The sequence below is a fragment of the Frigoribacterium sp. PhB116 genome, from assembly GCF_004364285.1.
GTDB lineage: Bacteria > Actinomycetota > Actinomycetes > Actinomycetales > Microbacteriaceae > Frigoribacterium.
In genome coordinates this window covers 229,521-285,645 of the sequence record NZ_SOBE01000001.1, presented here as the reverse complement: position 1 = coordinate 285,645, position 56,125 = coordinate 229,521, and the positions used below count along the sequence as shown (strand labels likewise).

Sequence of the window (56,125 nt, the reverse complement as noted above, 5' to 3'; positions counted from 1 at the left end):
GATCCGAGCAGGAGCAGCGGTGCCCTTCGTCTGCGTCGTCACCGGCCCACAGTAAGACACTTCCGTCGCCGCCCCCGTGAGCTGACCGACGCCGAGCGGGGGAACGAGGGGAGAACGCGTGGGCTGACTACGCTTCGGGGCGTCGTCTGACGTGTCGGAGACTTGACAGGAAGAAGCCGCTCGTGCGCACCGTCGCTCTCCGGCTCCGTGAGGCGTTCTGGTTCTTCCCGGCCGTTCTCGGGGTCTTCGCCATCGTGGTCGCCCAGCTGCTCGTGTTCGTCGATCAAAGGATCGTCGACGGGGGCTCCTCGGTCCCGATCCTCGACGCTCTGAGTGCCAGCGGGGGCCGTGCCATCCTGACGACGATCGGGACGGCGATACTGACCGTGGCGGGGACGTCGTTCTCCATCACGATCTCGGTCCTGGCGACGACGTCCTCGACGTACGGCCCGCGCCTGGTGCGGAACTTCATGGCCGACCGGGCGAACCAGTTCGTCCTGGCGGCTTTCACCTCCACCTTCCTTTACTCGATCGTCGTCCTCCGCTCCGTGCACACCGCCATCGACGACGGGTCGGCCTTCGTCCCCGTGATCGCCATCCATGTCGCCGTCGTCCTCGGGGTCGTCGACGTCGCGGTGCTCGTGTTCTTCATCCACCACATCGCGTCGAGCGTGCAGATAACGTCGCTGCAGAAGCAGGTGCAGGAGGACCTCGAGACAGCTGTGGACCACGCGTACCGGACCGACGGTGACAGCGACGGGGTGAGCGTGCGTCCGCACCCTGACGGTCTCCACTCGTGGTCCACAGTCGAGGCCGGGGGCGACGGGTACGTCCAGTCCGTCGGGTGGGAGCGGCTCGTGTCCTGGGCCCACGACCACGATCAGGTCATCGACGTGACCGCCATGCCGGGAGACCACCTCATCGAGGGGACTGCCTGCTCCGCGTCGCCGCCCGTGTCGGAGCCCACGTTCGTCCCCTGTCGGAGAAGGACCTTGACCGGCTCCGATCGATGGTGACCCTCGGTGCGGCACGAACGCCGTTCCAGGACGTCGGCTTCGCGCTTCAGCAACTCGTCGAGATCGCAGTCCGTGGTCTTGCTAGCGGAACCAACGATCCGTACACGGCCGTCAGCGCACTGGACCTGTCAGCGACGGCGCTCGTGCCCTTGTGGGCGGAGCGGCAGGCCATCACCGCCTACCTCGACGAGGATGCCTTGGTCCGCGTCCTGCCTCACTGGCCGGCGCCGGAACAGCTCATCGACACCGTTTTCGACGGCGTCCTCACCTACGGGGGCGAGCACCCCATCGTCCTCGACGCCGCCCGCCGCCTCCTGGCTCGCCTCGCCGACGTCGCTCAAGGATCGCGGGCGGGGCACCTCGGCGAGCTCAGCCAGAGGCTCGACCACGTCTAGGCGGTTGCGTTGCTCCGTTACCTGGTCGACTACGACGTAGGCTCCGGGGGCATCCACGGGTGACGACATGTGCACTCATCCGCTGATGATCAACAGGCCCTGGCGAGAGCCAGGAACGACCATCGTCCCGGGCGAGATCTCTCCTGCCCATGGAGATGAGGCGGGGCCGCCAACTGGGTCAGCTCGGGCGCGCCTGGCCGATGAGGAGCAGCACCGGCAGAGTGAGGGCCACGAGCCCCATGGTGCTCATCAGCCAGGCAGACACGATGTTGCGTCGTCGGGTCGGCTCGACGACGAGCGCCACCACGACCATCGCGGTGAGCAGCGTGCTGACGATGACGATGCCCGCGACGGGAACGGCCGTCTGGAGGTCGAGGGCGATGATCATGAGGCCGATGGTGATGGCCGCGAGGAGTGCCGCCGGCACCAGCCACTGTCGACGGCGGCCCTGCCCGATGGCGGGCTGATTCCTGACCAGCGTCGGATCATCGCGCCGCGCCTCCGTCGGCCTCCCTCCGCGTCGATCGGTGGGTGGGTGGGTCATTGGCTGGCGCCCATGCCACCGTCGATGCGGTACTGGGCGCCGGTGATGAACGCGGCCTCGTCGGAGGCGAGGAACACCACGAGGGAGGCGATGTCGGTCGCTTCGGCGTAGCGGCCGAGGGGGATGCCCTGTTCGTACGCCTGGCGCTGGGCTTCGGCGTCGCCGCCGCCGGCTTCGATGGAGCGCATCATGCGGGTGTTCACGGGGGAGGGGTGGATCGAATTGACCCGGACACCGGTGCCGGCGACCTCGAGAGCCGCGGCTTTCGTGAGTCCGGTGACGGCGTGCTTCGAGGCCACGTAGGGGCTGAGTCCGGGGGCGCCGTCGAGGCCGGCGACGGAGGAGGTGTTGATGATGCTGCCCCTGCCGCGGTCGGTCATGTGGGGGAGGACCTGGTGGAGGCCGAGGAAGGCTCCTCGGAGGTTGATGCCAATGACACGGTCGAAGTCCTCGGGGGTCGTGTCGACGAGGTTCGCGACCTTGCCCTCGATGCCGGCGTTGTTGAAGAACACGTCGATGTGCCCGAGCTCGTCGAGGGTGGTCTGGACGTAGCGGGCGACGTCGCCCGGGTCGGAGACGTCGGCCTGGATCGTGAGGATGCGTGCGTCGGACCCGAGGGAGGTCGCCTGCTGGTCGAGGGCGTCCTGGTCGACGTCGACGAGGGCGACGCGGGCGCCGGCGTCGAAGAACATCTTCGCCGTGGCGGCTCCGATGCCTCCCGCTCCTCCGGTGATGAGGACGGTGCGATCGGTGAAGTCGGTCATGGTCCTGCCTTCCGTGGTTCGTGGTGGAAGTGGGGCGGGGACCCTCCTGGTGGTGGGTCCCCGCGGTGGTCTCGTCGGCCGGCCACGCTGTGGCTGGCTGGTAGGACCTGCGCTCCTTGCAGGAAGCGTTCTGCTGTTCCCCGATTGTTCTCGGTGCCTGTCGAGGCGCCAGGTGGACAGCGTCTTCGCTGCCCCCCGGACGTCATCCACGCTAGGTCGGTGCGAGAGACGATGTGAGGGGGTTGACTCCCGGCCACCCGCAGGAGGTACCGTGCGCACCCGTGGTGACGACGCGGAAGAGCGTCCCGCGTTAGACCGGACGCTTCGGGGGAGTGTGTCTGCGTCGGCCCATTCGCGTTCGAGGACGGCGAGCACGTGGTGCGGAATGACGACGGTCGATCTGCGTCCTGACACCATTACCGTCAAGACACCTTCGTCTCGTTCGTCCCGGGACGCGATCACGCGTACATCGGTGACCCGGCGGGGAACCCGGGGCGCACCCAGGAACCCCACCATCGGCAGCGGGGTCTGGGCTGCCCCAGCAACATAGCCATGAGGCGACCCTGCGCCTACAGGCTCGGTATGGACCCGGTCTCGATGAGAGCAGATCCGCATGATCTCAGTGTCGCGCCGTAAGTGATTGCCTGCGGTTGATCGGCCGCAGTCGTCGAACTCGAAGGGTGTCGGACTGCACGAGAGGAGATCTCCCTGCCGGGATTCGTCGTCGGATTGTTCGTGGCGTCGGAAGCCAGCGCATCGGCGTCACCGCCCGGGTGCCCTACTCCTGGCCTTGCGTCGGCGGGACCCCTTGACTTCCGGCCGTCCTGCTGCGGGAGGATGGCGACGAGGAGCTCGCCTCTGGGCTTCATCATCGAGGTGTGGGCGTGCGGCGACATGAGACTGCGAGGACGGCGGTGGTCTGCGGGCTGTCGATGCTCCTCCTGGCCGGCTGCGGAGCGACGATCCCGACCGATCCGGACGGGACCCTCGACAGGGCGAGCGGAGGCACGTTGAGGGTGGGGGCGACCGAGAACGGCACGTGGGTCGATGTCCGCGAGGGGGCAGACCCGGTCGGCACGGAGCCCGAGCTGGTGAGGTCGTTCGCGTCGACCCTCGGTGCGGAAGTGGAGTGGTCCACGGGCAGCGAGGAGGCACTGGTGGGCGACCTGGAGGAGGGTGACCTCGATCTGGTGATCGGCGGGCTGACGGCGGAGACGCCGTGGTCGGAGAAGGCGGGCACGACTCGGCCCTACACGACGGGCAGCGACGAGGGCGGCGCGACGGTGGAGCACGTGATGTTGGTGCCACGGGGCGAGAACCGCTTCCTGCTCGAGCTCGACGCGTTCCTGCTCGGCGCGGACGGTCCGCGATGACGAGCGCCGACCGGGCCGCGAAGTTCGGGCACACCGCGCTCCCGGACGAACAACGCGACGCCCTGAGGCGAGCCGTCCAGCTCGAGTGGATCACCGTCGGGGTGCTGGTCGTGACCGTGACGCTGATGTTCCTGGTGCTCGGCAGCTCCCAGGCGATGCGGGCGGCCTGGGTCGAGGACATGCTGTCCTTCCTGCCCCCGATCGCGTTCCTCGTGGCCACCCGGATCATCCGTCGTCCACCGACCGAGGACCACCCCTACGGCTTCCACCGAGCCACCGGCATCGCGCACCTCGTGGCCGCCGCCGCCCTGCTCGTGATGGGCGCCTACCTCATCGTCGACTCCGGATCGAAGCTCCTCACCGCCGAGCACCCGACGATCGGCGGCATCGAGCTCTTCGGCCACACGGTCTGGCTCGGCTGGCTCATGATCGCGACGCTCGCGGTGACATCGATCGCCCCGGTGCTCCTGGGCCGTGCGAAGCTGAAGCTGTCCGAGACCCTGCACGACAAGGTCCTCTACGCCGACGCCGACATGAACAAGGCCGACTGGACGACCGGCGTCGCCGCGATCGCGGGCATCGTCGGCATCGGGATCGGATGGTGGTGGGCAGACTCCGTCGCAGCGCTGTTGATCTCGCTCAGCATCGTGCGCGACGGCCGGAGGAACGTGAAGGGCGCCGTCGCAGCCTTGATCGACACCCGAGCGAGGACGTACGACGAGCACGAGGCACATCCGCTCAGCGATCGCATCGACCACCACCTGACCGGGCTGGCCTGGGTGGCTGAGGCGAGATCACGGGTCCGAGACGAGGGACACGTGTTCCATGTCGAATCGTTCGTCGTTCCCGTGGACGGGTCGATGCCGTCCCTCCAGGAACTCGAGCAGGCACGGTCGGAGTGCGTGCACCTGGACTGGAAGGTGCAGGACATCGTGATCGTGCCCACCGCCGAACTGCCGGGGGAGTTCCTGCCCGGGCTGGCCGCGTCCGGCGGGGAACGCTGATCAAGAGAAGGTCAGTGCTCCCGAGCTGGTCGCCCAGGATCAGGGGCTGCACTCACACGACGAGGGCGGACGCGACTGTCGCAATGATCGTGAGACCGAGTGCCACTGAGAAGACTCGAATCTGTAGACGCGACTCCAGGGCCGCTGCGGGCTCTAGGTCGCCTTGATCGATGAGCTGGCGAGTGTGTCGGTTTCGTCGTACCGCCATGACGAGAAAAACGATGACGGTCGCCGTGGCAGCACCAAGTCCAACAGTCATGACACGAGCATCCCAGGGTGTCTGGAGGTGCTGACTGCGTCCGGTAGACGATCGCTGGCCGGGCTCCACGGCTCGTGGGCCGGTTCGGTGGCATCGCGGTGCCTTTGCCGCAGGTGTTGCTGGGTCGCTGATCTTCGGGTCACAGCGACCCAGCAGAGCGAAGCGTCATCGCTTCACGGAGCCTCCATCTGGACCGCAGCTAGGGACTGCGGGTGCGGGAGCGCGGATGGAGGCGTTCGATCAGTCAGCACCGGCAACTCCGGGCGAGCTGGCTGAGGTCAGGAGATGAGGGAGGGATCCGATCCAGAGGACGTGACTGCGAGCGTCAGTTTCAGATAGCTGACGAGGTCCTCGTGGGCCAGGCCCTGTAGTGCGGATGTCGAGAGCACGGGGCCTGTGGTGCTCCGGTTCGCGGCTTTTCTGGGCGTCATCGGTCGGTCAGTTGCTGAGTCGTGTGCTCAGTCGTCTTCGAGGGCGGTGTCGAAGGAGGACTCGTGGTCCGTTGTGCTCTCGGCGAGGATGCGCTCGGCAAAGGTCATCAGGACGCCATCAGCAGCTGTGCCGGCTCGGAAGTGAAGAAGTCTGCGTAGGTGAATTCAGCGGCCGATGCCCGGAGTCCGACTTCGTGGTGGCTGGTGATCCGTGCCAGGCGCGACAGGGCTGCGGCCGTGTCGCGGCGGCGGCGCTTGGGGTACACGTCGATGCAAACGGCCGGGACACCGTCGAGGCCGACGTAGCCGCTCCGCGCAGAGACGGCCTCGCGGGCAGGTGCGGCAGGGGCGCCGGTCAGGCGGGCGCGAACGTGGTCGACGAGGGCGTCGTGGCTGAGCGTGCGGAGCTGGGTGCTGGTCATGCGAGTTCCTTGAGGAGTGCTGCGACGTCGAACGGTTCTGTCGGCGTCATCTCGATGTAAGGGGTGGCGGGCGAGACGGTGTTCATGCACCGATCCCGAGCGCGACGAGGAACGCAGCGATCAGCGACGCCGACGCGGCGACTGCCGCGGTGGCGATGACGGCGAGGGTCGCCTCACGGTAGGTGTCCCGGACCTCGCTGAAGGGGGAACGGGCGGTGGCGCTGTTCGGGGCGTGAACGGTGCTCATGGTGTCTCTCGTCTCTTGCTGCTGCTGATTCGCGCGCTCTCGAGGAGCGCCGATAGGGGAACCATGGCAGGCCCCTCGCCCGGGACCAACTGGGGTGCACGTTTAACGAACTGGGGTACGCGGGCGTGACCGGGATGCGTACTGCCGCCCGAATTTCCGGGGCTCAGCCCTGTGAAGGCGTACATCCGTTTCGACTCCGGGCAACACGTGGGGCACAGTGGAGTCCGTCCACATCCGTCATGCAGTGGCCCGTCCGCAAAAGTGACCCGCGCATCAACCGACCAGGAAGCGTCCCGCTCTTGTCCCGTACGACCGGCCAGCAGCCACAGTGGCTGCTCTCGGCCGTGCCCGGACTCAGCGACGTGGCCCTGACGGACGACTGGGCGGACTTCTACGGCGCCCTCCCGGACGACCTGGTCTTCGAGTGCAACGTCGAGGTCGACCACGACGCCCGAGGAGTTGCCGTCTATCGGAACCGAGTCGTCCTCGACCAGCCCGACCAGACCGTGCCGACCGTAGTCGAGCTCGAGCAGATCACGTCCTGGAACGTCACCGCTGACGGTGACGAGGCAGTCGTGACCGTCCGCGGGGACGCCCGCCAGCGCACCCGCTTGCCTCTCGGCTACGCCGGCGCGATCAAGGTCGCCCTCCGCGAAGTCCTCGGCGACCCGTCGCAGCAGTAGCAGCCAACGCGCAATTCGGACACTTCCTAAGCTATTGAGCTTTTTACCGGGCGTCTTCGTGACATAGTTCCGGGGTGCAACCAGGTGAGGACTCCTACGCGAAGTCAGAGACGGCTGGCCGTAGCCTCGAGCAGGCCAGGGCCCTCTACGAGGACACCTACAACGGGGACCAGTTCCGCACCGAGCGCAGCGGTCAAGACTTCTCCTACCGGTACACCAGCACCGGCAACGACGACATGACCCTCCGGTCCTCGACCTTCCTCGGGTCGATGCAGGGCACCCTGGTGCCCAAGGACGAGTACATCGTCGCGTGGATCACCGCCGGCGAGGGCGTCTACGACCTCGACGACGACCAGCTCGCCCTCGAGCAGGGCCGCCCCGTGGTGTTCCCGACGGGCAAGCAGTTCTCGTTCGACATGGTCGACTACCGGCAGAACCTCGTCCACTTCGACGCCTCGAGAAGGTCGCCGCCGAACACGAGGGCGCCCTCCCGGGCCCGCTCGTGTTCGACATGATGACCAAGCCGGACGACGCGCGTCTGAGGCAGTGGAAGCAGACCATCGGGACGGCGGCGAAGACCGTCCTCGGGTCGGAGCCGTCGCCGCTCCTGCACGCCGAGATCAACCGGATGACGGCGATCGCGATGCTCGACACCTTCGCCCACACAGCCCCGCGGGTCGACCCGGTCCTCCTCGCTCCGCGAAATGCACGCCTCCGGGAGGCGGTGGAGTACATCCACACCAACGCACGCCTCCCGATCAGCGCGACCGACATCGCCCAGGCAGTCAACCTCAGCCCCCGAGGCCTGCAGCAGGCCTTCAGTCGCCAACTCGGGGTGACCCCGACGGAGTACCTCCGCGGGATCCGGCTCGAGCACGTCCGCGCGGTCCTGACGAACATGCACCCCGACGCCGGCACCGTCGCCGACGTCGCCCGGGAGTGGGGCTTCGTCCACCTCAGCCGGTTCGCGGCGAGCTACACGGAGAAGTTCGGGGAGTACCCCAGCGACACCCTCAAGCGATGATCCCGGCGGGACGCCCGGGTGCACCCAGGAACCCCACCATCGGCAGCGGGGTCTGGGGTGCCCCCGCACCGTAGCCGCAAGCTGCCGCTGCATCTAGCTGCCCGTTCACGGCACCGTCACCGAGATGAGTTCCGGACCGCTACAACTCACTCGTGGCGATCACGACTCCGCGTCCTGGGGTGCCCGAGTCGCTCGGCACGACCGTCGTCAGCTGCGTCGCCCTCCTGGTGCTCGTCTTCGCCGCCCGACGACGACCCCTGGCAGACCAGCTCGCGCTTCGACTCAGCTTCGCGGCTCTGACCCTGCTCCAGATCGCCGTCAGCTCGATCATCCAGATCCGGACGTACTCCTTCGTCCGGGGCCTGGACGACGAGCTCACCTCGTGGTGGGGTGGATGGCTCCTCGAGGTCGGGATCAACCCCGCGGCCCACCTCACGCTGGCGGTGTCGCTCTTCCTCGTCGTGACGAGCACGCTTGTCCTGCGAGCTCAGCGGCACACGGTCGAGGGCGGTCCGTCATCGAACGGGCACACCCGCTCCGTGTCCTGGAGAACGTGATCGAGGGGTGTCGAGCGTACTGGCCCCGACTCGTCGACGGTCGGGCCGGTCCGGGAGTTCGTCGATGGGTCACGGCTGACGGATCGTCCTAGGGTCTCGTGGTCGGGACCCTGGGTCGAGTCCTCCAGGGGCGGGCCCGGAGCGGGCGATCCACCTGCCCGCCCCGGGATCCCGTCAGGGTGTGGGATCGAGGAGGCGCCCGGTCCACTCGCACAGCGCGGTGACGGCCCGGCGCGACAGGGTCGCTCCCGGCATCATGCTCGCCGACCCGTGGAACGCCCCCGGCCACACGTGCAGCTCCGCCTGCACGCCGGCCGCCCAGAGTGCGCTGGCCCAGGCGACGGTCTCGTCACGGAACACCTCGGCGCTGCCGCAGTCGACGTACGCCGGCGGAAGACCCGCGAGGTCCGTCGCGCGGCCGGGAGCGGCGTAGATCGACACGTCGTCACCGCCGCGGCGGTCGCCGAGGTAGGCGTCCCAGCCGAACCGGGTCATCTCTCGGTCGGCGACGCCCACGCCGTCGTACTGACGGGCGGAGAGGGTGGCGTCGCGATCGTCGAGCATGGGGCTCACGAGCACCTGCCCGACGAGGGACGGCCCCTGTCGGTCGCGGGCGAGGAGCGCCGTGCCGGCTGCGAGTCCGGCCCCGGCACTCTGGCCGACGACGATGACCTGCCCCGGGTCGACGCCGAGCTCGTCGGCGTGCTCGGCGACCCAGACGAGGCCGGCGTAGCAGTCCTCGACCGGGTACGGGTCGGGGTGCTCCGGGGCGAGACGGTAGTCGGGGCTGACCAGGACGGCGTCGTGCACGAACAGCCAGTCGTCGTACGAGTCGAGGTTGCCGAGGTGGTGGCCGAACATCATTCCGCCGCCGTGGATCGCGTAGGCGCAGGCCGCGGTTCCGGTGCGGCCGATGCGCTGCACGACCGCGAGGGCGATCGGGTCGCCGAGGTGCCCGGGAACGGTGACGCTGCGCCTCTCGAGACCGCGGGCGCGCAGTCCTTCGTCGAGCTGCGCCTCCGTCATGTCCAGCTGTCGCATCCGCGGCAGCATCGCGGTCTCGAGGCGGAAGCGGCCGCGGGCGTCCATCGCCTCCAGGAACGGCGCGAACTCGGGGTCGAACGGCGGGCGGGGCAGGGCGGTGATGTCAGGCACGAGAAGGCTCCTGGGTGGTGGGGGTGGAAGTGGTCGAGGGGGCAGGTGCAGTGGTGCTGGGGGCCAGGTCGGCGGTTCGTGCCCGGAGCATCCCGACCACGACGAGCACTGCGGCGACGGCGGCGAGGCCGAGGCCGGCCACCGTCAGCGCGTCCTGGAACGTCTCGAAGCGCACGGCCGTCCAGGTGCTCGTCGCGATGCTCCCGGTGACCATCGCGGCGACGATCGTCCCGGCCGCGGCGACCGCCGCACCTCCTGCGAGCTCGCTCGAGGTGTCGACGAGGGCGGCGCCCACCGAGGTGCGGTCCGACGGCAGCCCCGTCAGCACGGAGGCTCCGGCCACGACGCCGACGACGCGCATGCCCGCGCCGACGAGCACGAGAGCGACGAGCACCCAGACGTAGCCGTGACGGCTCAGGGCACCGAAGACCGCGAGGCCGGACACGACCGCGGCCGCGCTGACCCACGCCGCCCGGCCGAGGCCGACCCGCTGCACGAACGGCCCCACGAGGCGCCCCCCGGCCAGGAGCACGACGACCTGCGGCAGTGTGCCCACGGCGGCGAGGGCCGGCGGCCAGCCCCAGACGAACTGAAGCTGCAGCGTGACGAGGTACGACAGCCCGGCGACGGCGAGGCCCGACGCGGCCTTGAACGCGAGGCCGCTCGACACCAGGGGGCGGGAGAGCAGGTGCAGGTCGACCACCGGGTGCCGCGCCGTCCGCAGGCGCACGATGAACCCGGCCCCGCACGCGACGGTCAGAACGACCGCGGCCCACCCCCACGAGGAGGCGGTAGCCGGCCCGACGAGGACGGTCGGCGTCACGAGCAGTCCCGCCACGGTCGCGGTGCCGAGCAGCGCGCCGCCCACGTCGACGGGGTCTGGCCGCAGCCCCGCGGCGTCGTCCCGAGCGACGCCGCACCGGATGCCGACGAACGCCAGTACGGCGATCGGCACGTCGGCCAGCAGCAGCACCTGCCACGGAGCGACGGCGAGCACGAACCCGCCGACGGTCGGACCGACGGCGAGGCCGACGAGCCCCGCGGTCGAGATCACCGTGAGGGCCCGGACGCGGAGGCCCTCGTCGTCGAACAGCCGGAACGCCAACGCCATCGACCCGGGGGTGGTCATCGCGGCGGCGACGCCTGTCAGCACCCGGACGGCGACGAGCTGCTCGGTCGTCGTGACCGCGACGGTCGTGAGGCTCACCACGGCCAGCAACACGAGGCCCGTGAGCATGACGCGGCGTCGCCCCACCCGGTCGGCGACGGCGCCGAAGAGCAGCATGAGCCCGCCGAAGGCGACCGCGTAGGCCCCCGACACCCACTGCAGGCCCGTCGTCGAGGAGCCCAGCTCACGGCCGATCGTCGGCAGGGCGACGTTGAGGACCGAGGTGTCGAGCATCTCGAACAGGAACACCGCGGACAACCCGGCCAGGGCGATCCACGCGTCGGACAGCCGCGGAGGCGCATCGCCGGCGCGCAGGCGACCGCGGAAGACAGAGGTACTGGGGGACACGGGGTGCACTCCTTCTGGGAAGAAGTGGCGACTCGTTCGATGCCGCGTGCGGGTGCGTCGCAGAGCGCGACGCCTTTTACCTCAGTGATCGTGAGCGTACACGAACCGACGACCCGGCCGGAGACGGTCCGGCGGCACCGTGCACGAGCGCAGACGCGGGGCGACGACGAAGGAGGCGCGCCCCGGTCACCCGGGACGCGCCTCCTGCGATCGCACGGTCGCGCTACTTCTTCGCGGCGCCGGCCTTCGTCGCGGGCTTCACCGCGCTCTTGGTCTCGGTCGCGGGGTCCGACTTGGGCTGGACGACCGGAGTCACCTTCAGGAACCCGGCACGCGGGTCCTTCAGGCCGACGAGCGGCGTCTGGTCACGGCCGCCGAAGAAGTTCGTGATCCAGCCGGTGAGGATGCGCCACTTGCGGTTCAGCGTGGGCATCGCGTACAGGTGGTACCCGCGGTGCGCGAGCCAGGCCGGCACGTTCGTGACGGACACGCCCTTGAGCACGCCCGCCCCCTTGCCGATGCCGTAGCTCGCGACCGTGCCGAGCGACTCGTGACGGTACTCGGAGGCTGGGGCGCCCGAGAGCGCCGCGATCACGTTGTCCGCGACGGTGACCGCCTGGCGGACGGCGTTCTGCGCGTTCGGCGGGTAGTAGGCAGGCTGCTTCTCGGCGAGCAGGTTCGGCACCTGCGCGACGTCGCCCAGCGCCCAGACGCCGTCGAGCTTCTCGCCCTGCTCGGTCTCGACCTGCAGGGTGGCGCTGACGTTGACGTGGCCCTTCGGGCCGAGCGGCAGGCCGAGGTCGGCGACCACCGGGTTGGGCTTGACGCCCGCCGTCCAGACGATGGTGCCGGCGGGGATCGTCTCGCCGTCGCTGAGGACGACGTCGCCGTCGACGCACGAGGGCATCGTGGTGCCGAGGCGCACGTCGATGCCGCGGCCGCGCAGGTGGCCCAGGGTCCACTTCGAGAGCTCAGGGCCGACCTCGGGCGCGACGCGGTCGAGAGCCTCGACGAGGACGAACCGCAGCTCGTCGCGCGACAGGGTCGGGAACTGGTCGACGGCCGCCTTGGCGACGTCGTCGAGCTCGGCCATCGCCTCGACGCCGGTGTAGCCACCGCCGACGAAGACCACGGTGAGCAGCTTGCGACGCGTCGCGGCGTCGGTGACCGACGCGGCCTCGGAGATGTTCCCGAGGATGCGGTCGCGGACGTACTGCGCCTCCTCCACGCTCTTGAAGCCGACGCCGTTCTCGGCGAGGCCGGGCGTCGGGAACGTGCGCGTGACGGCGCCGAGTGCGACGACGAGCTGGTCGTAGGCCAGCACCTGGTCACGACCGTCGGCCGTGGTGACGGTGACCTTCTTCGCGGCCGAGTCGAGGCCCGTGACCCCGGCCTCGACCACGGACGTCTTGCGCAGTGCCTTCCGGAGCTGCACGGTCACGTCGCGCGGGGCGATGTGCCCGCCCGCGACCTCCGGCAGGAACGGCTGGTACGTGTAGTACGGCGACTGGTCGACCAACGTGATGCTGGCGCTCTGCGGCGGCCGGCGCTTCTGGAGCTCGAGTGCGGCGGTGAGCCCGGCGGAACCGCCGCCGAGGATGATGATTCGCTGTGTCATGGATGTGTTCCTCCCTGCGACGACCGTACTCTGCGGGCAGCGCACGGGTCGAGCCGCCGGGCCGGGCTCGGCGATGCCCGGCCGGGACCACGGCCGAGCACGACGTGGCCCGCAGGCACGACGACGCCCCGGCCTCGAGGAGGCGCGGGGCGTCGTGCGGGGGAGTGCGACCAGCTGCGTCAGCGGTCGGAGGGGACGTCCGAGTCGGTGTACGAGCCGTCGGCCTCGCCGTCGTGGGGGCCGGCGGTCGTGCCGCCGTCCTCCGGGATGTCGCTGTCGACGTACGAGCCGTCCGACTCGCTCGACGTCGTGCTGTCGTGCGAGACGTGCGTGTCGCCGTCGACGTGGCCCTCGTGGTGCTCGTGCTTCTCCGTGCTGGTGTGCTCGGTGTGCTCGTGCTGCTCGTCGGTGCCGTGGTGCTCGGTGCCCATGGGGTGCCTCCGTGTTAGTCGTGGCGGTCGGCGTCCTCGCCGCCCGTGCGGCTCACAGTAGACGGACGCCGCGCCCCGTGGGTCAGAACCCCTCGTTCTCCCGGGTCACGTAGGGCGTCTCGAGCCGGTCGAGCTCGTCGTCCGTCAGCCAGACGTCGGCGGAGGCGACGGCGTCGTCCAGGTGCTGCATCTTGGTCGCTCCGACGATCGGGGCGGAGACGACCTCCTGCTGGCGCACCCACGCGAGGGCGACCTGGGCGCGCGACACGCCTCGTTCCTCCGCCACCTCCGCCACGGCCGCGGCGACGCGACGATCGCCGTCCTCCTGCTGCTTGTAGAGGGTCTGGCCGAAGCGGTCCGTCTCGGTGCGCGCGGTCGTGGCGTCCCAGTCGCGGGTCAGCTTGCCGCGCGCGAGCGGCGACCAGGGGACCACGCCGACGCCCTGGTCGAGGCAGAGCGGGTGCATCTCCCGCTCCTCCTCGCGCTGCACCAGGCTGTACTGGTCCTGCATCGAGACGAAGCGGGTCCAGCCGCCGAGGTCGGCCGTGTGCTGCGCCTTCGCGAACTGCCACGCCCACATGCTCGACGCGCCGATGTACCGCGCCTTGCCGGAGCGCACGACGTCGTGCAGCGCCTCCATCGTCTCCTCGATCGGAGTCTCCGGGTCCCAGCGGTGGATCTGGTAGAGGTCGACGTGGTCGGTGCCGAGCCGGCGCAGGCTGTCGTCGATCGCGCTCATGACGTGAGCCCGCGACAGCCCCGCGCCGTTCGGCCCGTCGTTCATCCGGCCGTTGACCTTGGTGGCGATGACGACCTCGTCCCGCCGGGCGAAGTCGGCGAGCGCGCGGCCGACGATCTCCTCGCTCGTGCCGTCGCTGTAGACGTCGGCGGTGTCGAACGTCGTGATGCCCTGCTCCAGGGCCCGCCGGATGAAGGGCCGCGAGGCCTCCTCGTCGAGGGTCCACTCGTGCGCGCCCCTGGCCGGCACGCCGAAGCTCATGCAGCCGAGGATGACGGTCGAGACCCGCAGGCCGCTCGTGCCGAGTCTGGTGTGCTCCATGGTGTTCGTCCTCTCGTCCGGCCCGCGCTCGTGCGGGCCCTCACTCGTCGCCGCCGAGACTAGGCCGATCGCGGGCCGGACGGAGGCGCGGGCCGGCACCCGGAGGTCAGGGCCGGCCGCGCAGCACGCCGGCCAGGTGCGCGGTCGCGCGCCGCGCCTCCCTCGTCCAGGGCGCGCCGACGAAGACGTGGAACGCCCCGCGGTAGACGCGCAGCTCGCCACGCCCGTCGACCCGGGCGAGTCGCCGGGCCAGCTCCTTCGCGTCGGCGACGAACAGGTCGCGGTCGCCCTGGTACGTGAAGACGGGCGGGAGCCCGGCGAGGTCGCCGAAGAGGGGACTGACGAGCGGGTCGCGTCGGTCACGGTCGCCGGCCCACCAGGCGCCGGCGACGACCAGGCCGTCCCGTCCGAGCATGGGGTCCAGCTCGGCGAGCCACGGCACCTCGGGATCGCTCAGGGTCGCGTCGAGCCAGGGCGACACCAGCAGCACCGAGGAGGCGGCGGGCCGGCCCGTGTCGCGGTGCCGCATCGCCTGGGCGAGGGCGAGCGCGCCGCCGGCCGAGTCCCCGCCGAGGTGGACGACGTCGGCCCCCTCGGCGCGGAGGCCGTCGTGCACGGCGTCGAGCAGCCGCACCGCGTCGTCGACGTCGTGCTCGGGCGCGAGCCCGTAGAGCGGCACGGTGACCGTCACGCCGGAGGCGCGGACCAGACGGGCGAGCAGGGCCCAGTGGGTGCGGAGCGCCGGGTACACGTACGCACCGCCGCACGTCCAGATCAGGTGCGCCCCGGTCGCGCCCCGACGCGGGGTGATCCGGACGACGCGCTGCCCCTCGACGGTCGTCTCCGTCACGACGGCGACGCGGTGCAGCACCCGGGGGAACGGCGCGGCCTCCGGACCGCGCTTCGCGATCTCGCGCCGCACGCTCTGCTCGCTGCGCGTCGTGCGGGGGAACAGGTACAGCAGCGAGCGCGTGGCGGCCATGAGGAGCGACATGAGCCGACCCTACGGCTCCCGTCACTCACGGCGACAGTGACGGGACAAGGGAAAGGGCCCCGCCGAAGCGGGGCCCTTTCTTGACATTGTCTCAACCAATGTCGTGATCTCAAGGTATGGAACTTGCGATCGGTGTCCGAGGGGGGACTTGAACCCCCACGCCCTATACGGGCACTAGCACCTCAAGCTAGCGCGTCTGCCATTTCCGCCACCCGGACTGGATGGTGCCTGCCGAAGCCGACCACGAAACACTAGCACGGCCACGGAGGCACTCCTGACCACGGGCAGGAGGCGGTCGCCGGGTACCGTGGACCGCATGACGACGAGCGCTCCGCAGCCGGACCACCACGACCTCGACGAGACGGCCGTCATCGCGCGCGACCTGATCCGCTTCGACACCTCCAACTACGGCGGCGGCCGGTCCGAGGGCGAGGCCGACGCCGCCGGGTACGTCGCCGAGGCCCTCCGGGCCCTCGACCTCGAGCCGCAGCTCTTCGAGTCCGAGCCGGGGCGCGTCAGCGTCGTCGCCCGGGTCGAGGGCGCCGACCGCGCCAAGCCCGGCCTCGTCGTGCACGGCCACCTCGACGTCGTGCCCGCCGACCCGGCGAACTGGTCGGTCGACCCGTTCGCGGGCGTCGTCAAGGACGACATGCTGTGGGGCCGCGGCGCCGTCGACATGAAGAACATGGACGCGATGATGCTGACGTCGCTCGGCGACATCATCCGCTCCGGCGAGCGCCCCGCCCGCGACCTGGTCGTCGGCTTCTTCGCCGACGAGGAGGCCGGGGGAGTGCTGGGCTCGCACTTCCTGGTGAAGGAGCACCCCGAGCTCTTCGCGGGGGCCACGGAGGCCATCAGCGAGGTGGGCGGCTACTCGACCTACATCGACGGGCGTCGCTCGTACCTGCTGCAGACGGGCGAGAAGGCGCTGATCTGGATCACCCTCCGCACCCGCGGCACCGCAGGCCACGGCTCCCAGATGATCAAGGCGAACGCGGTGACGCGGCTCGCGGAGGCCGTCGCCGCGCTCGGCCGCCAGGAGTGGCCGATCGCCCTCACCGAGACGACGACGGCCCTGCTCCGCGAGGTCGCGCGCATCCTCGACGTCGACGTCACGCAGACCGCGCCGGACGAGCTCGTGCTGCACACCGGCACGGCGCAGGGCTTCATCCGCGGCTCGCTCCGCACGACGACGAACCCGACGATGCTGACGGCGGGCTACAAGCACAACGTGGTCCCCGACACGGCGGAGGCGCGGGTCGACATCCGCTGCATGCCCGGCCAGGAGGAGGCGGTCCTCGCCCAGGTGCGCGAGCTCGTCGGCGACGACGTCGAGATCGAGACCGTCCACACCGACATCGGGCTCGAGACGCCGTTCTCCGGCGACCTCGTCGAGGCGATCACGGACACCCTGCAGCGGCACGACCCGGGCGCGCCCGTGCTGCCGTACCTGCTGTCGGGCGGCACCGACAACAAGGCGCTGAGCCTGCTGGGGATCGCCGGCTACGGCTTCGCCCCGCTCCGTCTGGGGGAGGACATGGACTTCCCGGCGATGTTCCACGGGGTCGACGAGCGGGTCCCGCTCGACGCACTAGCCTTTGGCAGTCGCGTCCTCCGGGACCTCCTGGCGACCTACTGACACCCCCACCAGAAGGGCACCCCGCGTGGAGCATCTCCTCCAGGCACTCCTGCTCGGCCTCGTCCAGGGCCTGACGGAGTTCCTCCCCATCTCGTCGAGCGCGCACCTGCGCCTCGTCGGCCTCTTCTTCTCCGACCCCGACGCCGCCGCGGCCTTCGACCCGGGTGCGACGTTCACCGCCATCACGCAGCTCGGCACCGAGCTCGCCGTCGTGATCTATTTCTGGGGCGACATCACGCGGATCGTGACCCGCTGGTTCCAGGGGATCACCGGGAAGATCCCCCGCACCGACCCCGACGTCCGGATGGGCTGGCTCGTCATCATCGGCACGGTCCCGATCGTGCTGGTGGGGTACTTCGCGCAGGAGTACATCCGCACCGTCTTCCGCTCGCTCTGGATCGTCGCGATCGTGCTGATCGTGTTCGGCGTGCTGCTCGGCCTCGCCGACCGGCTCGGCAAGAAGACGGCCCGCTTCGACGAGATGACCTACGGCCACGGCATCGCCGTGGGCGTCGCCCAGGTGCTCGCGCTCTTCCCCGGCGTCTCCCGTTCGGGCGCGACGACCACCGCCGCGCTGAGCCTCGGCTACACGCGCCCCGCAGCGGCGCGGTTCTCGTTCCTCCTCGCCGTGCCCGCGGTCTTCGGCAGCGGCCTCTTCGAGCTGGTCCAGAGCTTCAGCGAGCCCGGCCCCTACTCGCTCGGCGAGACCCTGGCCGCGACGTTCGTGGCGTTCGTCGTCGGGTTCGTCGTGATCGCCTTCTTCATGAACTACATCTCGAAGCGCAGCTTCCTGCCCTTCGTCGTGTACCGCATCCTGCTCGGCGGCGTCCTGCTGGTCCTGCTCGGCACGGGCGTGGTGGCGGCATGAGGTCCTGGAACGCGCCCACGGTGCCGAGCCTGCCGGGCGACGGGCCGGTGCCCGCCCTCTGGGACACGGCCACCGCCTCCTTCGTGACGACCCGGCCGGTCGACGGCGCCGCGACCCTGTACGTCTGCGGGATCACGCCCTACGACGCGACGCACCTCGGTCACGCCAGCACCTACCTCGCCTTCGACTCGCTCGTGCGCGTCTGGCGCGACGCGGGCCTGCGGGTGACCTACGCGCAGAACACGACCGACGTCGACGACCCGCTCCTCGAGCGCGCCACGGCGACGGGCGTCGACTGGCGGGCCCTCGCCGCGTCGCAGACCGACCTCTTCCGCTCGGACATGGAGCACCTCGCCGTCGTCCCGCCGGAGCACTACGTCGCGGTGACCGACGTCGTGGGAGACGTGGCGGACGCCGTCGCGGGCCTGATCGACTCGGGCGTCGCCTACCGGGTCGAGACCCCGGGCTCCGAGGCCGGCGACGACGTCTACTTCGACGTCCGCGGCGCCGAGCGCGACACCTCTTGGCACCTCGGCCTCGAGAGCCGCTACGACGCCCCGACCATGGCCCGCTTCTTCGCCGAGCGGGGGGGAGACCCCGACCGCGCCGGCAAGCGCGACCCGCTCGACCCGCTGCTCTGGCGTGCGGCCCGTGCCGACGAGCCGTCCTGGCCGTCGTCGGTGGGCCCTGGCCGGCCCGGCTGGCACATCGAGTGCACCGTCATCGCCGAGCAGCACCTCGGCGCGACGGCCACCGTGGCCGGCGGCGGCAGCGACCTCGTCTTCCCCCACCACGAGATGAGCACCGCCCACGCCACGTCGATCACCGGCGAGCCGTCGGCCCGGCAGTGGGCACACAGCGGGATGGTCGCCTACCAGGGCGAGAAGATGAGCAAGTCGCTCGGCAACCTCGTCAAGGTGAGCGAGCTCGTCTCCGCCGGCCGGGACGCCCGTGCGGTCCGCCTCGCCATCACCGCGCACCACTGGCGGTCCGACTGGGAGTGGCTCGACGACGACCTCGCCGACGCCGAGGCGCGTCTCGAGCGCTGGACGGCCTGGGCGCACGGCGTCGGACCGCAGGAAGCGGGGGCGGGGACGACCCCGCTGCTCGCGCTCCTGCGCGCCGCCCTCGCCGACGACCTAGACACGCCCCGCGCCATCCGGGCCGTCGACGACCACGTCGCAGCCGGTCGACCCGCGACGGCCGTCGACGTCGACGCGGTGGCCGCCCTGCTGGGGATCGACCTCCGACGCTGACAGGTGCCTGCCCCGGGGCCGGGCGCGGCGTCGCCGATCTCCGACCCTGCAGGCATCCGTGACGGAAGCTCGCGACACATGGTCGCTGATATACTGACGGGGATGTCTGCCCCCGTCTGCCCCGCCGACGGGGACGAGACCGTCTGGCGCCCCGGCCCCCTCACCCGACGGCAGGCCCGAGGCGACGTCTGGCTCGCCGCGGCCCTCCTCGGCCTCGGGCTGGTGACCTGGTGGCTCGCGTCGGTCGCCGTCGAGGACTCCGACGTCAGCACGGCCCCGCCCCTCGAGGCGATCGCCTGGCTCGTCGCCCTCTGCGCGCCGACCGCGCTGCGCAGGCGCGCCCCGCTCTCCGTCATGGTGGTGGTGAGCGCCGTCCTCGTCCTCAGCCAGCTGCGCGGGTACCCCGACTCCACGGCGCCGTCCATCGTCGAGTTCCTCGTCGTCTACACGGCCAACGCGTGGGCCCGCTCGCGGCGGGCGGCCCTGGTCGGCAGCGCGGTCGTGACGGTCGCCGTGCTCGGCTGGTTCGGCGTCGCCGTCCTCGGCCCCCTCCAGCAGGGCGACCCGGTCCTGTCGTCGACCGTCGCCGGCGTCGTGTACTCGTTCGTCCTCAACCTGCTCTTCTTCGTGTCGGCCGTCTGGTTCGGCCGGTCGTCCCGGGTCTCCGCCGCCCGCCGCCGCGCCCTCGAGCGCGCCGGGGTCGACCTCCGTGCCGCCCAGGAACTCGTGGCCGACCGCGCGATCGGCGAGGAGCGCGCACGCATCGCCCGCGAGCTGCACGACGTCGTCGCGCACCACGTCGCCGTGATCGCCATCCAGGCAGGTGCGGCGCGACGAACGCTCCACCAGCCCGAGATCGCGAGCGGCGCGCTCGGCGCCGTCGAGTCCACGGCGCGCACCGCGATCGACGAGCTGGAGCGGATGCTCACCGTGCTGCGCGCCCAGGACGGCACCCTGCACGACGGCCCGACCGGGCTCTCCGCCCTCCCGCAGCTCGTGGCCGACACCCGCCGACTCGGCCTGGACGTCCGGTTCAGCACCCACGGCGAACGCTTCGACGTGCCCGACAGCGTCGGCGTCACCCTGTTCCGAGTCGTCCAGGAGGCGCTGACCAACACCCTGAAGCACGCCTCGGCCGGCGTCGCCGACGTCCGCCTGCGATACCGCGACCGCGCCGTCGAGGTCGAGGTGACCGACGACGGGGTGGGCGGAGCCGCCTCCTCGTCGACGCAGCAGCACGGCTCGGCCGGTTCGGGCCTCGGTCAGCGCGGGATGCGCGAACGGGTCGACCTGCACGGCGGCGAGCTGCACGTCGGCCCGCACGCCAAGGGCGGCTACCGGGTCCGGGCCGTGCTGCCCGCCGTCCGCACGGCGACCGTCGCCGCAGCCGAGGACCCCGCCCGGCCCCGCACTCGAGAGGCACCCGCACGATGACCGTCGACGCCCCTGCCCCCCACGCTCCCGACCCCGACGCCACGCGCCCGGTCAGGGTCCTCCTCGCCGACGACCAGGACCTCGTCCGCGCCGGCTTCCGGATCATCCTCGAGACCGCTCCCGACGTCGTCGTCGTGGGCGAGGCCAGGGACGGCCTCGAGGCCGTGGCGCTGGCCGCCTCGACGTCTCCGGACGTGATCGTGATGGACGTCGAGATGCCCGGCATCGACGGGCTGGAGGCGACGCGTCGCCTCCTCGAGGCCGCGGCGCCCGGCGGCCCGGCCGTGCTGGTGCTCACGACCTTCGGCCGCGGCGAGTACCTGTTCCGTGCACTGCGTGCCGGGGCCAGCGGCTTCCTGCTCAAGACGTCCAGCCCGGAGGAGCTGATCGAGGCGATCGCCGTCGTGCACCGCGGCGACGCGCTCCTCGCCCCCGAGCTGACCCGCCGGGTCGTCGCGGCCGCCATCGCCGAGGCAGTCGTGCCCGTGATCGTGCCGAGCCCTCGGCTCGCCGGGCTCACCGACCGCGAGCGCGAGGTGCTCGACCGCATGGCCACGGGCTGCTCGAACGCCGAGATCGCGCGTGACCTGTTCCTCGGCGATGCGACCGTCAAGACGCACGTGTCCAACGTGCTCACGAAGCTCGGGCTGCGCGACCGCACGGCAGCGGTCGTCTTCGCCTACGAGAACGGGGTCGTCGTCCCCGGCGACGGGCCCCGCTAGGGCGCCGGCTCCGCCGCCCGTCGGACGCGCCGGGTCTGCGCCGCCTCCTACGCTGGGGGCGACGGCCGACGACGGCTGACGCCACAGGGCAGCCCGGTGCTGCCCGGAGGGAGGGCCCGTGCTCCAGCTCGACCACGTCCGACGGTCGTTCGGCGGCCGGACCGCGCTCGACGACGTCTCGTTCGACGTCGCCGACGGGCGACTGACCGGCTTCGTCGGGGCCAACGGCGCGGGCAAGACCACGACGATGCGCATCGTCCTCGGCGTGCTCGCCGCAGACTCGGGCGAGGTCCGGTGGGACGGGGCCCCGCTCGGCGACGAGGTGCGCCGCAGCTTCGGCTACATGCCGGAGGAGCGGGGCCTGTACCCGAAGATGACCGTCGTCGACCAGCTCGTCTACCTCGCGCGGCTGCACGGCGTCGGCCGAGCCGCGGCGAAGCGCCGCTCGCTCGAGGTGCTGGACCGGCTGGGCCTGGCCGACCGGGCACGGGACGAGCTCGACAGCCTCTCGCTCGGCAACCAGCAGCGTGTCCAGATCGCGGCGGCCCTCGTCCACGAGCCACGGATGCTGGTCCTCGACGAGCCCTTCTCCGGCCTCGACCCGATCGCCGTCGACGTGGTCGTCGCGGTGCTCCGTGAACGGGCGTCGGCGGGGGTCCCCGTGCTGTTCTCGAGCCACCAGCTCGACGTCGTCGAGCGACTGTGCGACGACCTGGTCGTGATCGCGGACGGGACCGTCCGCGCCGCCGGGCCGAGGCACGAGCTGCAGGCCCGGTTCGCCCGGGCTCGCTGGCGCATCGTCGTCGACGACGACGCGGGCTGGCTGCGCGACGAGCCGGGGGTGACGGTCGTCGAGCTCGACGGCCCCGTGTCCCTCGTCGAGCTCGCCGCCGGGGTCGACGACCAGGCCGTGCTCGCGGCGGGGCTGCGGCGCGGGCCGGTGCGCTCGTTCCACCCCGTCCTGCCCCGGCTCGCCGAGATCTTCGAGGAGGTCGTCCGATGACGCCCGTCCGACCCGTCGCCGGCCCGGCCGCCGACCGCCGCGGGGCTCGGGGGCTCCTGTGGGTCGTCGCCCGACGCGAGATGGCGGTCAAGCTGCGCGATCGCGCCTTCATCGTCAGCGGCGTCGTCATGCTCGTGCTCATCGGTGCCGCGCTCGGCGTCCCGGCCCTGCTGTCGGGCGGCCCCGACCGCGTGGCGGTGCTGGACGCGCGCACCGCCGACGTCGTCGAGGCGGCCGGCGCGGAGGCCGTCGCGACCTCGTCGGACGACGAGGCCACGGCGGCGGTCCGCTCGGGCGACGTGGACGCGGCCGTGCTGCCGGATGCGGACTCGCCGACCGGGCTCCGCGTCGTGGCCCTCGAGTCCGTCTCGTCGGTGCTCGTGCTGGGCGTCAGCGAGGCGTCGCCGGTCGAGCTGCTCGAGCCCGCCGACGCCGACCCGCTGGTCGCCGTCTTCGCGCCGCTCGCCTTCGGCATCCTCTTCATGACGACGTCGTTGCTCTTCGGCCTCAGCATCGCGCAGAGCGTGGTGGAGGAGAAACAGACCCGCGTCGTCGAGATCCTCGTCGCCGCGGTCCCGGTGCGCACGCTGCTCGCGGGCAAGGTCGTCGGCGCCGCCGCCCTGGCGATCGCCCAGACGGCCGTCCTCGCCGCGGTCGCGCTCGGGGGCCTGGCGCTCTCGGGCCGGGCCGACGCGCTGCCCGCCGAGCTCCTGCCGTCCCTGGCCGCGGCCGTCGGCTGGTACGTGCCGTTCTTCGTCGCGGGCTTCCTGCTGCTCGCGGGCATGTGGGCCGTCGCCGGGGCCCTCGTGTCGCGCATCGAGGACCTGGGCTCGACGACGACGCCGGTCCAGCTCGTCGTGATGCTGCCGTTCTTCGCGACCGTGTTCGTGAACTCGCCCGGCCCGGCCTTGACCGCGCTCTCGTTCGTCCCGTTCAGCGCACCGGTCGCGATGCCGGTGCGGATGGTGCTCGAGGGCGGGGTCCCGGTCTGGCAGCCGCTCACGGCCCTCGCGCTGCTCGTCGTCGGCGCCGTCGCGGTGGTGCTGGTCGCCGCGCGCCTCTACGAGGGGTCGCTGCTCCGCACGGGCGGCACGACCTCGCTCCGCCAGGCCTGGCGTCGGCGCTAGCCGACGTCGCGCGCGGACCCCACCTGGAGCACGCCCTGATCAATGGTCGGGGGCAGTGGGCCGGGGGCCGGGGTCAGGGGGCAGGGGGCAGGCGCGGGTCGTCCGGACCCTTGCCGTCGTTCCGACGCAGGTAGCGCTCGAACTCCTCCGCGATCGCCTCGCCGCTCGCCTCGGGCGAGTCGACCGTGTCGCGCGCCTGCTCGAGCTGCTCGATGTAGCCGGCCATGTCGTCGTCGTCGGAGGCGAGCGCGTCGATGCCCTGTTCCCACGCGGCGGACTCGGCCTCGAGGTCGCCCCGGGGGATGCTGACGCCCGCGACCTCGTCGAGCTTCTCGATCAGCGCGAGGGTCGCCTTGGGGGAGGGCGAGGCGTGCACGTAGTGCGGCACCTGGGCCCAGATCGACAGGGTCGGGACCCCGGCGGACTCCACCGCGTCCCCGAGCACGGAGAGGATGCCGACCGGGCCCTCGTAGGTGCTGCGCTCCAGGCTCAGCTCGCCCCGCACCTCCTCGTTGTCGCTGCTGACGAAGACCGAGATGGGACGCGTGTGCGGCACGTCGGCGAGCATCGCGCCCAAGAACACGACGGCGGAGACGTCGTGCACGTCGATCAGGTCGACCACCTCGGCGGCGAAGCCGCGCCAGCTGCGCGAGGGCTCGGCGCCGAGCAGCACGAAGACGTCCGGGGCGTCGCCCGCGGGGCCGCCGGCGGGCGTCGAGGCCACCTCCGGGGAGGCGTGCAGCTGGATCCGGGGCCACACGAGGGCGCGGACCCCGTCGTCGTCGTACCCGACCTGGGGGCGGTTGAACTGGTAGTCGATGTAGCGCTCTCCGTCGAGCTCGGCGACCGGCTCGAGCGCGAGAGTGTCGACGATGCTGCGGGCGACGCCGCTGGCCGCCTCGCCGGCGTCGTTCCAGCCCTCGAACGCCACGACCAGGAGGCGGCCCGTCGCGAACGACGGCGTGCCGCTCACCGCCGACCCCTCGGTCGTCGTCTCGTCGGGCACTGCGTCTTCACCGGGCACGGGATCCTCACCGGCCGGGCACGGTCCCCGGCGTCTAGCCCTCCACGATAGCCGTCCGACACCGTCGAGGAGGCGGCAGCGCGGCGGCCCTGACCGCTCCCGTAGACTCGTGCCCCGTGACCGACTCCCTGCCTGCCGCCGTCCTCTGGGACATGGACGGAACCCTCGTCGACACCGAGCCCTACTGGTTCGACTCCCAGGTCGACCTCGTCGCCTCCTTCGGGGGCACCTGGACGAAGGCCGAGGGCGACACCCTGATCGGCTCGGGCCTCTGGCACTCGGCCGCCGTCCTGCAGCGGCACGGCGTCGACCTGCCCGCGGACGAGATCATCGACCGGCTGACCACCGACGTGCTGACGCGCTGCGCCGAGCACGTGCCGTGGCGCCCGGGAGCCCGCGAGCTCCTCGCCGAGCTGCGGGCCGCCGGCGTCCCGACCGCGCTCGTCACGATGTCGATCCGTCGGATGGCCCAGTTCATGGTCGACGCGATCGGCGACGACTCGTTCGACGCCGTCGTGGCCGGCGACGAGGTCGAGCACAGCAAGCCGCACCCCGAGGCGTACCTGCGCGGTGCCGAGCTGCTCGGCGTCGACGTCGCCGACTGCGTCGCCATCGAGGACAGCGTCCCGGGCCTCACCTCGGCGATGGCCGCGGGCGCCGTCGCGCTGGGCGTCGAGCACGCCGCGCCGCTCACCGACGACTCCGGCTACGTCCGCCGCGACACGCTCGTCGGCGTCGGCCTGGCCGACCTGCGCGAGATGCACGCCTCGGGCCGGCGCGCCCGCGACGCGCGCACCTCCGACTCCTGACCTCCCGGCGCCGCGTGCGCCGCCCCTCCCGCACCGCGGCCCCGATCCGGGCCCGACAGAGAGCAGCACCCACCATGACCGCCACCCGTCGACAGTCCGGCCCGTTCCTCGAGGGCGACAAGGTCCAGCTCACCGGCCCCAAGGGCAAGATGAACACCGTCGTGCTGACCCCCGGCGCCGTGTTCCACACGCACCGCGGCATGATCGCCCACGACGACCTCGTCGGCCTCCCCGACGGCTCGGTCGTGGCGAGCACGACCGGCGACGAGTACCTCGCCCTCCGCCCGCTGCTGAGCGACTTCGTCATGTCCATGCCCCGCGGCGCGGCCATCGTCTACCCGAAGGACGCCGCCCAGATCGTCGCCTTCGCCGACATCTTCCCCGGCGCCACGGTCGTCGAGGCCGGCGTCGGGTCGGGCGCCCTGTCGCTCTGGCTGCTCCGCGCGATCGGTCCGGAGGGGCGCCTCGCCTCGTTCGAGCGCCGTCAGGAGTTCGCCGACGTCGCCCAGGGCAACGTCGTGAGCTTCTTCGGCGCCGAGCCGCAGAACTGGACGGTCACCGTCGGCGACCTCGTCGAGGAGCTCGCCGCAGTCGTCCCCGACGGCACCGCCGACCGGGTCGTCCTCGACATGCTGGCCCCGTGGGAGTGCGTCGACGAGACGGCCGCCGCCCTCACGCCCGGCGGGCTCGTGATCTGCTACGTCGCCACGGCGACCCAGCTCTCGCGCGTCGCCGAGGCCCTCCGCGCCTCCGGCCAGTTCACCGAGCCCGACGCCTCCGAGACGCTCGTCCGGGGCTGGCACGTCGAGGGCCTGGCAGTCCGCCCGGACCACCGCATGATCGGGCACACGGGCTTCCTCATCACCGCCCGTCGCCTCGCACCGGGCGCGGTGCTGCCCCAGCTCAAGCGCCGCCCGTCGAAGTCCGACTACTCGGACGAGGACGTCGAGCTGTGGACCCCCGGCGCGCTCGGCGAGCGGTCGGCGAGCGACAAGAAGCTGCGCAAGACCGCGCGGCAGGCTCGCTCGGCGGCCGACAGCGCCGTCGCCGCGACCGAGAGCCTCGCCGAGACCGACGGCGACGACCGGGCCGACGCGCCGCACTAAGCTGTCCTCCGCATCACCAGCGACCCGCCAGTCGCGGCCCCCGGCCGCAGCCCAGGAAAGAGCCTCCGTGCGCAAGATCCCCGCCCTCGTCGTGACCGTCGGCCTGCTGGCCTCGCTGACCGCGTGCGCGACGACCCCCGCGCCGGGCTCCGCCGGGTGCCCGCCCACGGGCGACGCCGCCTCGGTCGTCACCGCCACCGGCGCCTTCGGCGAGAAGCCCGACGCCCAGGTGCCGAGCCCGATCGTCACGACCGAGACGCAGGTCTCGACCCTGATCGAGGGCACCGGCGACCGCATCCTCGACGGCACGCCGGTCATCATCGACTACACCCTCTACGACGGCACCACCGGCGCCGAGGTCGAGGACTCGGGCTACGACGGCAGCCTGAACGCGCCCATCACCGTCGGCGGCAGCGCCCTGGCTCCGCTCGCCTCCGCCCTCGAGTGCTCACGGGTGGGCTCGCGCGTCGCCGTCGCCATCAAGGCCTCCGAGCTGTCGGCGTCGGTCAACGGCGGCGCCGGCGCCACCGACGACGCCCCCGACGCGGCCTACGTCGCGATCGTCGACATCCGCCAGTCCTTCCTCGCCAAGGCGAACGGCCGCCCCGTGCTCGGGGCGCAGGGCATGCCCGCCGTCGTCCGCGCCCCGGACGGCGCCCCCGGCGTGACGGTCCCCGCGTCGGAGGCCCCCACGTCGCCTGAGTCGCACCTCGTCCTCGACGGCTCCGGCCGCGAGCTGGCCGCGGACGACACCGCCGTCGTGCAGTTCACCGCCGTGACGTGGGCCTCGCCCTCGACCGTCGCGACCTCGTCGTGGACCGACGGAGGGTCGGCCACGTCGCTGCCGCTCGCGGACGAGCAGATCCCCGGCCCGATCCGCGACGCGCTCGTGGGCACCGCGATCGGCTCGCAGGTGATGGTCGTCGTGCCCGCCGACGAGACGGCCGGCGCCCCTCAGCCGCTCGTCTACGTCTTCGACGTCCTGGGCGCCCTCTGACCCGCCGTCCCGTGTCGCCCCGCCGTCCCCTCCTCCGGGCCGCGGGGCTCGCGGGCGTGTCCTAGGATCGACCCGTGGCAGCCGTCCGCGCTCCGCGCATCCCCGTCGAGGAACGCCTCTTCAGCCTCGTCCTCGCCCTCCTCGCGACCGACGCGGGCCTGACGAAGACCGAGGTCCTGTCCACCGTCCAGGGCTACCGGCAGAAGTACGTCGCCGGCGGCGACAACGCGGCCCTCGAGCGGCAGTTCGAGCGTGACAAGGACGACATCCGCGAGCTCGGGGTGCCCCTCGAGACCGTCGACGACCCTGCCGCGGCCGGTGACAACCACCTCCTGCGCTACCGCATCCTCCGCGGCGACTACGAGCTCCCCGTCGACATCTCCTTCTCGCCGGAGGAGACGGCCCTGCTCACGCTCGCGGGCATGGTGTGGCGCGAGGGCACCCTCTCGGCCGAGTCCCGCCGCGCGCTGCTCAAGCTGCGGTCCCTGGGAGGCGCGACGAGCGTCCCCGAGCTCGCCTACGCCCCGCGGGTCCGCAGTCGCGACGCCGCCTTCGAGCCGCTGCGCACCGCCCTGGACCGCGGCGTCGTCGTGCGCTTCGACTACCTCAAGCCGGGGGAGGCGGCGCCCCGTCGTCGAGAGGTGGCGCCCTTCGCGCTGGTCCAGCACCAGGGCCGGTGGATGGTGTCCGTCGTCGAGCCCGACACGTCGTCGCGCAAGAACTTCCTGCTGTCGCGCATCGTCGGCCCGGTGACCGTCACGACGAAGGCGTTCGCGCGCCCCGCGGACGCCACCGCCGACTCCGCGCTGGAGGGCCTCGACCGGCTGTGGGAGCAGAACACGGCCACCGTCCGCGCCGCCCCGCACTCGGACGCTCGCACGCGCCTCGGCGCACGACGCGGCACCGTGCAGGGCGACGACGACGTGCTGCTCGTGCACTACAGCGACCGCCAGGTCCTGGCCGAGGAGCTGACGTCGTTCGGGCCCGAGGTCGTCGTGCTCGCGCCCGACGACCTGCGCGACCTGGTGGCGTCGCGCCTCCGCGACCTCGCTGCGGACCATCCCGTCGACGCCGCCCCGGGCCGTTCCTCCGCGGGCTCCCGTGCCGCCACGAGCGGGGGAGCAGCCTCGTGACCGACCGCCGACCTGCCCTGCACGCGACCGACAAGCTCGCGTTCCTGCTCTCGCTCGTGCCCTGGCTGATCGACCACGAGCGCGTCAGCGTGGCCGAGGCCGCCGCGCACTTCGGCGTGGGAGTGGCCGACATCCGCCGCGCGGTCGAGCTGATCGCCGTGTCGGGCATCCCGGGGGACACCGCCCAGTACCAGCACGCCGACCTCTTCGACATCGCGTGGGACGACTTCGAGCAGAACGACGTCATCGTCCTCACGAACCTCGTGGCCATCGACGACACGCCCCGCTTCTCGGCGCGGGAGGCGGCCGCGTTGATCGCGGGCCTGCAGTACCTGTCGTCGCTGCCGGAGAACGCGGACCGCGGAGCCGTCGCCTCGCTGATGTCGAAGCTCGCGCGCGGCGCCTCGGGCGAGCCGAGCCAGGTCGCCGTCGCGCAGGAGGGCACGAGCGAGGTGCTGGCCCTCGTCCGCGACGCCGTCGAACGCGGAGTGCAGCTCGAGTTCGACTACGCCGGCGTCCGAGGGCAGGTCGAGCGGCGCCGCGTCGACCCCCTCCGGGTCGAGTCGCTCGACGCCGACTGGTACCTGCGCGGCTGGGACCACCTGAGGGAGGCGCTCCGCACGTTCCGCCTGGATCGCATCGCGTCGCCTGCCCTCACCGACGCGCGCATCACGCACCGCGCCGCCGACCTGTCGCTGCCCGACACCCTCTTCGAGGGCTCGCCGGACGACCTCGACGTCGTCGTCGAGATCGACGCGGCGGCGGCGCCGCTCCTGGACGACTACCGGCCCTCCGACGTCGAGGACGCGGGGGAGGGGCGCACCCGCCTCACCCTCCGGGTCGGCCACGTGGGCACCGTCGCCCGTCTCGTCAGCGGTCTCCCGGGCCGTGCCCGCGTCGTCGCACCGGACGAGGCGCGTCGTGCCGTCGCCAGCTGGGCCGCCGAGGCCGCCGCCCGGTACGACGCCTGAGCCGCCCGGCCGCCGAGTCAGCTCGGGTCGCTCGACGTGGCCCCGACCGCCAGGTCCCGTCACAGGCTCCGGGTTACACTGGGGACTCCCCTTCCCGCTAGGAGACACCCCTCATGCTCGGAAACCTCACCGGCTGGCACCTGATCATCATCCTGGCGATCATCCTGCTGCTGTTCGGCGCCCCCAAGCTGCCCGCCCTCGCGAAGAGCATCGCCCAGTCGATGCGCATCTTCAAGAACGAGATCGGCGACGACAAGAAGTCCGGCGACGACGACGTCACCCGCAGCTCGGCGACCGACAGCACCGTGCGCCGCGACGCCGACGTCCCGACCGTCCGCCCCACCAGCGGCGACGACCACCTGAAGAACTGACGCGTGGCCACGACGACGACTCGTGGCACCGACGAGGGCGACCAGGCACCCCGGGGCTCGCGGAAGCGCTCGGCCGACGGGCGCATGTCCCTGGGCGCGCACCTCGTCGAGCTGCGCAAGCGCCTCTTCCGATCTGCCCTCGCACTGATCCTCGCCAGCGTGGCGGGATGGTTCGTCTCCCAGTTCGTCCTCGACTTCCTGCGGCAGCCGGTCCTCGTGCTGGCGGGCGGCAACGCGAGCGAGGCCGTCCTCAACTACGGCCAGATCACGAGCAGCTTCGACCTGCGGATGCAGATCGCCGTCACCGTCGGCGTCATCCTCAGCAGCCCGGTCTGGCTCTACCAGGTCTGGGCGTTCATCGTCCCGGCCCTGGTCCGTCGAGAGAAGCTCTACGCCGTCGGCTTCATCGGCTCGGCCATCCCGCTCTTCCTGCTCGGCTGCATGAGCGGCGTCTACGTCCTGCCGAACATCGTGCGCGTGCTCACGGGCTTCGTCTCCGAGCAGGACGCCGCGATCATCGACGCGAAGCAGTACTTCGACTTCGTCCTCAAGCTCGTCCTCGCCTGCGGCATCGCGTTCGTCCTGCCGGTCTTCCTCGTGCTCCTCAACTTCGTCGGGGTCATCAGCGCCGGCGCGATCATCAAGGGCTGGCGCGTCGCCATCCTGCTGATCGCGGTCTTCACCGCCATCGCGACGCCCGCGGCCGACATCTTCTCGATGTTCCTGCTCGCGGTGCCCATGGTGTTCCTCTACTTCGTCGCCGCCGGCGTCGCCTGGATCCACGACCGCGGCGTCGCGAAGCGCGCCGCGGCACTCGACGCCGAACTCGCCGGAGGGTGACCCCATGACCAGCAGCGACCTCAGCCCGGCCGCCCGCTTCGCCGCCTCGAAGAACCGCGTCCGCACCCCGCAGCTGCAGTCGTTCCGGTCGCGCCTCGGCTTCTCGCTCGACCCGTTCCAGGAGGCGGCCTGCGCCTCGGTCGAAGAGGGCTCGAGCGTCCTCGTCGCCGCGCCCACCGGTGCCGGCAAGACCCTGGTCGCCGAGTTCGCCATCCACCTCGCGATGCAGCACCCCCGCGACAAGGTCTTCTACACCGCGCCGATGAAGGCGCTGAGCAACCAGAAGTTCCAGGAGCTGGTGGCCGAGTACGGTGCGTCCGAGGTCGGCCTGCTCACCGGCGACACCAACGTCAACTCGCGCGCCCGCATCGTCGTGATGACGACCGAGGTGCTCCGCAACATGATTTACGCGGGCTCCGAGATGCTCGACGACCTCCGCTACGTCGTCCTCGACGAGGTGCACTTCCTGGCCGACCGCTTCCGCGGCGCCGTGTGGGAAGAAGTGATCATCCACCTCCCGCTCGACGTGCGCCTCATCTCGCTCAGCGCCACCGTGTCGAACGCCGAGGAGTTCGGCGACTGGCTGCAGACCGTGCGCGGCGGCACCGACGTGATCGTCTCCGAGGACCGCCCGGTGCCCCTCGACCAGCACGTCCTCGTCGGGGGCAAGTTCCTCGACCTGTTCGACTCGAGCGGGCAGGCGGCGACCAACCGCGTCAACCCCGAGCTGCTGCGGGCCACGTCCCTGTCGAGGCGAGGAGGCGGCAGCCGACGCGAGCGCGGCGGTCGCGACGGCTTCTCGGGTCGCGGCCCGCGCGGCCACGTCGTGCCGCCGACGCAGCACGCCCAAGGTCGCCTCGACCGCTGGAAGATCGTCGAGATGCTCGACGACCAGAACCTGCTCCCGGCCATCTTCTTCGTCTTCAGCCGCGTCGGCTGCGACCAGGCCGTCAAGCAGGTGCTCCGGTCGGGCATCCGCCTCACCACGGCCGACCAGCGCCAGGAGATCCGCGAGATCGTCGAGGCCCGGTGCCGCACGCTCCGTGACGAAGACCTGGCGGTGCTCGGCTACTGGCAGTGGCTCGACGGCCTCGAGCGAGGCGTCGCCGCGCACCACGCCGGTCTGCTGCCCGCCTTCAAGGAGGTGGTCGAGGAGTTGTTCCAGAAGAAGCTCGTCAAGGTCGTCTTCGCCACCGAGACCCTGGCTCTCGGCATCAACATGCCCGCGCGCACGGTCGTGCTCGAGAAGCTCGAGAAGTTCAACGGCGAGGCCCGCGTGCCGATCACGCCGGGGGAGTACACCCAGCTGACCGGCCGCGCCGGCCGACGGGGCATCGACGTCGAGGGCCACTCCCTCATCCAGTGGCAGCAGGGCCTCGACCCGCAGGCCGTCGCGAGCCTCGCCTCCCGACGCACCTACCCGATGAACTCCAGCTTCCGCCCGACCTACAACATGGCGGTCAACCTGATCGAGCAGTTCGGCCGGTCGCGCACCCGTGAGGTGCTCGAGACGTCGTTCGCGCAGTTCCAGGCCGACCGCGCCGTCGTCGACCTCGCCCGCAAGGTCCGCACGCAGCAGGAGAGCCTCGACGGCTACGCCCGCAGCATGCAGTGCCACCTCGGCGACTTCGGCGAGTACACCACGATCCGTCGCGAGCTCGGCGACCTCGAGAAGCAGGGCGCGGCACGAGCCGACGCGCAGTCACGGGCCGAGCACGACAAGCGCCAGCGGCACCTCGCCGACCTGCGCCGTCGCCTCCGCCAGCACCCCTGCCACGCCTGCCCCGAGCGCGAGCAGCACGCCCGCTGGTCCGAGCGCTGGTGGAAGCTCAAGAAGCAGACCGACCAGCTGTCCGCCCAGATCCGGGGGCGCACCGGCGCCGTCGCCAAGGTCTTCGACCGGGTCACCGACGTGCTGCTCGACCGTGGCTACCTCGAGCCCGCGTCGCCGCGCTCGTCGACGTCCGGCGCCGCCGCGCCCGGCTCGTCGAGGCGCGGGGGCGACCGCACGGCCGAGGTCGCGGTCACGTCGACCGGCCGCACCCTCCGCCGCATCTACGGCGACCGCGACCTGCTCGTCGCCGAGAGCCTGCGGCTCGGGCTCTGGGACGCGCTCGACGTGCCCTCGATGGCCGCGATGGCCGCCACCCTCGTCTACGAGCCCCGCCGCGACGAGGGCCAGCTGAGCGAGCGGTTCCTGCCGCGCGGCGCGTACCGCGAGGCCCTCGACGAGACGCAGAAGCTCTGGGCCGAGCTCGACGACCTCGAGCAGGAACACCGTCTGCCCGGCAGCAACCCGCCGGCTCCTGGCTTGGCGCTGGCCATGCACCGGTGGGCCAGGGGAGCGGACCTCGACTCCGTCCTCGAGGACGCCGAGCTCGCCGCGGGCGACTTCGTCCGGTGGACGAAGCAGACCATCGACCTGCTCGACCAGCTGTCCGTCGTGGCTGACCTGCCGGTGGGGCCGATCGCCCGCCGGGCGCTCGACGCCGTCCGGCGCGGCATCGTCTCCTACTCGGCGGTCTGAGGCGGGGCCCGGCGGTCCGGGCCGGCTCCGCAGGGTCGCTCTGGACCTGCAGGAGGCGCGCCCCGCCTCCCAGCCTCGCCCCCGTAGGATCGCACGGTGCCCCTCCGCGTGACCGACTTCCGCCTGCCGCTCTGGGTGGCCGTCCTCGTGGCGGCCGGGGCCGGGGTCGTCCTCGACGCGGGCTTCCCCGACGGTGACGTCTGGCCCCTCGCCTTCGTCGGGATCGCCCTCGTGCTGGTGTCGCTGCGCGGCCGCCGGGCCGGGGGAGCGTTCCTCGTGGGCCTCGTCGCCGGGCTCTCGTTCTACCTCGTCCACATCTTCTGGGCGACCCTCTACCTGGGTCTGCTGCCGTGGGCCGCGCTCTCGACCCTCGAGGCACTCTTCTTCGGCGCCGGGGCCGTGCTCATCGCCCTCGCCTACCGCTGGGTGCCGCGCATCTGGCCCGGCCTCGTCGGCCAGGCAGTCGTCGTCCCGGTCGTCGTGGCCGGCCTCTGGACGCTCCGCGAGTTCGTCGCGGGCAACTGGCCGTACGGCGGGTTCGCGTGGGGCCGCATGGCGCTCAGCCAGTCGCAGAGCCCGTTCGCGGGGCTCGTGGCGTGGGTCGGCATCTCGGGGCTGAGCTTCCTCATGGTCGCCCTCGTCGCGGCGCTGATCCAGCTCGCCCTCATGGTCACGCTGCCCCGCGCGACCCGGCTGCTGGCCGGCGCGATCGCCGTCGTCGCGGTGCTCGCGGTCCCCGCCTGGCCCACGTCGTCGAGCGGCACCGCCCGCATCGCCGGGGTGCAGGGCAACGGTCCGGCCGGCTACTTCGACGAGAGGGAGCAGGGCGACCTGCTCAACTCGCAGGTGCTCGCGATGAGCGGCCTCCAGCCCGGCGACGACCTCGACCTCGTCGTCTGGCCCGAGGGCGGCAGCGACCGCGACCCCACCCGCGACGCCTACGGCCGCTACGTCTTCGACGCCATCACGACGGGCTACGACGCGCCCCTCCTGTCGGGCGTCATCACGCAGAGCGACGACGGCGAGACCGTCTGGAACTCCTCGATCCTCTGGGACGACGGCGAGGTGCAGGGGCAGTACGACAAGAAGCACCCGATCCCGTTCGGCGAGTACGTGCCCGACCGTTCCTTCTGGCGGCCGTTCGCACCCGACCTGATCGACCTCATCGCCCGCGACTACACGCCCGGCACGCGACCCGAGGCGATGACGATCGGCGACTTCACGGCCGGCATCTCGATCTGCTTCGACATCGTCGACGACCAGCTCGTCACGAACATGATGCGCGACGGCGCCCAGGTGATCATCGCGCAGACCAACAACGCCGACTTCGGCGACACCGACGAGAACGCCCAGCAGCTGGCGATCGCCCGGCTGCGGGCCATCGAGACGGCGCGCCCGGTCGTCAACGTCTCGACCATCGCCTCCAGCCGGGTCATCGACGCGCAGGGAGACATCGTCGCCGGCGTCCGGGACTTCACGGCCGGCACCATGGTGCACACGGTCGACCTCGGCACCGGGACGACGCCCGCGGTCGTCGACAGCCGGGCGATCGAGCTCTTCGTCTCGTTCCTCGGGCTCGCCCTGCTGGTCCTCTCGCGGGTGCTGATCGGCGGAGAGCGGAGCCGGCGCCGCCGCCTCCTCGCCTCGGCTCCGTGGGCCGAGCTCACCACGCCGCGGCTGGCCGCCGAGAGGCCCGTGGCCCTCGAGGACGAGCTCGACGACCCCGGCCAGTTCGACTCGGTGCGGCGCGGACGACGACGCCGCTGACGTCGGTCCGGGGCCTGCGGCACGGGTCGCGGACGCCCCGCACGCGGACGCACATCGGCCCCGGCGTCGTGACGACGACCGGGGCCGATGGTGGGGGAGCGGGCCAGGAACCTGGAGGCGAGCCTCAGGCTCCTATGGCCTGCTTGCCGCGACGCGCGCGGAGGAACGTCAGGCGCTCCTCGAGGAGCTCCTCGAGCTCCTCACGGCTGCGTCGCTCCAGCAGCATGTCCCAGTGGCTCCTGGGCACCTTGACGTCTCCGGCCTCGATCTCGACGGGCTTGCCGTCCGCGGCGAGCAGACGACCCTCCTGGCCGCTCTTGGGCGACTGCCAGATGTCGGGGATCTCCGCGTCGGCCGCGAAGACCATGTCGAACTCCGTGCCGTCCGCCGTCTGGTAGACGGCACGCTTCCGGGGTGAGAACTCCACGCCCTCTTCGCTCTGCAGGCTCTGACTGCCGAGCCGCATGCCACGCAAACTGCGATCTGCCATTGTGTGGTCTCCTCTCGCGTTGCAATCTCCCGTTGTAACGTCAGGTCGGGTCCGCCTGTTTCATCCGAGACGGATTCACAGTCCGCTCACAGTGCCCTGGCAGTGGCGGCCCGCACCTCCGCTAGGGCGAGATCGGCCCTGTCGGACACGAGTCCGTGCACGCCGAGGGCGAGCAGACGGCGCATGGCGACGGGGTCGTTGACGGTCCACACGTGGGTCTCGACGCCGATCGCCTCGAGATCGCGGACGCGGCGACGGGTGACGACGCGGACCGGGCCCTGGCGCTCGGGCACCTGCACGGCCCCGCAGCCGCGGAGCGCACGGGCCGTCAGCCGTCGCCGGAGCGCCGTGACGGGCACGGCGCCGAGGGCGACGACGGCGACGACTCCCCAGGACGACGCCGAGGTGGCGACGCCGGGGAGGCCCGCCAGCACCCGTCGTCGGATGCGCTGGTCGAACGACGTGAGCAGCACGCGGTGCTCGGCGCGGGCACGCCTCACCGCCTCGATCGTCGGGTCGACGGCCTCGGCGACCTTGACGTCGATGTTGAAGCGCGTCTCGGGGAACGCGTCCAGCGCCTCCTCCAGGGTCGGCATCTCGTAGCCGTCCTCGAGTCGGACCAGCCGGACCTCGGCCAGGGTCAGGTCGCGTACCGACACGTCGCGGCCAGCGACCCGCGAGAGGTCAGGATCGTGGCTCACGACGGCGACGCCGTCGCTGGTCGAGTGGACGTCGGTCTCGACGTAGAGCGCGCCGGCCGCGACGGCCTGCAGGAACGACGCCGTCGTGTTCTCGGGCACGTCGAGTGCCAGGCCTCGATGCGCCAGCACCCGCGGTGTCGGACCCTCGAACCAGACGGAGGCGCGGGCCGGCCCCACTAGGGAGCGGCCGGGGGAGCGGCGGGCGGCACGTCCGTGCTGCCGTCGGAGGAGCCGGTCGTGCCGGTCGTGCCGGCGGACCCCGGCAGGTCACCGACCCCGGGACGTGTGACGGTCGGGAAGCCCAGGTCGGGCTCGCTGCCGAGGTCGACCGTGGTGGCGAGGTCAGGTGTCTGCTCGGTGTCGGACACCTTCGTCGTGCCGCGGTCGACCCAGCCGGGCGCCGCTGGGTCCTTCGGGGCGAAGAAGCCCGAGCCGATGCCCTTGAGCGCCTCGGTCAGCTCGCTCGGGATGATCCAGAGCTTGTTCGCCGAGCCCTCGGCGAGCTTCGGCAGCGTCTGGAGGTACTGGTAGGCGAGCAGCTTCGGGTCGGGGTCGCCGAGGTGGATGGCGTTGAAGACGGTGTCGATGGCCTCGGCCTCGCCCTGCGCCCGCAGCACCTGTGCCCGGGCCTCGCCCTCGGCGCGGAGGATGGCGGACTGGCGCGAGCCCTCGGCCTCGAGGATCTGCGACTGCTTCGTGCCCTCGGCGGTGAGGATGGCAGCGCGGCGGTTGCGCTCGGCGCGCATCTGCTGCTCCATCGAGTCCTGGATGGACAGGGGCGGGTCGATCGCCTTGAGCTCGACGCGTCCGACGCGGATGCCCCACTTGCCGGTGGCCTCGTCGAGGACGATGCGGAGCTGGCCGTTGATGTTGTCCCGGCTCGTGAGGGCCTCTTCGAGGTTGAGACCGCCGACGACGTTGCGGAGGGTCGTCGTGGTCAGCTGCTCGACGGCACCGAGGTAGTTGGCGATCTCGTAGGTCGCCGCCCGGGCGTCCGTCACCTGGAAGTACACGACCGTGTCGATGGAGACGACCAGGTTGTCCTCGGTGATGACCGGCTGCGGCGGGAACGAGACGACCTGCTCGCGCATGTCGATCAGCGGCCGGACCCGGTCGATGAAGGGGACGAGCAGGTTCAGCCCCGGCATGAGGGTCTTGTGGTACTTGCCGAGGCGCTCGACGACGCCGGCGCTGGCCTGCGGGATGATCCGCACGGCTCGGAACAGCACGACGAGCACGAAAACGACGACGATCGCGACGACGACGACGGTCACGATGGTGGTGGGGTCCATGGTCAGTCCCTTCAGGCGGGGACGACCAGGGCGGTCGACCCCTCGATGGCGGTGACGACGACCGGCGCGCCGGTGTCGAGGACGATGCCGGCCGAGGCCGGGGGAGGAGGGAGGAGGCGGGCCGTCCAGGTCTCGCCGTTGGCGAGCTTCACCTGGCCGCCGTCGACGCCGATGGGGACCACGACGGTGCCGCGGATCCCCATGAGCGCAGCCAGGTTGCTCGGCGTCGGGTCTCCGCCCTTGCCAAGTGCCCGCAGCAGGGGAGGCCGGACGGTGAAGAGCAACAGGACGGCGATCAGCCCGGCGACGAGGATCTGGAGCCACCATGGAGCGCCGAAGAGGCCGGCCAGCAGGCCGCCCGCGCTGCCGATGGCCAGCATGAGGAACGTGAGCTCGAGGGTCGTGACCTCGACCACGACGAAGACGAGGAGCAGCCCGATCCAGATCAGCCACGCCCATTGGGTGACGACGTCCACGTCGGCCTCCTTCGTCTCGCGTGCGGTCGACCCACTACGTGGTCCGTGCACGGTGTCGTCGACGCACTGTGCCCATGAACGTACCAGGGGCGGCCGGCAGCCGGACGGGGACCGATAGTCTCGAGGCGGTCCGTCGCGACCCGCCGTACGCCCCCACGACAGTCTGGAGCCCACCGTGTCCAACCCCCTCGCCGCAGGATCCCTCACCGGCAAGCGCGCCCTCGTCACCGGCTCGTCCCGGGGCATCGGCGCCGACACGGTCGGCTACCTCGCCGAGGCCGGCGCCCGCGTGGTCGTCAACTACCGCAACAAGGAGAAGCGTGCGCTCCAGCTCGTCGGCAAGATCGAGGCCGCGGGCGGCGAGGCGATCGCCGTCGGCGCCGACCTCACCGACGCCGAGAGCCTGGACGCCATGTTCGCGCAGGTCCGCGACGTGTTCGGCGGCCTCGACGTCCTCGTCATGAACGCCTCCGGCGGAATGGAGACGGGCATGGCCGAGGACTACGCGCTCAAGCTCAACCGCGACGCGCAGGTCGCCCTGCTCACGGCGGCCCTGCCGCTGATGGCGCCCGGCTCGCGCGTCGTGTTCGTCACGAGCCACCAGGCGCACTTCATCCGCACGACCGAGACGATGCCCGAGTACCTGCCCGTCGCTCTCAGCAAGCGCGCGGGGGAGGACGCCCTGCGCGAGATGCTGCCGCAGCTCGAGGCCGCCGGCGTCGAGTTCGTCGTCGTCTCGGGCGACATGATCGAGGGCACGATCACCGCGACGCTGCTCGAGCGCTCGAACCCGGGCGCGATCTCGTCGCGGAAGGAGAGCGCCGGCAAGCTGTACAACGTCGCCGAGTTCGCCGCCGAGGTGGCCTCGGCCGCGGTCGACCCGATCCCCGCCGACCACACGCGCTACGTGGGCGACACGAGCGACTTCGCCCCGCTGGTCTGAGACGGGGCACCTCGTGACCGAGCGCGTCGTCCGACCGACCTCCCGCCTCCTCGTCCTCGACGAGGACGACCGCCTGCTGCTGATGCGGACGAAGGCGCCCGACACGAGCGGGTCCTCCCGGTGGATCACGCCCGGCGGGGGAGTCGACCCGGGTGAGGACCACCCGCAGGCCGCGGTGCGGGAGCTGCTCGAGGAGACCGGCCAGGTCGTCACCGACGTCGGGCCCGTCGTGCGGGTCGACGACTTCGAGGTGCCGTGGGACGACGCGGACCACACGCACGGCCACGCCGAGTTCTTCGTCGTGCGGCTGCCGCACTTCGAGGTCGTCGACTCGGGCTGGACCGACGACGAGCGCGTCGACATCCTCGAGTCTCGCTGGTGGTCGCTCGACGAGCTCGAGTCGACCGCCGAGCCGGTCGAGCCGACCGACCTGACGTCGCTGCTGCGCGACGTGCTCTCACGAGGCTGAGGAGCACCCCTCTCGGCTCTCCCGGTGCGCGCTGATAATGCACATTATGTCAGCTTGCCTGTCCGGACCGCTCCCCGTCCGGCCCGCCGCGACGCCGATCCGTACCCCCTCCTCCCTGCCGCCCGACAGCCTCCCGGTGTTCAGTCGCCCCATGCCCGACGACGAGACCCCCGACGCCGCCCACCTCCGACCCGACGGCGTCGACGACGCGACGATCGCCGCCCTCGGCAAGCTCTCCGAGGCGCTCGAGGTCGTGGAGCACGCCCGAGGCCTGCTCTACGGCTTCCACCGGCTCACCGGCAAGGCCGACCTGGCTCTCGGGGAGGCGGTCGACCTGCTCCGCGAGGCCGGCCACGACGAGCACGCCGACGCCCTCGAGCGCGACCTGGTCGGGCGCAACGTCGTCGAGGGCCGCTGGACGTTCCAGATCGTCGAGGACTACGACGACACGTACTGGTCGGAGTTCCGGCGCAGCGAGAAGACCGTGCGCGACGCCCTCGCGGGCGGCAGACGGCACGTCTTCGAGTCCGAGATGAAGGAGGAGCGGCGCAGCCCCGGTCGGCGACACCACGAGGCGCGCCCCGCCGAGCAGCACGGCTCCCCCGGCGACGACTCCCGCTGACTCCCCCAGGCCTCCTGAGAACCTACCTCCGGTGCGCAGGGCCCGAGCTGGCCACCTGGCAAGATGGCGAGATGACCCCGCCTCCCGTCGACCGTCCCCGCATCGAGGCGGCCGTCACCGAGATCCTCGCGGCCGTCGGCGAGGACGGCACCCGCGAGGGGCTCCTCTCGACGCCCCGACGAGTCGCCGAGGCGTACGCCGAGTTCTTCGCCGGCCTCGAGGTCGACGCCGCCGAGCTCGTCCGCTCGTCGGCCGTCGCCTCCGATCCCGAGAAGCTCGGCGAGCTCGTGGTGGTCCGCGGCATCGCGCTCCGGTCCGTCTGCGAGCACCACCTCCTGCCCTTCGTGGGCCAGGCGCACGTGGCCTACGTGCCGGGCGACCGGATCGTCGGCCTCGGCACCGTGCCCCGCGTCGTCGACGCCCTGGCCTCGCGGCCCCAGCTGCAGGAGCGCCTCGGCGAGGAGATCGCCGACGCCTTCGTCGAGGGCCTCTCCCCCGACGGGGTCCTCGTCGTCCTCGACGCCGTGCACGGCTGCGTGACGACGCGCGGCCCGCGGCAGGTCGGCAGCTCGACGGTCACCGTCGCGAGCCGCGGAGCCCTCGCCGAGCCCGCGGCCCGTGCCGAGGCGATCGCGCTCATCACCGCGGGCGGCGACCGTGCCTGAGACCTCACTCCCGGTCTTCATCGCTCCCCCGCTGCGCCTCCCGGTGCGCACGATCGGACGCCGCACCTTCGACTTCTCCCGACAGGTGGCCGTGATGGCCGTCGTCAACCGCACCCCCGACTCCTTCTTCGACCAGGGCCGCACGTTCGCGCTCGACTCGGCCGTGCAGGCGGCCGTCGACGCGGCCGAGGCGGGGGCCGACTGGGTCGACATCGGGGGCGTCCCCTTCGCGCCGGGCCCCGAGCTGTCGGCTGCCGACGAGCTCGACCGGGTGCTGCCGGTCGTCCAGGCCCTCGCCGCCGTGTCCGACGTCGTCATCTCGGTCGACACGTTCCGGCCGGAGGTCGCCGCCGCGGTGATCGAGGCCGGGGCAGGGGTCGTCAACGACACCACCGGGCTGCACGATCCGCGCCTCGCCGACGTCGTCGCCCACAGCGGTGCGACCCTGGTCGTCACGCACAGCCTCGCCGCCCCGCGGCGACCGCACCCGCGGCCGCACTACGACGACGTCGCCCACGAGGTGGCCGACCTCCTCGCCCGACGCGTCGACGTCGCCCTCGCCCACGGTGTCCGGGAGGACCAGATCATCGTCGACCCCGGCCACGACCTCAACAAGACGACCGTCCACACCCTCGAGCTGACCCGCCGTCTCGGCGAGGTCGCCGGGCTCGGGCACCCCGTGCTCGCGGCGGTCTCGAACAAGGACTTCGTCGGCGAGTCCCTCGATCGAGCCAAGCCCGACCGCCTCGCCGGCTCGCTGGCGGCCGCCGTCGCCAGCGTGTTCCTCGGCGCCCGCATCGTGCGGATGCACGACGCCCGAGCGGCCGTCGACGCCGCCCGCATGGTCGAGGCGATCCTCGGCTGGCGACGACCGGTGCACGCCGTGCACAACGTCTCGTGACCGGCTCGCGGGTCGTCCGCGTGGTCCCCGGCGGCCACGAGGAGGCGCCCCTCACCGACGCGGACCTGCTGGCGACGCTCTCCCCCCGCGACCGCAGCCGCCCGTGCCTCCGCGTCAACTTCGTGACGACCCTCGACGGCGCGTCCACCTCGGACGGCGTCTCGGGCTCGCTGGGCGGGCCGGCCGACGGCCGGGTCTTCGATCTCCTGAGGCGCGTCGCCGACGTGGTCGTGGTCGGCGCCGGAACCGTCCGCGACGAGGGCTACGGCGCGATGCGGCTGAGCGAGGACGCGGCGACCTGGCGCGAGCAGGCCGGCCTGGCTCCGCAGCCCGTCTTCGCCCTCGTCTCGGGATCGCTCCGGCTCGACCCCGAGTCGACCGTCTTCACTGAGGCGCCGGTGCGGCCGCTCGTCCTGACCACCGACCGGGCCGACCCCGGAGCACGTCGGGCGCTCGAGCGAGTCGCGGACGTCGTGGCCTGCGGCGAGGAGCGGGTCGACCCGCACCTCCTGCGCGACGCCCTGGTCGAGCGCGGACTGCCCCAGATGCACTGCGAGGGCGGCCCTCGTCTCTTCGGCGACTTGGTGCGGGCCGATGCCGTCGACGAGCTGTTCCTCACCCTCGCGCCGATGCTCGAGGGCGGCCACGGCCTGCGAGTCAGCCAGGGTGCCGACGGCGACGACTCGAGCCCGCTGCGGCGCATGCGGCTCGCCCACGTGCTCCGGGACGGCGACGAGCTGCTCACCTGGTACGTGCGCGACCGGGCGCAGACCGCCTGACACGAGCAGGGGAACGGCACCGAGATCGGCACCGCTCCCCCTCCCGACGTGCGTCGTGCCTCCTCGCGTCAGCCCTGTGGGGCCTCCACGCCCTCGCCGAACCCGCCCTCGATCAGCTCGACGAGGTCGTCGACCGCCTGCTGCGCGTCCGGCCCGGTGGCCATGAGCGACACGGTCGACCCGATGCCGAGACCCAGGCCCATGATGCGGAGCAGGCTCTTCGCGTCGACGCCGTTGACCGTGACGTCCGCCTGGAACCGGGAGGCGTGGGTCACCAGCTCCGCGGCCGGTCGAGCGTGCAGGCCCGATGCGTTCACGAGCACGGCGGAGCGCTCGACCGCGTCGCCGCCGCGCAGCTCGCGCTCGTCGGCGTGGGGGTCCGCGACGCCCGTCGCGCTGCGGGCCGCCTCCGCGACCTGCGCCAGCGAACCGCCGGTCTCGGCTGCGACGGCCGCGGCCACCGCCCCCTCCACGATCGGCGCGTCCACGATGACGACGCGCTCGCGATCCGCGTCGTCGAGGAAGTCGACGGCCGTCTCCGAGGTGAGCACCGCGGAGCCGAGGTCGCAGAGCACGACGACTCCCCCGCCGCCGTCGGCGGTGCCGAGAGCGGCGGAGACGGCGTCGAAGCTCGTGCCGATGCCGCCCTCGTCGGTGCCGCCCGCGGCCACGAGGGTCGTGGTGGGCGCCATCTGTCGGGCGAGCTCGACCGTGCCCTCGGCGATCTTCGAGCTGTGGGAGACGACGACGACGCCGACGGAGGCCATGGTCACGCCTCCCCGGAGGTCGTCGTCGCGGCGGCCGCGACGTCGTCGGCGGCGTCCGCGGCGGCGGCCAGGATGAGCGCGGACGACTGCGCGCCCGGGTCCCGGTGGCCGACCGCGCGTTCGCCGAGGTAGCTCGCTCGTCCCTTGCGGGCGACGAGCGGCTCGGTCGACTCGGCACCCGCCGCTGCGGCGTCGGCCGCCGCGCGCAGCACGGCGGCGGGCTCGCTGCCCCCGTCGGCGGCCGCCTTGGCCGCGTCCGTCGCGGGGGTCCAGGCATCGACCATGGTCTTGTCGCCGACTTCGGCCTTGCCGCGGAGCACGGCGCCGTCCCGGGCCGCGGCCACGAAGGCCGCGACGCCGGCGGAGTCGATCTCGGTCGCGTCGCCGAGAGCACCTGCGCCCTTGAGGAAGGCGGTGCCGAGCAGGGGCCCGGAGGCGCCTCCCACGGTCGAGATGAGGGTCGTCGCGACCATCTTGAGCAGGGCGCCGGGCGTGGCGTCGTCCGGCTGCGCGGCGAGCTTCGCGCGGACGGCCGAGAAGCCCCGCTCGAGGTTCTCTCCGTGGTCGCCGTCGCCGATCTCGCGGTCGAGCTCGACGAGCTCCGACCGGTTCTCGCTGACGGTGTCGGCCGCGCGCTCGACGAAGCGGCGGGCCCAGGTGGAGTCCAGTGTCATGTCGTCCTTCTCTCGGGTGTCTGGTCTGCTCGGGTGTGCGGTGGCGGCGGGAGGGTCAGCGGCCGCGCCGCAGGGCCGCGGTCTCGACGGGTGCGTCCCACAGCTCGGTCAGCTCGTCGTCCAGCCTGGTCACGGTGATCGACATGCCCTGCATCTCGAGCGACGTGACGTAGTTGCCGACGAGGGTCCGCGTGACCTCCACGCCCTTCTCGGCCAGCACCTCCGCGGCACGCCGGAACGCGACGTACAGCTCGACGAGCGGCGTCCCGCCCATCCCGTTGACGAACAGCAGGACGCGATCGCCGGAGGCGGTGCCCAGATCGTCGAGGACCGCGTCCAGCAGGCGGTCCACGATCCGGTCCACCGGCTCGAGCGGCACGCGCTCGCGACCGGGCTCGCCGTGGATGCCGATGCCGATCTCGACCTCGTCGTCCGCCAGCGTGAAGCTCGGCTCGCCGGCGTGCGGAACGACGCCCGCGGTCAGGGCGACGCCCATCGTCCTGGTCGCGGCGTTCGTCCGCCGGGCCACCTCGGCCACCTGCTCGAGCGAGTCGCCGCGCTCGGCCGCGGCGCCCGCGGTCTTCTCGACCACGACCGTGCCCGCTACGCCGCGTCGACCGGCCGTGTAGAGGGAGTCCTTGACGGCGACGTCGTCGTCGACGAGCACCGACGCCACGGTGATGCCCTCGGCCTCGGCCAGGTCGGCCGCGGTCTCGAAGTTGAGGACGTCGCCCGTGTAGTTCTTGACGATGTAGAGGACGCCTGCTCCTCCGTCGACGGCCTGGGTGGCGGCGACGATCGGGTCGGGCGTGGGCGAGGTGAAGACGGGGCCCGGGACGGCCGCGCTGAGCATGCCGTGGCCGACGAAGCCGGCGTGCAGGGGCTCGTGGCCGCTGCCGCCGCCGCTCACGATCGCCACCTTGCCGGCGACGGGCCCGGAGGCGCGGCGCACGAACGTGGGGTCGTGCGAGACGACCAGCAGGTCGGGGTGCGCGGCGCCGATGCCGGCCACCGCCTCCTCGACGACGTCCTTCGGATCGTTGATGAGCTTCTTCATCGAAGTCCCTCCCTGGAACGGGCGCGGTGCACGGGCGGCACCGTCGCGCCTCGAAGCTACTCCGGGCAGGGCCGGTGCAGACAGGGCGCGCGACGCCTCCCGTGCACATATGTGCATCCGTGGTGATTCGGGTGGCGGACGGGGCCGCACGCGGGTCTATGGTGATGCCACACGCTCACCGCGGAGGTGCACAGTGGCACCCCGCCCGACGACTAAGGAAGGTCGACGTGGACCTGGGAACGATTTTTCTCTCTGAGCTGGTGGGCACCGCCATGCTCCTCACCCTCGGTGGCGGCGTGGTCGCCAACGTGGCCCTCACGAAGTCGAAGGGCTTCAACGGCGGCACCCTGATGGTGAACTTCGGCTGGGGCCTCGCGGTCTTCGCCGGCATCGCCGTCTCGTACAAGTCGGGAGCGCACCTCAACCCCGCGGTCAGCATCGCGCAGCTGATCCTCGGCAACATCGACTTCCCGCAGTTCCTCGTCTACGTCGCGGCGCAGATGGTCGGTGCGATCATCGGTGCCGTCATCGTCTGGCTGGCCTACAAGAACCACTTCGACGAGGAGCCCGACCCGGCCTCCAAGCTCGGCGTCTTCTCGACCGGCCCGGCCATCCGCAACTACGGCTGGAACCTCGTCACCGAGATCATCGGCACCTTCGTGCTCGTTTTCGTCATCATCGCCTTCACCAACGGCAGCGCGGCCCCGGTCGACCTCGGCGGCCTCGGCGGCCTGGCCGTCGGTCTCCTGGTGGTCGGCATCGGCGCCTCCCTCGGCGGCCCGACCGGCTATGCGATCAACCCGGCCCGTGACCTCGGACCGCGCATCGCGCACGCCATCCTGCCCATCAAGGGCAAGGGCTCGAGCGACTGGTCCTACGCCTGGGTGCCCGTGGTGGGCCCCCTGGTGGGCGGCTCGCTCGCGGCGCTGCTGTCGTACCCGCTCCTCCCCCTCATCAACGGCTAGCAGACCGGCCACACCCGTTCCACGACTGCACCGCGGGGACACCCGGGACACGCTCCGGCCTCGGCCGGGGCGTGTCCCCCCTGCCCGGTGCACACCATCAACGACGAAGGAGAACCACCCGTGAGCGACGACTACATCCTGGCGATCGACCAGGGCACCACCAGCACCCGCGCCATCATCTTCGACCACTCCGGCTCGATCGTCTCGACCGGCCAGAAGGAGCACGAGCAGATCTTCCCGCGCGCCGGCTGGGTCGAGCACGACCCTGCCGAGATCTGGGAGAACACCCGCGAGGTCATCGGCCAGGCCCTCTCGCGCGCCGACATCACGCGCCACAACATCAAGGCCGTCGGCATCACCAACCAGCGCGAGACCGCCGTCGTCTGGGACAAGACCACCGGCAAGGCCGTCTACAACGCCATCGTCTGGCAGGACACCCGCACCCAGTCGATCGTCGACCGCCTCGCGGCCGACGGCGGCGTCGAGCGCTTCAAGCCCGTCGTGGGCCTGCCGCTCGCCACCTACTTCTCGGGCACGAAGGTCGTCTGGATCCTCGAGAACGTCGAGGGCGCCCGCGAGAAGGCCGAGGCCGGCGATCTGCTCTTCGGCACGACCGACACCTGGGTCCTCTGGAACCTCACCGGCGGCACCGACGGCGGCGTGCACGTCACCGACGTCACCAACGCCTCGCGCACCCTCTTCATGGACCTCGAGACGCTCGAGTGGCGCGACGACATCCTCGAGGCCTTCGACGTGCCCCGCTCGATGCTCCCCGAGATCAAGAGCTCGTCCGAGGTCTACGGCACGGTCGAGGCCTCCAGCCTCCTCCGCGAGGTCCCGATCGCCGGCATCCTGGGCGACCAGCAGGCCGCGACATTCGGCCAGGCCGCGTTCGACCAGGGCGAGTCGAAGAACACCTACGGCACCGGCAACTTCCTGATCTTCAACACGGGCGAGGAGATCGTCCACTCGAAGAACGGCCTCCTCACGACGCTGGGCTACAAGCTCGGCGACGCGGCGCCGCACTACGCGCTCGAGGGCTCGATCGCCGTCACGGGCTCGCTGATCCAGTGGCTGCGCGACAACCTCGGCATCATCGGCTCCGCGCCCGAGGTCGAGGAGCTCGCCAAGAGCGTCGAGGACAACGGCGGGGTCTACTTCGTGCCCGCGTTCTCCGGCCTGTTCGCGCCCTACTGGCGCTCCGACGCCCGAGGCGCCCTGGTCGGCCTCACGCGCTACGTCAACAAGGGACACATCGCCCGTGCCGCCCTCGAGGCGACGGCCTTCCAGACGCGCGAGGTGCTCGACGCGGTCAACGCCGACTCCGGCGTCGACCTGACCGAGCTCAAGGTCGACGGCGGCATGACCGGCAACGACGCGCTGATGCAGTTCCAGGCCGACATCCTGAACGTGCCCGTGGTGCGTCCGGTCGTCGCCGAGACCACCGCGCTGGGCGCCGCCTACGCGGCAGGCCTCGCGGTCGGCTTCTGGGAGACGCTCGACGACCTGCGCTCGAACTGGCAGGAGGACAAGCGCTGGACGCCGAACATCGAGGCCGACGAGCGCGACCGCACCCTCCGCCTCTGGAAGAAGGCCGTCACGAAGACCTTCGACTGGGTCGACGAGGACGTCAACTGACGCCAGCCTCATCTGAGGTGACACGCTGACGCCGACCTCCCTGAGGTGACAGCACGAGGGCCCGTTCCGTCAGGAACGGGCCCTCCGTCGTGTGCGGGAGGACCGCCTCCTCGTCTCGGCCCGGGCGGGACGCAGGAGGCGGTCGGCACGACTCAGCGCCGCGTGGCGGCCACCCAGTCGGCCAGCTTGCGCGAGGCGGCGCCCGAGTCGATCGCCTCGGCGGCGACCAGCAGCTGCTCGCGGAACCGGGCGAGGATCGGCCGGTCGCGCTGGCTCGGGTCCTGGGCGAGGCGGTACGAGACGAGCCCAGCCGCGGCGTTGAGCAGGACGATGTCGCGGACGGGTCCGGTCTCGCCGTCGAGGACACGACGGGCCACCCCGGCGTTGTGCTCGGCGTCGCCGCCCACCAGGTCGGCGATGGCCGCGCGCGGGATGCCCAGCTCGAGGGGGTCGAGGTCGTGCTCGGTCACCGAGCCGGCCGACACCTCCCAGATGTGGCTGTGGCCCGTGGTCGTCAGCTCGTCGAGGCCGTCGTCGCCGCGGAACACCAGGGCTGTCGCGCCTCGGGTCTGGAAGACGCCGACGATGAGGGCGACCTTCTCGGGCGACGCGACGCCGACCGCGCTGGCCTCGGGACGCGCCGGGTTGACGAGCGGGCCGAGGAAGTTGAAGACCGTGGGCACGCCGATCTCGCGCCGGACGGCGGCGGCGTGGCCGAACCCGGGGTGGAACGCCGCCGCGAAGGCGAAGGTGAGCCCTACCTCGCCGAGCACCTCGGCCACGCGGTCGGCACCGAGCCCCAGGTCGATGCCGAGGGCCGCCAACACGTCCGAGGACCCGGACGACGAGCTGGCGGCGCGGTTGCCGTGCTTGATGACGGGCACGCCGGTCGACGCGACGACGACGGACGCCATCGTCGACACGTTGACCGTGCCGAACCGGTCGCCTCCCGTGCCCACGATGTCGACGGCCATGGAGTCGACGGGCAGCGGGACCGCGTGGGCGAGCACGGCGTCGCGGAAGCCGACGATCTCGTCGACGGTCTCGCCCTTGGCACGCAGAGCCACGAGGAACGCGCCGAGCTGGGCCGGGGTCGCCTCCCCCACCATGACGCGCTCCATCGCCCAGGTCGCCTCGCTGATCGAGAGGTCGTGCCCGGAGAGCAGCTGGTCGATGAGGAAGGGCCAGGTCAGGTCGTGGATCATGCCGCCAAGGCTATCGGCGCAAAGGGTGGCCCATCACATAGCTCGTCGTCAACGCAAAATCCACCACCCGGGGTTTCCTGCGCAAACCCTGGGCCGGTTACCAGGCATAATGGTCCTCGTGACAAGTACCTCTCTCTCGAGACCTTCTGCAGGACCGGTCGTGAACCGGCCGAGCACGGTTGCCGTGGGCACCATCGTGTGGCTCGGCAGCGAGGTCATGTTCTTCGCCGGCCTCTTCGCGATCTACTTCACGCTGCGCAGCACCTCCCCGGGGCTGTGGGCTGCCGAGACCGCCAAGCTCGACGTGCCGTTCGCCCTGACGAACACGATCATGCTCGTGCTCTCGTCGGTCACCTGCCAGTTCGGCGTCTTCGCCGCCGAGCGCATGCAGGCACGACGCACCGGCAAGCTGTTCCAGGTCGGCTCGTGGGGCATGGTCGAGTGGTTCTTCCTCACCTACTCCATGGGCGCCGCGTTCATCTGCCTCCAGGTCTTCGAGTACGCGCACCTCATCTCCGAGCACGTCACGCTCAGCTCGAGCGCCTACGGCTCGGCCTTCTACATGACGACCGGCTTCCACGGGGCCCACGTCATCGGCGGGCTCATCGCGTTCCTGCTGACGATCGGCCGCGCCTTCGCCGTCAAGAACTTCGGTCACAAGGAGGCGACGACCGCCATCGTCGTCTCGTACTACTGGCACTTCGTCGACGTGGTGTGGATCGGCCTCTTCATGGTCGTCTACGTCCTCAAATAGGCATTGGATCCCTCGCACAGCATGTTCCTCAAAAGCTCAGCAGCCACGTCCTCTCCCGAGGGCCGCACGCCCAAGCGCCGCCCGGCCAAGACCGGTCGCCGCAGCCCCCTGGCCACGGCCTCGCTCCTCCTGGTCGGCCTGCTGACCACCGGCGGTGCCTACGCCCTCTTCTCGTCCACGGCCACCGCCGACGAGAGCACCACCTCCGCCGCCTCGCAGCAGAGCATCGACGAGGGCCAGAAGCTCTTCGCCTCCAACTGCGCCACCTGCCACGGCCTCGCCGCCGACGGCACGGGCGAGGGCCCCAGCCTCATCGGCGTCGGCGCTGCCTCGGTCGACTTCCAGGTAGGCACCGGCCGCATGCCCATGGCGGCCAACGGCCCCCAGGCAGAAGAGAAGCCCACGCAGTTCACCGACGACCAGGTCTACGACCTCGCCGCCTACGTCGCGTCGCTGGCCCCCGGGCCCGCGATCCCCGACGAGGAGTACCTGCAGGCCGACGGCGACACCACCAACGGCGCCGAGCTGTTCCGCATCAACTGCGCCATGTGCCACAACGTCGCCGGTGCAGGAGGCGCCCTCACCGAGGGCAAGTACGCCCCCGCACTCGACGGCGTCAGCGGCGCGCACATCTACGAGGCCATGCTCACCGGCCCGCAGAACATGCCCGTCTTCAACGACCTCAACCTGTCCCCGCAGGACAAAGCCGACGTCATCACCTACCTCAAGTACCTGGAGAACAACCCGTCGCCCGGCGGGTTCGAGCTCGGGAGCCTCGGCCCCGTCGCCGAGGGCCTCTTCATCTGGATCTTCGGCCTCGGCGCGATCGTCGCCGTGACCATCTGGCTCACCGCCCGGTCCAACTGACCCGCGACTCTCCCGCACTCCACGAAAGGCAAGAAACCATGGCACAGCACGACGACGAGACCCCCACCGCGGGCTCGGCTGTCGAGAAGCATGAGCCTCGACAGGTGTCGGCCGGAACGGCCGTCGTCACGACGGACGTCTTCGAGAACCCGGGTGAGCCGCCCCACCGCGACCGCGTCACGGACATCGACCCCAGGGCCGAGAAGAAGGCCGAGCGCCAGGTCAGCATCTGGTTCTTCCTCTCGATCGTCGGCAGCATCGGTGCCATCGGCGCCTACGTGGCGTTCCCGATCACGTCGGGCGACTCCGGCTCGGTGCGGCTGAACAACCTCTTCCTCGGCCTCGGCATCGCGCTCGGCCTGCTGTCCGTCGGCATCGGTGCGGTGCACTGGTCGAAGACGCTCATGCCCGCGCGCGAGATCACCGAGATGCGACACAGCACCCGCGGCACCGACGAGACCCGTGAGAAGGCCGTCGAGGTCTTCGCCCTGGGCAACCAGGAGTCGGGCTTCGGCCGCCGTGCGCTGATCCGCAACAGCCTCATCGGCGCACTCGTCGCCACTCCCCTGCCGGCCGTCGTGATCTTCCGCGACCTGGCCCCGGCAGAAGACCCCAACGAGGTGCTCCGTCACACCCTCTGGGAAGACGGCATGCACCTCACCCGCGACCCTGACGGCTCGCGCATCAGAGCGTCCGACGTGACCCTGGGCTCGGTGTTCCACGTGATCCCCGAGAACCTGAACGAGTCGGAGCACCTCCTCGAGGAGAAGGCGAAGGCAGCTGTGCTGCTCATGCGCCTGAAGCCCGAGGACCTCAACATCCCTGAAGGCCGCGAGGGATGGCAGTACGACGGCATCGTCGCGTACTCCAAGATCTGCACGCACGTCGGGTGCCCCGTGGCGCTCTACGAGCAGCAGACACACCACCTGCTCTGCCCCTGCCACCAGTCGACCTTCGACGTGACGAACAACTGCGAAGTGATCTTCGGACCGGCCAAGCGGCCCCTCCCGCAGCTGCCCATCGCCGTGGACTCCGACGGGTACCTCGTCGCGCAGAGCGACTTCCACGAACCTGTGGGCCCTAGCTTCTGGGAGCGCGAAAAGTGATCACCACCACACCGGCACCGAGCACGGAGACGACTCCGTCCGAGGGCTCGAACACCACCACCACGGCACCGGCCTTCGCGCCGACCAAGACGAACAAGATCTTCGGCGCGGCGGCGAACTACGTCGACGAGCGCACCAGCATGTCGGGCTTGGTCCGCGAGGTGGGTCGCAAGATCTTCCCGGACCACTGGTCGTTCATGCTCGGTGAGGTCGCGCTGTACTCGTTCGTCGTGATCCTGCTCTCGGGCACGTTCCTGACGTTCTTCTTCCAGCCGTCCATGGCCGAGGTCAACTACAACGGCTCGTACGTGCCGCTCAAGGGCCTCAACATGTCGGCCGCCATGGCGTCGACGCTCGACATCTCGTTCGACATCCGCGGCGGTCTGCTGTTCCGCCAGATCCACCACTGGGCTGCGCTGCTCTTCGTGGCGTCGATCATGCTGCACATGCTGCGCGTCTACTTCACCGGCGCGTTCCGCAAGCCCCGCGAGATCAACTGGGTCGTCGGCTTCACCCTCTGGGTGCTCGCCATGGCCGAGGGATTCACGGGCTACTCGCTCCCCGACGACCTGCTCTCGGGCAACGGTGCGCGGATCATCGACGGCATGGTCAAGGGCATCCCCGTGATCGGCGTCTGGATCTCGTACCTGCTGTTCGGCGGAGAGTTCCCCGGCACCGACATGGTGGGTCGCTTCTACTCTCTGCACATCATGCTGCTGCCGGCCCTGCTGATCGCCCTCCTCGGCGTCCACCTCCTGCTGCTGATCATCAACAAGCACACGCAGTGGGCAGGCCCCGGCAAGACCAACGAGAACGTCGTCGGCGTCCCCGTCATGCCGGTCTTCGCCGCCAAGGCCGGAGGGTTCTTCTTCATCGTCTTCGGCGTCCTGGTGCTCATCGCGTCGCTCTTCACGATCAACCCGATCTGGAACTACGGGCCCTACGACCCGTCGCCGGTGTCTGCGGGAACGCAGCCGGACTGGTACATCGGCTTCGCCGACGGTGCTCTGCGACTCGTCCCGCCGGGCTGGGAGTTCCTCCTCTTCGGCTACACGGTCTCGATGAACATCCTGGCGCCGATCGCCGTCCTGGTGATCTTCATCCTCGCGGTGTTGCTGTACCCGTTCCTCGAGGCGTGGGTGACCGGCGACAAGCGCGAGCACCACATCCTCGACCGTCCGCGGAACGCTCCGACCCGAACGGCGATCGGTGCCGCCGGAATCGTCGTCTACGCGGCTCTCTGGGCTGCGGCGAGCTCGGACATCATGGCGACGCACTTCAGGCTCTCGCTGAACTTCGTGATCCACTCGGTCCAGGCCGTGCTGATCATCGGACCGTTCCTCGCCTTCTGGATCACCAAACGCGTCTGCCTGGCCCTCCAGAAGAAGGACCGCGAGATCGCGCTGCACGGCTACGAGTCGGGTCGAATCGTCCGCCTCCCCGGTGGCGAGTACGTCGAGGTCCACGAGCAGCTCGACGAGTACGAGCGCTGGCGGCTGCTGAACTTCAACGAGTACGAGCCGCTCATGATCCGTCCGAACGCGAACGGGCAGATCACTCCCCTGCAGCGCGTCAGGGCGTCGGTGTCGACCTTCTTCTTCGAGGATCGCATCGCGCCGGTCAAGCGCTCGGAGATCGAGGCTTCGCACCACGACGAGCACTGACCCACCTGCACCATCCGGAGGGCCCGACCGCACCAGCGGTCGGGCCCTCCGCCGTCCGCCCCTCTTCCCCGCAGGCGGGCGCCACTTCGCCTGCCGCTGACCTCCGTTGACCGTGCCACCCTGAAGACAGCGCCTCTCGGCAGCTTCCCGTGCTGGCAGCGCGTCCGAGCGGGGCCGCGGCGAGCAAGCCCGCCCGCGCACTCCGCCCCCGCGTCGTCAAGCTCTCGAGAGTGCTGACGCGAGCGTCACGAACTGCCTGCACGCTTCGGCGGGTTCCCGTGCTTCGCGGCGGGTTTCCGTGGTCCCGGCGGGCTCCCGTGGTTTCCGGCGGGTATGCGCTGACCCGCCGGGAAGCACGGCAGCCCGCCAGCTCCTCCGCCAGGCCGGCGCAGAGGGCTCCCACCCCGGTCACGCGGGCACACGCCTCCGCAGGTTCGCACTCGCGCATGGGCGGGGTTCCTGGCCCTCGGTGAGTCCGCGGTGATCCGTCCGGGGCGACGACGACCTGCCACGCCCTCCCCCGTCTGCGTGCTCGCGAAGCCCGCCGTGCGAGCACGGCCCCTGGCCCGACCCATCGGCATCTCCAGGCCCTCCGGTAGGGTCCTGAGGCCCTACGGTGGGCTCCCGTTCCCCGCGATGGGTTCTCGTGCCCTCCGTTGACTCGATGCTGACCTGTCAGCAACGGCGGCGATGCACCCAGCCCGCTACCGCGGTGAACTCCGCTCTCTTGTGGCCTGATCAATTCACGGCCACGGCTGAGCTGGCGCGCTCTCGAGCTTCGGCCGGTCATCGTCGTCCTCGGCGGGTCAGCGCCGACACGCCTCGAGCGACACCGACCCGCCGACATCACGCGCTCAGGACTCGGCGGGATGACGAAGTCGCCGCGGGGAGAGCTTGAGCCGCGAGCCGCGAGCCGCGAGGCTTGTGCGGCGACGGGGTCACGTGGCCTGCACCCTGGCACACTGAGCGCGCAGGGGGCATCGCAGCGTCCCCTCCGACTCTGGGGGCGCGTGGGTGCGCGCCAGGGGTCGGGCACCGCGCGCGAACACCCAGGCCCGCAACGACAGATGCCGCCCACCCGTGAGGGTGAGCGGCATCTGAACGGACCGAGAGGTCAGTGGGCGAAGTTGCCCCGGTAGTACTCGTAGACCCAGCCGACGAGAGCGACGGCCACGAGGGCGCCACCGATGTAGATGATCCACATGCCGACAGCGAGGGCGAGGAAGATCAGGCCGCACGAGAAGGCGAGCAGGATGGGCCACCACGACCAGGGGCTGAAGTGCCCAAGCTCGGGGTCGCCGTCGTCGATGTTCGCGTCGGGACGATCCTCGGCGAGCTCGCCGCCCTGGGCCGCATGCGAGCGCCCCATGTAGAAGGCGAGGAACACACCCAGCGCACCGGCAAGACCGATGCCCATGGTGCCGGCCCACTCGACCTTGCCGACGTCGATGAGGCTCCAGATGACGTACACGGCGTCCATGAGGAAGAAGAAGATCGCGAGGATCCAGAACAGGGTCGCGTTGGTTCTCATCGGACTACTTCACCTCGTTGCTGGATGCGTCGTACGTGGGGGCCTCGGGTGCGTCCTTGACCGGGCCGATGCCGACGGGGATGCCTGCCTCGGGGTGGTTGAGGTCGAACGCCGGCGACTCCGAGCGGATGCGCGGGATCGACGTGAAGTTGTGGCGGGGCGGCGGGCACGACGTGGCCCACTCGAGCGAGCGGGAGTAGCCCCAGGGGTCGTTGACCTCGACCTTGGGCGCCCGACGCGCGGTGATGTAGACGTTGTAGAGGAACGGCAGGATCGAGACGCCGAGGAGCATTGCGCCGATCGTCGACAGCTGGTTCATCCACGTGAAGTGGTCCTCGGCCTGGTACGTGGCGTAGCGGCGGGGCATGCCCATGACGCCGAGCCAGTGCTGGATGAGGAACGTCGTGTGGAAGCCGATGAACAGCATCCAGAAGTGGATCTTGCCGAGACGCTCGTTGAGCATCTTGCCCGTCCACTTCGGCCACCAGAAGTAGAAGCCGGAGAACATCGCGAAGACGACCGTGCCGAACACGACGTAGTGGAAGTGCGCCACGACGAAGTACGTGTCGGAGACGTGGAAGTCGAGCGGCGGCGACGCCAGGATGACGCCGGTGAGCCCACCGAAGGTGAAGGTCACCAGGAAGCCGATCGCCCAGAGCATCGGGGTCTCGAACGTGACCGAGCCGCGCCACATCGTGCCGATCCAGTTGAAGATCTTGACGCCGGTGGGGACCGCGATGAGCATCGTCATCAGCGAGAAGAACGGCAGGAGGACCGAGCCCGTGACGTACATGTGGTGCGCCCACACCGTGACCGAGAGGGCCGCGATCGAGATCGTCGCGTAGACGAGAGTCTTGTAGCCGAAGATCGGCTTGCGGCTGAAGACCGGGAAGACCTCGGAGACGATGCCGAAGAACGGCAGCGCGATGATGTACACCTCGGGGTGTCCGAAGAACCAGAAGAGGTGCTGCCACAGGATGGCGCCTCCGTTGGCGGGGTTGAAGACCTGCGCGTCGAACACCCGGTCGAACCCGAGCCCGAACAGGGCGGCGGCGAGGACGGGGAACGCCATGATCACGAGGATCGAGGTGATCAGCGTGTTCCAGGTGAAGATCGGCATGCGCCACATCGTCATGCCGGGGGCACGCATCGTCACGATGGTGGTGATGAAGTTGACCGAGCCGAGGATGGTGCTGAAGCCGGTCATCCCGAGCCCGAAGACCCACAAGTTGCCGCCCAGCCCTGGTGAGAACGTCGTGTCCGACAGCGGCGCGTAGGCGAACCAGCCGAACGAGGCGGCGCCCTGGGGGGTGAGGAAGCCGGCGACCGCGATGAGCGAGCCGAAGAGGTAGAGCCAGAAGGCGAAGCCGTTCAGCCGCGGGAAGGCGACGTCGGGCGCACCGATCTGCAGGGGCATGAGCGCGTTGGCGAAGCCGGAGAACAGCGGCGTCGCGAACATGAGCAGCATGATC

The 56,125-nt window shown here is 71.2% G+C and carries 58 protein-coding genes and 1 tRNA gene (2 of these 59 only partly in view); 36 read left to right on the top strand and 23 right to left on the bottom strand.

Translation table 11 applies throughout. The features are described 5' to 3' along the window. Positions 1–42 carry the 5' portion of a potassium transporter TrkG gene (locus tag EDF20_RS01275; protein WP_133737483.1) on the bottom strand. 1,329 nt of this gene lie to the left of the window's left edge, so the window shows 42 of its 1,371 coding nt (coding positions 1–42); its start codon is at positions 40–42; its stop codon lies beyond the left edge, outside the window. Between the two features lie 140 nt (positions 43–182). Here EDF20_RS01275 and EDF20_RS01270 point away from each other — a divergent pair, with 140 nt between their 5' ends. Both EDF20_RS01270 and EDF20_RS01265 read left to right on the top strand, forming a co-directional pair. Continuing rightward, entirely contained in the window at positions 183–1,016 is an 834-nt protein-coding gene (locus EDF20_RS01270) for a DUF2254 family protein (protein WP_166644736.1), read from the top strand. After that, the gene (locus EDF20_RS01265; RefSeq protein ID WP_243833396.1) at positions 935–1,411 is read left to right on the top strand and encodes a DUF2254 family protein; all 477 of its coding nucleotides are present in this window, start codon (positions 935–937) and stop codon (positions 1,409–1,411) included. Before EDF20_RS01270 ends, EDF20_RS01265 begins: the two co-directional genes overlap by 82 nt. 178 nt (positions 1,412–1,589) lie before the next feature. On the opposite strand, the gene EDF20_RS01260 is transcribed toward EDF20_RS01265, so the two are convergent. Both EDF20_RS01260 and EDF20_RS01255 read right to left on the bottom strand, forming a co-directional pair. After that, complete coding sequence (locus EDF20_RS01260) at positions 1,590–1,838, bottom strand: hypothetical protein (RefSeq protein ID WP_133737480.1); 249 nt, start codon at positions 1,836–1,838, stop codon at positions 1,590–1,592. Positions 1,839–1,951: 113 nt separating this feature from the next. Then, complete coding sequence (locus tag EDF20_RS01255; protein WP_133737479.1) at positions 1,952–2,719, bottom strand: SDR family NAD(P)-dependent oxidoreductase; 768 nt, start codon at positions 2,717–2,719, stop codon at positions 1,952–1,954. 1,016 nt (positions 2,720–3,735) lie between these two features. On the opposite strand from EDF20_RS01255, the gene EDF20_RS01250 reads away from it, so the two are divergent. Together EDF20_RS01250 and EDF20_RS01245 are read left to right on the top strand one after the other, a co-directional pair. Continuing rightward, entirely contained in the window at positions 3,736–4,092 is a 357-nt protein-coding gene (locus EDF20_RS01250; protein WP_347876482.1) for a transporter substrate-binding domain-containing protein, read from the top strand. Beyond that, the gene (locus tag EDF20_RS01245) at positions 4,089–5,096 is read left to right on the top strand and encodes a cation transporter (protein WP_133737477.1); all 1,008 of its coding nucleotides are present in this window, start codon (positions 4,089–4,091) and stop codon (positions 5,094–5,096) included. The genes EDF20_RS01250 and EDF20_RS01245 overlap by 4 nt, the downstream gene beginning before the upstream one ends. 797 nt (positions 5,097–5,893) lie before the next feature. Here EDF20_RS01245 and EDF20_RS15555 read toward each other — a convergent pair. Both EDF20_RS15555 and EDF20_RS15550 read right to left on the bottom strand, forming a co-directional pair. Next, positions 5,894–6,208: a hypothetical protein gene (locus EDF20_RS15555; protein ID WP_166644735.1), complete on the bottom strand. Its 315-nt coding sequence runs from the start codon at positions 6,206–6,208 to the stop codon at positions 5,894–5,896. An 82-nt stretch (positions 6,209–6,290) separates the two neighbouring features. Then, positions 6,291–6,455, bottom strand: coding sequence for a hypothetical protein (locus EDF20_RS15550; RefSeq protein ID WP_166644734.1), 165 nt, complete (start codon positions 6,453–6,455; stop codon positions 6,291–6,293). 299 nt (positions 6,456–6,754) lie between these two features. Here EDF20_RS15550 and EDF20_RS01235 point away from each other — a divergent pair, with 299 nt between their 5' ends. The 4 genes from EDF20_RS01235 to EDF20_RS01220 all read left to right on the top strand — a co-directional run bounded on the left by EDF20_RS01235 (position 6,755) and on the right by EDF20_RS01220 (position 8,719). Continuing rightward, the gene (locus EDF20_RS01235; protein WP_133737476.1) at positions 6,755–7,138 is read left to right on the top strand and encodes a hypothetical protein; all 384 of its coding nucleotides are present in this window, start codon (positions 6,755–6,757) and stop codon (positions 7,136–7,138) included. Between the two features lie 74 nt (positions 7,139–7,212). Next, entirely contained in the window at positions 7,213–7,653 is a 441-nt protein-coding gene (locus tag EDF20_RS01230) for a hypothetical protein (RefSeq protein ID WP_133737475.1), read from the top strand. Further along, positions 7,650–8,162, top strand: a complete 513-nt coding sequence (locus EDF20_RS01225) for a helix-turn-helix domain-containing protein (protein WP_133737474.1) — start codon at positions 7,650–7,652, stop codon at positions 8,160–8,162. Before EDF20_RS01230 ends, EDF20_RS01225 begins: the two co-directional genes overlap by 4 nt. A 152-nt stretch (positions 8,163–8,314) precedes the next feature. Beyond that, positions 8,315–8,719 (top strand): hypothetical protein, encoded by a 405-nt coding sequence (locus EDF20_RS01220; RefSeq protein WP_133737473.1) that lies wholly within the window; start codon positions 8,315–8,317, stop codon positions 8,717–8,719. A gap of 174 nt (positions 8,720–8,893) precedes the next feature. Here EDF20_RS01220 and EDF20_RS01215 read toward each other — a convergent pair whose 3' ends face one another. The 7 genes from EDF20_RS01215 to EDF20_RS01185 form a co-directional block, all read right to left on the bottom strand. Beyond that, complete coding sequence (locus EDF20_RS01215) at positions 8,894–9,874, bottom strand: alpha/beta hydrolase (RefSeq protein WP_133737472.1); 981 nt, start codon at positions 9,872–9,874, stop codon at positions 8,894–8,896. Continuing rightward, entirely contained in the window at positions 9,867–11,390 is a 1,524-nt protein-coding gene (locus tag EDF20_RS01210; protein ID WP_347876481.1) for an MFS transporter, read from the bottom strand. The genes EDF20_RS01215 and EDF20_RS01210 overlap by 8 nt, the downstream gene beginning before the upstream one ends. 223 nt (positions 11,391–11,613) lie before the next feature. Then, entirely contained in the window at positions 11,614–13,008 is a 1,395-nt protein-coding gene (locus tag EDF20_RS01205; protein ID WP_133737471.1) for an NAD(P)/FAD-dependent oxidoreductase, read from the bottom strand. Positions 13,009–13,187: 179 nt separating this feature from the next. Beyond that, positions 13,188–13,439 (bottom strand): hypothetical protein, encoded by a 252-nt coding sequence (locus EDF20_RS01200; RefSeq protein WP_123545653.1) that lies wholly within the window; start codon positions 13,437–13,439, stop codon positions 13,188–13,190. A gap of 82 nt (positions 13,440–13,521) precedes the next feature. Beyond that, on the bottom strand, positions 13,522–14,499 hold the full coding sequence (locus EDF20_RS01195; protein ID WP_133737470.1) for an aldo/keto reductase: 978 nt from the start codon (positions 14,497–14,499) through the stop codon (positions 13,522–13,524). A gap of 106 nt (positions 14,500–14,605) precedes the next feature. After that, entirely contained in the window at positions 14,606–15,493 is an 888-nt protein-coding gene (locus EDF20_RS01190; RefSeq protein WP_123545649.1) for an alpha/beta hydrolase fold domain-containing protein, read from the bottom strand. A 133-nt stretch (positions 15,494–15,626) separates the two neighbouring features. Beyond that, a tRNA-Leu gene (locus EDF20_RS01185) sits at positions 15,627–15,711 on the bottom strand. A 98-nt stretch (positions 15,712–15,809) separates the two neighbouring features. Here EDF20_RS01185 and EDF20_RS01180 point away from each other — a divergent pair. From EDF20_RS01180 to EDF20_RS01150, 7 genes are all read left to right on the top strand, one after another. Beyond that, a complete protein-coding gene (locus tag EDF20_RS01180) occupies positions 15,810–17,132 on the top strand; it encodes a M20/M25/M40 family metallo-hydrolase (protein WP_133737469.1) in 1,323 nt (440 codons plus the stop codon). A 25-nt stretch (positions 17,133–17,157) separates the two neighbouring features. Further along, positions 17,158–18,000 (top strand): undecaprenyl-diphosphate phosphatase, encoded by an 843-nt coding sequence (locus tag EDF20_RS01175; RefSeq protein ID WP_133737468.1) that lies wholly within the window; start codon positions 17,158–17,160, stop codon positions 17,998–18,000. Further along, entirely contained in the window at positions 17,997–19,256 is a 1,260-nt protein-coding gene (gene mshC, locus EDF20_RS01170; RefSeq protein WP_133737467.1) for a cysteine--1-D-myo-inosityl 2-amino-2-deoxy-alpha-D-glucopyranoside ligase, read from the top strand. The genes EDF20_RS01175 and mshC overlap by 4 nt, the downstream gene beginning before the upstream one ends. 102 nt (positions 19,257–19,358) lie before the next feature. Continuing rightward, entirely contained in the window at positions 19,359–20,690 is a 1,332-nt protein-coding gene (locus tag EDF20_RS01165) for a sensor histidine kinase (protein ID WP_133737466.1), read from the top strand. Further along, positions 20,687–21,412: a response regulator transcription factor gene (locus EDF20_RS01160; protein WP_133737465.1), complete on the top strand. Its 726-nt coding sequence runs from the start codon at positions 20,687–20,689 to the stop codon at positions 21,410–21,412. The genes EDF20_RS01165 and EDF20_RS01160 overlap by 4 nt, the downstream gene beginning before the upstream one ends. A 118-nt stretch (positions 21,413–21,530) precedes the next feature. Next, complete coding sequence (locus tag EDF20_RS01155) at positions 21,531–22,415, top strand: ATP-binding cassette domain-containing protein (protein ID WP_133737464.1); 885 nt, start codon at positions 21,531–21,533, stop codon at positions 22,413–22,415. Beyond that, positions 22,412–23,542, top strand: coding sequence for an ABC transporter permease (locus EDF20_RS01150; RefSeq protein ID WP_133737463.1), 1,131 nt, complete (start codon positions 22,412–22,414; stop codon positions 23,540–23,542). The genes EDF20_RS01155 and EDF20_RS01150 overlap by 4 nt, the downstream gene beginning before the upstream one ends. A 73-nt stretch (positions 23,543–23,615) precedes the next feature. Here EDF20_RS01150 and EDF20_RS01145 read toward each other — a convergent pair whose 3' ends face one another. Then, entirely contained in the window at positions 23,616–24,515 is a 900-nt protein-coding gene (locus EDF20_RS01145; RefSeq protein WP_133738066.1) for a PAC2 family protein, read from the bottom strand. Between the two features lie 167 nt (positions 24,516–24,682). Here EDF20_RS01145 and EDF20_RS01140 point away from each other — a divergent pair, with 167 nt between their 5' ends. The 9 genes from EDF20_RS01140 to lnt all read left to right on the top strand — a co-directional run bounded on the left by EDF20_RS01140 (position 24,683) and on the right by lnt (position 35,087). Next, positions 24,683–25,375 (top strand): HAD family phosphatase, encoded by a 693-nt coding sequence (locus EDF20_RS01140; RefSeq protein WP_133737462.1) that lies wholly within the window; start codon positions 24,683–24,685, stop codon positions 25,373–25,375. Between the two features lie 74 nt (positions 25,376–25,449). Then, positions 25,450–26,481, top strand: a complete 1,032-nt coding sequence (locus EDF20_RS01135) for a tRNA (adenine-N1)-methyltransferase (RefSeq protein ID WP_133737461.1) — start codon at positions 25,450–25,452, stop codon at positions 26,479–26,481. A 67-nt stretch (positions 26,482–26,548) separates the two neighbouring features. Then, a complete protein-coding gene (locus EDF20_RS01130) occupies positions 26,549–27,478 on the top strand; it encodes a hypothetical protein (protein WP_123545633.1) in 930 nt (309 codons plus the stop codon). A gap of 74 nt (positions 27,479–27,552) precedes the next feature. Further along, positions 27,553–28,611: a WYL domain-containing protein gene (locus tag EDF20_RS01125; RefSeq protein WP_243833328.1), complete on the top strand. Its 1,059-nt coding sequence runs from the start codon at positions 27,553–27,555 to the stop codon at positions 28,609–28,611. Beyond that, positions 28,608–29,582 (top strand): WYL domain-containing protein, encoded by a 975-nt coding sequence (locus tag EDF20_RS01120; RefSeq protein WP_133737460.1) that lies wholly within the window; start codon positions 28,608–28,610, stop codon positions 29,580–29,582. The genes EDF20_RS01125 and EDF20_RS01120 overlap by 4 nt, the downstream gene beginning before the upstream one ends. A gap of 113 nt (positions 29,583–29,695) precedes the next feature. Further along, positions 29,696–29,953, top strand: coding sequence for a twin-arginine translocase TatA/TatE family subunit (tatA, locus tag EDF20_RS01115; protein ID WP_133737459.1), 258 nt, complete (start codon positions 29,696–29,698; stop codon positions 29,951–29,953). A 3-nt stretch (positions 29,954–29,956) separates the two neighbouring features. After that, positions 29,957–30,793 carry a twin-arginine translocase subunit TatC gene (gene tatC, locus EDF20_RS01110; protein ID WP_347876480.1) on the top strand — a complete coding sequence of 279 codons (837 nt, stop codon included), beginning with the start codon at positions 29,957–29,959 and terminating at the stop codon, positions 30,791–30,793. Positions 30,794–30,797: 4 nt separating this feature from the next. Continuing rightward, positions 30,798–33,320, top strand: a complete 2,523-nt coding sequence (locus tag EDF20_RS01105) for a DEAD/DEAH box helicase (protein ID WP_123545628.1) — start codon at positions 30,798–30,800, stop codon at positions 33,318–33,320. 96 nt (positions 33,321–33,416) lie between these two features. Continuing rightward, positions 33,417–35,087: an apolipoprotein N-acyltransferase gene (lnt, locus tag EDF20_RS01100; protein ID WP_233568931.1), complete on the top strand. Its 1,671-nt coding sequence runs from the start codon at positions 33,417–33,419 to the stop codon at positions 35,085–35,087. 124 nt (positions 35,088–35,211) lie between these two features. Here lnt and EDF20_RS01095 read toward each other — a convergent pair whose 3' ends face one another. From EDF20_RS01095 to EDF20_RS01080, 4 genes are all read right to left on the bottom strand, one after another. Continuing rightward, positions 35,212–35,577 (bottom strand): RNA polymerase-binding protein RbpA, encoded by a 366-nt coding sequence (locus tag EDF20_RS01095; protein ID WP_123545626.1) that lies wholly within the window; start codon positions 35,575–35,577, stop codon positions 35,212–35,214. An 86-nt stretch (positions 35,578–35,663) separates the two neighbouring features. Then, positions 35,664–36,407 (bottom strand): glycerophosphodiester phosphodiesterase family protein, encoded by a 744-nt coding sequence (locus EDF20_RS01090; protein ID WP_243833327.1) that lies wholly within the window; start codon positions 36,405–36,407, stop codon positions 35,664–35,666. Between the two features lie 47 nt (positions 36,408–36,454). Then, positions 36,455–37,570, bottom strand: coding sequence for an SPFH domain-containing protein (locus EDF20_RS01085; protein ID WP_166644733.1), 1,116 nt, complete (start codon positions 37,568–37,570; stop codon positions 36,455–36,457). An 11-nt stretch (positions 37,571–37,581) separates the two neighbouring features. Continuing rightward, positions 37,582–38,046: an NfeD family protein gene (locus EDF20_RS01080; protein ID WP_133737457.1), complete on the bottom strand. Its 465-nt coding sequence runs from the start codon at positions 38,044–38,046 to the stop codon at positions 37,582–37,584. A 175-nt stretch (positions 38,047–38,221) separates the two neighbouring features. Here EDF20_RS01080 and EDF20_RS01075 point away from each other — a divergent pair, with 175 nt between their 5' ends. The 6 genes from EDF20_RS01075 to EDF20_RS01050 all read left to right on the top strand — a co-directional run bounded on the left by EDF20_RS01075 (position 38,222) and on the right by EDF20_RS01050 (position 42,425). Continuing rightward, on the top strand, positions 38,222–38,989 hold the full coding sequence (locus EDF20_RS01075) for an SDR family oxidoreductase (protein WP_133737456.1): 768 nt from the start codon (positions 38,222–38,224) through the stop codon (positions 38,987–38,989). Positions 38,990–39,002: 13 nt separating this feature from the next. Continuing rightward, on the top strand, positions 39,003–39,458 hold the full coding sequence (locus EDF20_RS01070) for an NUDIX domain-containing protein (protein ID WP_243833326.1): 456 nt from the start codon (positions 39,003–39,005) through the stop codon (positions 39,456–39,458). Between the two features lie 151 nt (positions 39,459–39,609). Then, complete coding sequence (locus EDF20_RS01065) at positions 39,610–40,080, top strand: hypothetical protein (RefSeq protein WP_123545621.1); 471 nt, start codon at positions 39,610–39,612, stop codon at positions 40,078–40,080. A gap of 71 nt (positions 40,081–40,151) precedes the next feature. Next, entirely contained in the window at positions 40,152–40,745 is a 594-nt protein-coding gene (gene folE / locus EDF20_RS01060) for a GTP cyclohydrolase I FolE (RefSeq protein WP_133737455.1), read from the top strand. Next, positions 40,738–41,646: a dihydropteroate synthase gene (gene folP / locus EDF20_RS01055; RefSeq protein ID WP_233568927.1), complete on the top strand. Its 909-nt coding sequence runs from the start codon at positions 40,738–40,740 to the stop codon at positions 41,644–41,646. The genes folE and folP overlap by 8 nt, the downstream gene beginning before the upstream one ends. Next, entirely contained in the window at positions 41,643–42,425 is a 783-nt protein-coding gene (locus EDF20_RS01050; RefSeq protein WP_243833325.1) for a pyrimidine reductase family protein, read from the top strand. The genes folP and EDF20_RS01050 overlap by 4 nt, the downstream gene beginning before the upstream one ends. 68 nt (positions 42,426–42,493) lie before the next feature. Here the strand turns inward: EDF20_RS01050 and dhaM are convergent, their stop codons facing one another. The 3 genes from dhaM to dhaK are packed head-to-tail and all read right to left on the bottom strand — an operon-like array spanning position 42,494 to position 44,923. Continuing rightward, on the bottom strand, positions 42,494–43,192 hold the full coding sequence (dhaM, locus tag EDF20_RS01045) for a dihydroxyacetone kinase phosphoryl donor subunit DhaM (RefSeq protein WP_133737454.1): 699 nt from the start codon (positions 43,190–43,192) through the stop codon (positions 42,494–42,496). A 2-nt stretch (positions 43,193–43,194) separates the two neighbouring features. After that, positions 43,195–43,866, bottom strand: a complete 672-nt coding sequence (gene dhaL, locus EDF20_RS01040) for a dihydroxyacetone kinase subunit DhaL (protein ID WP_133737453.1) — start codon at positions 43,864–43,866, stop codon at positions 43,195–43,197. Between the two features lie 55 nt (positions 43,867–43,921). Further along, the gene (gene dhaK / locus EDF20_RS01035) at positions 43,922–44,923 is read right to left on the bottom strand and encodes a dihydroxyacetone kinase subunit DhaK (RefSeq protein WP_133737452.1); all 1,002 of its coding nucleotides are present in this window, start codon (positions 44,921–44,923) and stop codon (positions 43,922–43,924) included. A 227-nt stretch (positions 44,924–45,150) separates the two neighbouring features. Here dhaK and EDF20_RS01030 point away from each other — a divergent pair, with 227 nt between their 5' ends. Both EDF20_RS01030 and glpK read left to right on the top strand, forming a co-directional pair. Next, positions 45,151–45,888, top strand: coding sequence for an MIP/aquaporin family protein (locus tag EDF20_RS01030; RefSeq protein WP_255416166.1), 738 nt, complete (start codon positions 45,151–45,153; stop codon positions 45,886–45,888). A 120-nt stretch (positions 45,889–46,008) separates the two neighbouring features. Further along, on the top strand, positions 46,009–47,526 hold the full coding sequence (gene glpK, locus EDF20_RS01025; protein ID WP_123545611.1) for a glycerol kinase GlpK: 1,518 nt from the start codon (positions 46,009–46,011) through the stop codon (positions 47,524–47,526). Between the two features lie 152 nt (positions 47,527–47,678). Here the strand turns inward: glpK and trpD are convergent, their stop codons facing one another. Beyond that, positions 47,679–48,731 carry an anthranilate phosphoribosyltransferase gene (trpD, locus tag EDF20_RS01020; RefSeq protein WP_133737451.1) on the bottom strand — a complete coding sequence of 351 codons (1,053 nt, stop codon included), beginning with the start codon at positions 48,729–48,731 and terminating at the stop codon, positions 47,679–47,681. A 109-nt stretch (positions 48,732–48,840) separates the two neighbouring features. On the opposite strand from trpD, the gene EDF20_RS01015 reads away from it, so the two are divergent. The 4 genes from EDF20_RS01015 to EDF20_RS01000 all read left to right on the top strand — a co-directional run bounded on the left by EDF20_RS01015 (position 48,841) and on the right by EDF20_RS01000 (position 53,122). Then, a complete protein-coding gene (locus EDF20_RS01015) occupies positions 48,841–49,485 on the top strand; it encodes a heme-copper oxidase subunit III (protein WP_123545607.1) in 645 nt (214 codons plus the stop codon). Positions 49,486–49,506: 21 nt separating this feature from the next. Continuing rightward, on the top strand, positions 49,507–50,352 hold the full coding sequence (locus tag EDF20_RS01010) for a c-type cytochrome (RefSeq protein WP_133737450.1): 846 nt from the start codon (positions 49,507–49,509) through the stop codon (positions 50,350–50,352). Positions 50,353–50,390: 38 nt separating this feature from the next. Further along, on the top strand, positions 50,391–51,458 hold the full coding sequence (locus EDF20_RS01005) for a Rieske 2Fe-2S domain-containing protein (protein WP_133737449.1): 1,068 nt from the start codon (positions 50,391–50,393) through the stop codon (positions 51,456–51,458). A gap of 98 nt (positions 51,459–51,556) precedes the next feature. After that, positions 51,557–53,122 carry a cytochrome bc complex cytochrome b subunit gene (locus tag EDF20_RS01000; protein ID WP_243833395.1) on the top strand — a complete coding sequence of 522 codons (1,566 nt, stop codon included), beginning with the start codon at positions 51,557–51,559 and terminating at the stop codon, positions 53,120–53,122. A gap of 1,114 nt (positions 53,123–54,236) precedes the next feature. On the opposite strand, the gene EDF20_RS00995 is transcribed toward EDF20_RS01000, so the two are convergent. Together EDF20_RS00995 and ctaD are read right to left on the bottom strand one after the other, a co-directional pair. Beyond that, positions 54,237–54,653, bottom strand: coding sequence for a cytochrome c oxidase subunit 4 (locus tag EDF20_RS00995; RefSeq protein WP_123545601.1), 417 nt, complete (start codon positions 54,651–54,653; stop codon positions 54,237–54,239). A gap of 4 nt (positions 54,654–54,657) precedes the next feature. Further along, on the bottom strand, positions 54,658–56,125 hold the 3' portion of the coding sequence (gene ctaD, locus EDF20_RS00990; RefSeq protein ID WP_123545600.1) for a cytochrome c oxidase subunit I. It continues 275 nt past the right edge of the window; the window shows 1,468 of its 1,743 coding nt (coding positions 276–1,743); the start codon falls outside the window, past its right edge; its stop codon occupies positions 54,658–54,660.

Excerpts from the sequence above, each read along its gene's own strand:
- EDF20_RS01135 (WP_133737461.1), top strand. The coding sequence starts at position 25,450 with ATGACCGCCACCCGTCGACAGTCCGGCCCGTTCCTCGAGGGCGACAAG.
- mshC (WP_133737467.1), top strand. The coding sequence starts at position 17,997 with ATGAGGTCCTGGAACGCGCCCACGGTGCCGAGCCTGCCGGGCGACGGG.
- EDF20_RS15555 (WP_166644735.1), bottom strand. The coding sequence starts at position 6,208 with ATGACCAGCACCCAGCTCCGCACGCTCAGCCACGACGCCCTCGTCGAC.
- dhaM (WP_133737454.1), bottom strand. The coding sequence starts at position 43,192 with ATGGCCTCCGTCGGCGTCGTCGTCGTCTCCCACAGCTCGAAGATCGCC.
- dhaL (WP_133737453.1), bottom strand. The coding sequence starts at position 43,866 with ATGACACTGGACTCCACCTGGGCCCGCCGCTTCGTCGAGCGCGCGGCC.
- EDF20_RS01225 (WP_133737474.1), top strand. The coding sequence starts at position 7,650 with ATGATGACCAAGCCGGACGACGCGCGTCTGAGGCAGTGGAAGCAGACC.
- EDF20_RS01010 (WP_133737450.1), top strand. The coding sequence starts at position 49,507 with ATGTTCCTCAAAAGCTCAGCAGCCACGTCCTCTCCCGAGGGCCGCACG.
- EDF20_RS01200 (WP_123545653.1), bottom strand. The coding sequence starts at position 13,439 with ATGGGCACCGAGCACCACGGCACCGACGAGCAGCACGAGCACACCGAG.
- EDF20_RS15550 (WP_166644734.1), bottom strand. The coding sequence starts at position 6,455 with ATGAGCACCGTTCACGCCCCGAACAGCGCCACCGCCCGTTCCCCCTTC.
- EDF20_RS01005 (WP_133737449.1), top strand. The coding sequence starts at position 50,391 with ATGGCACAGCACGACGACGAGACCCCCACCGCGGGCTCGGCTGTCGAG.
- dhaK (WP_133737452.1), bottom strand. The coding sequence starts at position 44,923 with ATGAAGAAGCTCATCAACGATCCGAAGGACGTCGTCGAGGAGGCGGTG.
- EDF20_RS00995 (WP_123545601.1), bottom strand. The coding sequence starts at position 54,653 with ATGAGAACCAACGCGACCCTGTTCTGGATCCTCGCGATCTTCTTCTTC.
- EDF20_RS01085 (WP_166644733.1), bottom strand. The coding sequence starts at position 37,570 with ATGGACCCCACCACCATCGTGACCGTCGTCGTCGTCGCGATCGTCGTC.
- EDF20_RS01255 (WP_133737479.1), bottom strand. The coding sequence starts at position 2,719 with ATGACCGACTTCACCGATCGCACCGTCCTCATCACCGGAGGAGCGGGA.
- EDF20_RS01095 (WP_123545626.1), bottom strand. The coding sequence starts at position 35,577 with ATGGCAGATCGCAGTTTGCGTGGCATGCGGCTCGGCAGTCAGAGCCTG.
- tatA (WP_133737459.1), top strand. The coding sequence starts at position 29,696 with ATGCTCGGAAACCTCACCGGCTGGCACCTGATCATCATCCTGGCGATC.
- trpD (WP_133737451.1), bottom strand. The coding sequence starts at position 48,731 with ATGATCCACGACCTGACCTGGCCCTTCCTCATCGACCAGCTGCTCTCC.
- EDF20_RS01165 (WP_133737466.1), top strand. The coding sequence starts at position 19,359 with ATGTCTGCCCCCGTCTGCCCCGCCGACGGGGACGAGACCGTCTGGCGC.
- EDF20_RS01065 (WP_123545621.1), top strand. The coding sequence starts at position 39,610 with ATGCCCGACGACGAGACCCCCGACGCCGCCCACCTCCGACCCGACGGC.
- folE (WP_133737455.1), top strand. The coding sequence starts at position 40,152 with ATGACCCCGCCTCCCGTCGACCGTCCCCGCATCGAGGCGGCCGTCACC.
- EDF20_RS01015 (WP_123545607.1), top strand. The coding sequence starts at position 48,841 with ATGGTCCTCGTGACAAGTACCTCTCTCTCGAGACCTTCTGCAGGACCG.
- EDF20_RS01205 (WP_133737471.1), bottom strand. The coding sequence starts at position 13,008 with ATGACACAGCGAATCATCATCCTCGGCGGCGGTTCCGCCGGGCTCACC.
- EDF20_RS01190 (WP_123545649.1), bottom strand. The coding sequence starts at position 15,493 with ATGTCGCTCCTCATGGCCGCCACGCGCTCGCTGCTGTACCTGTTCCCC.
- EDF20_RS01105 (WP_123545628.1), top strand. The coding sequence starts at position 30,798 with ATGACCAGCAGCGACCTCAGCCCGGCCGCCCGCTTCGCCGCCTCGAAG.
- EDF20_RS01195 (WP_133737470.1), bottom strand. The coding sequence starts at position 14,499 with ATGGAGCACACCAGACTCGGCACGAGCGGCCTGCGGGTCTCGACCGTC.
- EDF20_RS01150 (WP_133737463.1), top strand. The coding sequence starts at position 22,412 with ATGACGCCCGTCCGACCCGTCGCCGGCCCGGCCGCCGACCGCCGCGGG.
- EDF20_RS01160 (WP_133737465.1), top strand. The coding sequence starts at position 20,687 with ATGACCGTCGACGCCCCTGCCCCCCACGCTCCCGACCCCGACGCCACG.
- EDF20_RS01180 (WP_133737469.1), top strand. The coding sequence starts at position 15,810 with ATGACGACGAGCGCTCCGCAGCCGGACCACCACGACCTCGACGAGACG.
- EDF20_RS01245 (WP_133737477.1), top strand. The coding sequence starts at position 4,089 with ATGACGAGCGCCGACCGGGCCGCGAAGTTCGGGCACACCGCGCTCCCG.